Source organism: Aerolutibacter ruishenii (genome assembly GCF_007830115.1).
In the GTDB taxonomy this organism is placed as follows: Bacteria; Pseudomonadota; Gammaproteobacteria; order Xanthomonadales; family Xanthomonadaceae; genus Aerolutibacter; species Aerolutibacter ruishenii.
The window spans coordinates 1-54419 of the sequence record NZ_VLKP01000006.1 but is presented as its reverse complement, the minus strand read 5'-3'; the positions used below and the strand labels follow the sequence as shown (position 1 = coordinate 54419).

Below are 54419 nucleotides of genomic sequence, written 5' to 3'. Positions count from 1 at the left end.
AGGTGATCAACGACAGTGTCGGCCACCATGCGGGCGACAAGGTCTTGAAACAGGCGGGTACGCGACTGGCCGCCTGCGTGCGTCCCTTCGACGTGGTGGCGCGTCTGGGCGGGGACGAGTTCGCGATGCTGCTGGAGGACGTCAACCTGCCCGAAGAGGCGTGTCATCTCGCACAGCGGGTGATCCAGTCCCTGGGCGCGCCCATGTACATCGACGGCAAGGAGCTGTTCACCTCGGCCAGCATCGGCATCGCGCTTGGGCACGAGCGCTACCAGCGGGCCGAGGAGATGTTGCGCGACGCGGATGTTGCCATGTACCGCGCCAAGGCGCACGGAAGACGGCGGTTCGAGATCTTCGACGAGCGGCTCCACGGTGAGGCGCTGGAGCTGCTGGAGCTGGAAAGCGACCTGCGCCGCGCAATCCGCCGCTCGGAGTTCGTGCCGTACTTCCAACCCATCGTGAGATTGCGGGACCGGCACGTTGTCGGTTACGAGGCGTTGCTGCGCTGGCGTCATCCCAGTCGGGGCGTGCTGACCCCAGGGGCGTTCCTGGAGGTGGCGGAGGAAAGCGGAAGCGTCGAGCAGATCGATTGGCAGATGTTCGAGAAGACCTGTCGCATGGTCCAGCGGCAGCATGAGGACGTGGGCTACGTCACGATCAACGTGTCGCCACGGCACTTCCGTTCCCCGGTGCTGGCCGACCAGGTGCTGCGGATGCTCGACGCGCATGACCTACCCCACGATCGGATCCGGCTTGAGCTCACCGAGGGGGCGCTGCTGGACAACCCCGACCAGGTGCTGACCACGCTGGAAGTCCTGCGCGATGCGGGTGTGGTGGCGGCGCTGGACGACTTCGGTACCGGCTACTCGTCCCTGAGTTACCTGCATCGCTTCCCGTTGCACTCGCTCAAGATCGACCGCTCGTTCGTCACCGCGCTGCGTCGCGGGGAGGAAGCTGGCAGCGAGGCGGTGGTGCGCGCCGTCGTGGTCATGGCCGAAACCCTGGGCATGGACGTGATCGCCGAGGGCATCGAGACCGGCGAACAGTGTGACTATCTGCTGGAGATCGGCTGTGAGCTGGGCCAGGGCTTCCTGTTCTCGCCGGCCCGGCCGGCCTCGGAGTGGGCGGCCTGGCGCGCCCACTGAGCCCGACTCAGCGTTGGCGATCCAACTGGTACACGACCGTGTTGAGCGCGGTCACGCCGGCCTGGACGAACGCGGGGTCCTGCGCGAGGATGTCCCTGCGCTCCAGCAACTGGACGCCCCAGCGGTCGCCAAACAGCAACCGTACCTCGTCCTCGTGTACCGCGAACGGCGGGCCTTCCTTTTCCGCTTGCGGGTACTCCAGCGTGATCAGCATGCCCTGGCAGCGTCCCGGGAGGCGTGCGTACAGCTCGTCCGCATAGCGCCTGCGCATCTGAGGTGGCAATGCGATCAGGGCCGCACGGTCGTACACGGCATCGCATTCGCCAAGCAGGGCGGCGGGGAGTTCGAATGCGTCGCCGCAGACCAGTTCGATGTCGCCGGAGCGGTAGTGGCGGCCATAGGGGGATTGGGTGAGGGTGTAGGGCAGGTCGTTCTCGGTGAAGAACTGCTCCACCGCCAACTGCGACAGTTCCACGCCCAGCACGCGGTAGCCCTGCGATGCGAGCCAGAGCATGTCCCGCGATTTGCCGGCCAGGGGCACGAACACGCGGCTGCCAGGCGATACGCCGAGCGACGGCCAATGCTTGAGCATCAGCGGCGTCGCCTTGTCCTGGTGGAAGCCGATGCGGTTTTCCTGCCAGCGCTGGTGCCAGAAATCGGGTTCCATCATTCAATCCTCGTTTGCGGTGCGAGGCGGGTACGTCAGTTGACGTCCAGGCCTTTCACGTTCCGCCGTGCCGCCCTGCAGTGGGCGCGTGGTGGATTCGAGCCCGCCGCAGCGCATGCCGCGGCTTCGCAATCAGACATCCAGACCATCGACCTTCTGCCAGCCCCGCGGCAACAATCCACCACGCGTCGCCCGTGCGCCGACGTATGCCTCGAGGTCCTTCCACGACAGCGACATCGTGCGCGCGCCGGACTTCACCGTCAGCGCGCCACCGGCCGGCACCACCGCCACCGCCACCACGCGCTCGGTGCCCAGCTTGGCCTTCGGGATGTCGATCAGCTTGTTGCCCTTGCCCTTGTCCAGCTCAGGCAACTCACTCACCGGGAACGCCAGCAGGTGGCCGACGTTGGTCACCGCGACCACGCGGTCCTGGTCCACCGCGCCTACCGCCGCCGGCTGCAGCACCTTGGCGCCCGGCGTGAGCGACAGCATCGCCTTGCCGGCCTTGTTGCGTCCGGTCAGGTTCTCGAAGCGGGTGACGAAGCCGTAGCCGTGCGAGGACGCCAGTACGAAGCGGGTGTCGTTCTCGCCGCTGGCCAGCGCCTGGAACGCCGCACCCGCCGCGGGCGAGAAGCGGCCGGTCAGCGGTTCGCCGTTGCCGCGCGCCGAGGGCAGCGAATGCACCACGGTCGAATAGGCGCGGCCCGTCGAGTCCAGAAAGGCCACCTGCTGCGTGCTGCGTGCCTTCGCCGCGCCCAGCAGCGCGTCGCCCTCGCGATAGCTCAGGCCAGCGGCATCGATGTCGTGACCCTTGGCCGCACGCACCCAACCCTTTTCGCTGAGCACCACGGTCATCGGCTCGCTGGGCACCAGCTCGGTCTCGGAGATGGCCTGCGCAGCGCCACGTGCCACCAGCGGTGAACGGCGTGCATCGCCAAACTTCTTCGCGTCCGCCAGCAGTTCGTCCTTCACCAGCTTCTTCAGTTTGGCCTTGCTCTCCAGCGTGGCGACGATGCGGTCGCGCTCGGCCAGCAGCTCGGCTTCTTCGCCGCGGATCTTCATCTCCTCCAGGCGCGCCAGCTGGCGCAGCCTGGTCTCGAGGATGTAGTCGGTCTGCTCCTCGCTCAGGTTGAAACGCGCCATCAACACCTGCTTGGGCTCGTCCTCGGTGCGGATGATGCGGATCACTTCATCCAGGTTGAGGAACGCGACCAGCAAGCCGGCCAACAGGTGCAGGCGGCGCTCGACCTTGTCGAGGCGGTGCTTGAGCCGGCGCGTCACCGTGTCGGTGCGGAAGTGCAGCCACTCGGTCAGGAACTGCTTCAGGCCCTTCACCTGCGGGCGGCCGTCCAGGCCGATCACGTTGAAGTTGACCCGGAAGCTCTTCTCCAGGTCGGTGGTGGCGAACAGGTGGCCCATCAGCTGGTCGGTGTCCACGCGGTTGCTGCGCGTGACCAGCACGATGCGGGTCGGGTTGGCGTGGTCGGACTCGTCGCGCAGGTCCTCCAGCCACGGCAGCTTCTTGGCGCGCATCTGCGCGGCGATCTGCTCGATCACCTTGCCCGGCGAGGCCTGGTACGGCAGCGCGGTGACGACGATGTTGTTGCCGTCCTTCTCGTACACGGCGCGGGCGCGAACGCTGCCCAGGCCGGTCTCGTACATCTGCAGCAGGTCGGCGCGCGGGGTGATGATCTCCGCGGTGGTCGGGTAATCCGGGCCCAGCACGTGCTCGCAAAGGTCGCGGGTGGTCGCGTCCGGATCGTCGAGCAGGCGCACGCAGGCGCTGACCACTTCGTTGAGGTTGTGCGGCGGCACGTCGGTGGCCATGCCCACCGCAATGCCGGTGGTGCCGTTGAGCAGCAGGTGCGGCAGGCGCGCCGGCATCCACGACGGCTCTTCCAGCGTGCCGTCGAAGTTGGGCGTCCAGTCCACCGTGCCCTGGCCCAGCTCGCCCAGCAGCACTTCGGCGATGGGGGTCAGCTTGGATTCGGTGTAGCGCATCGCCGCGAACGACTTGGGGTCGTCGGTGGAGCCGAAGTTGCCCTGGCCCTCCACCAGCGGGTAGCGGTACGAGAACGGCTGCGCCATCAGCACCATCGCCTCGTAGCAGGCGCTGTCGCCGTGCGGGTGGTACTTGCCGATCACGTCGCCGACGGTGCGCGCCGACTTCTTCGGCTTGGAGGCGGCATTGAGCCCCAGCTCGCTCATCGAATAGATGATGCGGCGCTGCACCGGCTTGAGCCCGTCACCGAGGAACGGCAGGGCGCGGTCGAGCACCACGTACATCGAGTAGTCGAGGTAGGCGCGTTCGGCGTACTCGCGCAGGGGGATCTGCTCGAAGCCGTGGAAAGCCGGTCTTACGGAATCATTCATGGCGGACTTCATGGGCGGACTTCAATGGCGAAAGCGTCATGCGCGGATGCGCGCGCGTTCGGGTGTCCGGTCGATTCTAACCGCCGGCCCGACCGTGGGGCCGGGACCGGGACGATAGGCGGCGGCGGTCGCAAATGCCGCGACGCAGGGCCGTGCCGGATGCGGTGTGGCGTGCGTGGCCGGGCCGTTCAGGCTGCGGCCCGACCTGGTCAACGGGTGTAGTCCCCGGCTGCTTCGGGCTGGTACTGGATGGACAGCACGCGCAGGCTGATGGTGCGGCCGCCCGGGATGGGCCACTGGATGCTGTCGCCGATGCGCAGGCCCAGCAGCGCGCTGCCGACCGGGGCGAGGATGGACACCTTGTCGGCGCTGCCATCGGCATCGCGCGGGAACACCAGGGTCATCGCGCGCTCTTCGCCGCTGTTCTCGTCGAGGAAGCGGGCGGTCGAGTTCATGGTGATGACGTCGGCGGGCATCTTGGCCGGCTCGACGATCTCGGCGCGCTCCAGTTCGGCCTGCAGGGCCTGGGTGTCGAGGCCGCGTGCGATGGGGGTTTCCAGCAGCGCTTCCAGGCGCTCGCAGTCGAAACGGGAGATCATCAGGGGCGGTGGGGCGGACTTGGTCACGGTCTTCTCCAAAAGTAGAAGCGGGCGACGCGCCATGCGCACCGCCCGCAGGTTCACTGGTTTTGCCAAACCCTAGCCCCGAACGGATCCTTCTTCAAGCCGGCAGAAAAGAGTTGACAGGGTGAAGGCGTAGTCCCAGAATACGCGGCTCGCAAGGCAGCAACATCGCCGAACGAAATGCCCAGGTGGCGGAATTGGTAGACGCACTAGTTTCAGGTACTAGCGGGTAAAACCGTGGAGGTTCGAGTCCTCTCCTGGGCACCAGATTCAAAGGGTAATCCCTTTCGCAAACCCCGCCAACGTGCGGGGTTTCGTGTTTCTACGCCGCGGCTAATCCGGATCCGCCGCCAGCGCTTCCAGCACCAGCGACACCATCGCCGACAGGCCCTGCTCGCGCTGCTCCGGCGCCATGTGTTCATCCCGCTGCAGGTGGTCACTGACCGCCAGCACGGACAAGGCACGGAGACCCTCGCGCATGGCCAGCCCGTACAGCCCGGCCGACTCCATCTCGACCCCGACGATGCGATGGCGTATCAGTCGCTCCATCAGGTGCGGGTCGCCGTCATAAAAGCAGTCGGTGCTGAAGATGGCGGCCACCCGGGCGGGAATGCCCAGCGCCGTCGCGGCATCCGCGGCCGCGCGAAGGAGTTCGAAGTCGGCGCAGGCTGCAAGGTCATGGCCGCCGAACTGCAACCGGTTGAACCGCGAGTCCGTGCTGGCCGACTGGGCCAGCAGGATGTCGCCCAGCGCGACATCGCCCACGCCGCCGCATGTGCCCACGCGCACGATGCGTCGCACCCCGTGGAAGCGCACCAGTTCGGTGGCGTAGATCGCGCAGGAGGGAATGCCCATGCCGCTGCCCAGCACCGAGATGCGTTGGCCGCGGTAGGTGCCGGTGTAGCCCAGCATGTTGCGGCGGGTGTTCGCCTCCGTCGCGTCGCTGAGGAATTCGCGCGCGATGTGGCGGGCGCGCAGCGGGTCGCCCGGCAGCAGCACGGTGGGGGCGATCTGGCCGGGTGCGGCGTCGAGGTGGGGCGTGCTCATGCGCGGTCGTGTCCGTGGAGGGCGTCCAGCAGCGCGGTGAACAGCGCGCTGGCACCGACGCGGAAATGGTCGGGGGTGGTCCAGCCAGGGCCCATCCGCGCATCCACCAGCGCCAGGTAGGGCGCCGCATCGTCAAGCGTGCGCAGGCCGCCGGATATCTTGAGGCCGCAGCGCCCACCGGACGCCTCGATGGCGTCCAGCATGGCGGCCGCCGCAGGCAGCGTGGCGCTCACCGCCGTCTTGCCGGTGGAGGTTTTGAGGAAATCGACACCGGCGTCGATGCCGATCTGGCTGGCCTGGCGGATCAACGCCGCGTCAGACAACGCACCCGTTTCCAGGATCAGCTTCAGGACGGTGCCGCTGCCACACGCCTCGCGGCAGGCGACCACGCCGTCGCGGGCGCGCGCCACATCGCCGCGCAGCAGCGCGTGGTAGTCCAGCACCATGTCGATTTCGTCCGCGCCGGCCGCGATGGCGCGACGGGCCTCGCGCTGGATGCGGGCAGGGCTGCCTTCGGCGTCCGGAAAGTTCACCACGGTGGCGACACGGATGCCGGCTTCGCCCAGCGCGCGGCGGGCGGTGGTGACGTGTTCCGGGTAGATGCACACGGCGGCCGGAGCAGGATCGGCCGACCGCGCCGCCGCGCACAGCGCTTCGATCTGCTGCGCTGTGTCGTCGTCGCCCAGCCGGGTGAGGTCCAGCAGTGGAAGCAGCTGCCGGGCGAGGTCGTGGGCGGGGTCTTGGTTCGAAGGCATGGCAGGCACCACTGGGTGGACTTGGGCAGGCTAGGGCGGTGCGCTCGCGCAGTCCTTGATTTGCGGCAACTCCGGTGGCCGACCGTTCGTGGCGACGTCGGTCGAACCAGGACATGCCGCGACGCCGCGTTCATGGCGATGTGAGACCATTCGTGCCATGACGAAAAAATCCACGGGACGTGGCAAGGGTGGCGCAGGCAAGGCCGGCGCTGGTTTCAGCGGTACCGGCAAGCCGACCGGGGCGGGTGGCAAGCGCCAGGGAGATCGCGGCGCGGGCGCCGGCAAGGCGACCTCGGCCAAGCCGGCGGCCAAGCGACCGGGTTGGATGCCGGAGCCGGTGTCCAGCGGCATCAAGCCGCGCACAGCCGCCACGACGCCCGCACGGGCCTCGCGTGCCGGGGGTCCGGGGCAACGTGACCCGTTTGCCGACCGCGAGGCCGCGCGCTATGAGCGCCCCATCGCCAGCCGCGAGATGATCCTGCAGCTCATCACCGCCGCCGATGGTCCCATGGACGCCGCCACGCTGGCCGAACGCCTGGGCCTGACAGATGCGGACCGCTTCGAAGCACTGAGCAACCGCCTGCGGGCCATGTTGCGCGACGGCCAGCTGCTGCAGAACCGCCGCGGCGGCTTCGTGCCCGCGCAGCGGCTGGACCTGATTCCCGGCATCGTCATCGCCAATCCGGACGGTTTCGGTTTCCTGCGTCCGGATGCGGGCGGTGGCGACGACCTGTTCCTGCCGCCGTTCGAGATGCGCAAGGCGATGCACGGCGACCGCGTGCTGGCCAGCGTGACCGGCGTGGACCGTCGCGGCCGCCGCGAGGGTTCCATCGTCGAGGTGCTGGAGCGCCGCCTCAACCGCCTGATCGGCCGCTTCACCGTCGAGGCGGGCATCAGCTATGTGGTGCCCGACGACCGTCGCATCCAGCGCAACGTGATGATTCCGGCCGATGCGCGGATGGACGCGCAGAACGGCCAGCTGGTGGTATGCGAACTGGTACAGGCGCCCGATACCAACCGCCCGCCGATCGGCCGCGTGCTGACCGTGCTGGGGGACCGCCTGACCGCCTCGCTGGCGGTGCAGGCCGCGATCCATGGCCATGAACTGCCGCACGAATTCCCCGCCGCGGTATTGGCCGAAGCGGCCGCGGTACCGGTGGACGTGCAGCCGGCCGAGATCGCCGGCCGGGTCGACATCCGACAGCTGCCGCTGGTGACCATCGACGGCGAGGATGCCAAGGACTTCGATGACGCCGTGTATTGCGAGCCCACCCGCAACGGATTCCGCCTGGTGGTGGCCATCGCCGACGTCTCGCACTACGTGCGGCCCGGCATGCCGCTGGACGACGAGGCGCAGAAGCGGGCCACGTCGGTGTATTTCCCCGGCTTCGTGGTGCCGATGCTGCCGGAGACGCTGTCCAATGGCATCTGCTCGCTCAAACCCAAGGTGGACCGCCTGTGCTTTGTCTGCGACATGCAGGTCAACCGCAAGGGCGAGGTCACGGAGTCGAAGTTCTACGAAGCGGTGATGCACTCACACGCGCGCCTGACCTATACCCAGGTCTGGAACGCGGTGGGCGACGGCATCCCGGAGGATGCGCATGAGGACGCGCTGGGCGTGATCGGCTCGCTCCTGCCCCAGGTCCAGCGCCTGCACCAGCTTTACCAGGTGCTGTCGAAGGCGCGCGAACGCCGCGGCGCGATCGAGTTCGAGTCCAGTGAGGTGCGCTTCGTGCTCGGGCCCAAGGGCGAGGTGGTGCAGGCCGGCATGCTGCAGCGGAACGACGCGCACAAGCTGATCGAGGAGTGCATGATCGCGGCCAACGTGGAGGCGGCGAAGTTCGTGATCGACGCCGACGTGCCAGCGCCATTCCGTATCCACGAACGCCCGCCGGAGCAGAAATACGCCGACTTGCAGGAATTCCTGAAGGAGTTCGGCCTGCGCATGCCGGCGTGGGGGCAGGTGGAGCCGCGCGATTTCACCCAGTTGCTGAAGAAGATCCGCGAGCGCGCCGACGCCGCCCTGCTGGAATCGGTGCTGCTGCGCAGCCAGAGCCTGGCGGTGTACGCCACCGGCAACGTCGGCCATTTCGGCCTGGCCTTGGAGGCGTACGCGCACTTCACCTCGCCGATCCGCCGCTATCCCGACCTGCTCCTGCACCGTGCGATCAAGCACGCACTGAGCGGGGTGCGCCCGGAGAAGTTCAAGTATTCGCCCAGTGAGATGGCGCAGCTGGCGCTGCAGTCCTCCGAGCGCGAACGCCGTGCCGACGAGGCCGAGCGCGAGGTGGACGAGCGTTATCGCGCCGCGTGGATGGAACGCCACGTGGGCGGCGAGTTCTCCGGTGTGATCAGCGGCGTGACCAGTTTCGGCCTGTTCGTGGAGCTCGACGATTCCAAGGTCAACGGGTTGATCCACGTGACCCAGCTGCCGTACGACTACTACCACTTCGACCCGATCCGCCGCACGCTCACGGGTGAGCGCATGGGCCGCGAGTTCCGTCTCGGCGACCGGGTGGACATCGTGGTGCTCAAGGCCAGCGTGGAGGACCGTCGCATCGACTTCCGCCTGGTGGAGGAACGGGGCGTCAAACCCCTGCCGCCGCGAGGACAGCCGGCCAAGCGGGTGAAGCAGAAGTACTGACTCCCGGCGGCGGCCGATTGTCCGCAGGAGGGCTGCGGACGGGACAGGGTAGTTGGCAGTCCGTGAAGCAGTCGGGGGCGGTCGTTGCCTGGGGCGCTGCGGCGTGTGGGCGCAGGTGGCCGGGTATCGGTCACCCCTCGGGAGAATGTGGGAAAATGGCCGGCCCGGCCGCCACTGGCGGCCCCCACGCATCGCCGCAGTTCCCTGTAGCGGCCCGTCCCCCGGAACCCGAATGAGCCAGAAACAGTGGATTGCCGGCATCAATGCCGTCTCGGCCGCGCTTGAGCACGACGCCGAGCACGTGCGCGAGGTGCTGATCGAAGCCGGCGCCAAGAACCCGCGCCTGGCCGAGATCGAGAACCGCGCGCAGCGCCTGGACATTGCCGTGCGCAAGGTCGCGACGCAGGCGCTGGACGGTGTGGTGGGCAATCTGCGCCACCAGGGCGTGGTCGCGCGCTATGCCGCGGCCAAGACCTACGGCGAGAACGACCTGGAAGGGCTGGTCGAAGCCGCCGACGGGCGTGCGCTGCTGCTGGTGCTGGACGGCGTGCAGGACCCGCACAACCTCGGTGCCTGCCTGCGCAGTGCCGCCGCGGCGGGTGCCACGGCGGTGATCATCCCCAAGGACAAGTCGGTGCAGGTCAACGCCACCGTGCGCAAGACGTCCGCCGGCGCGGCCGACAGCATCCCGGTGGTCCCGGTCACCAACCTGGCGCGCACCCTGCGCGACCTGCAGAAGCAGGGCGTGTGGCTGTACGGCCTGGCGGGCGAAGCCGAAGCCTCGCTCTACGCGGTTGACCTGCGCGGCAACGTGGCGCTGGTGCTGGGCGGCGAATCCGATGGCCTGCGCCGCCTGACCCGGGAGAATTGCGACCAGCTGGTCAAGATCCCGATGCCCGGCGGCAGCGAGGTGGAAAGCCTCAACGTGTCGGTGGCCGCCGGCGTGACCCTGTTCGAGGCGGTGCGCCAGCGCGTCGCGGGTTGATGGCGCCGGCCGCGCGGTGCGCGGACGTTCATGCGCACGTGGCCATGCTGTCGCCACCCAAGTCGGGAAGCGGGGACGACCCCGCCGCTCCATGCTCATCCGGGGACGGCCCCAGCCACTACGGAGGTGCGTCATGGCTTGGTTCCTGCTGATTGTGGCCGGTCTGTTCGAAGTCGGTTGGGCCATTGGCCTGAAGTACACCGAAGGCTTCACCCGCCTCTGGCCGTCCCTGGGCACCGCCGCGGCCATGCTGGTCAGTCTGGGGTTGCTGGGGCTGGCGATGAAGTCACTGCCGGTGGGCACCGCCTACGCCGTTTGGGTAGGTGTGGGGGCGGTTGGCACGGTCATCCTGGGGGTGCTGTTGTTCAATGAACCGATGAATGCGTTGCGCATGGTCAGCGTGCTGCTGATCGTGGCCGGTCTCGTCGGCTTGAAACTGGCGTCATGACTCCATTCCAGCAACGTCTGGCTTCGCATTGGCGGCAGGCCGTCTTCGTCCTGTTGGGGTTGGCGCTGCTGACCGGATTGCTGTCGATGGACAGCACCAATGCGGCGCTGCATCGGTTGCTGTCGGCGGCCGAGCCGGTGATCGCTGCGCATCCTGTGACCGGCGGGCTGTTGTTCGTGGCGCTCTCGGCGGCGTCGGCGATGCTCGCGTTCTTCTCCAGCGCACTGCTGGTGCCGGTGGCTGTATACACGTGGGGCGTGCCCGTCACCGTCGGCCTGCTGTGGCTGGGCTGGCTGCTGGGCGGTATCAGTGCGTACTGGATGGGGCGTTTGTTCCGTCGCCCGCTGGTGCACTCCGCACGCGCCGCCAAGCTGGTCGATTTCTACGCCGACAAAGTGCCGCGCGAGGCGCATTTCCCGGTCGTCCTGCTGCTGCAGTTCGCGCTGCCCTCGGAAGTGCCAGGCTACCTGTGCGGCCTGTTGGGCGTGCGTTTCCCGGTGTACCTGTCGGCCTTGGCCATCGCCGAACTGCCCTATGCGGTCGGCACCGTGCTGGCGGGGGAAGGCCTGGTCCGCCGCGAGGGCTGGTGGCTGGTGGTACTGGGCATCCTGGCCCTGACGTTCAGCATCTACGCGGCGTGGTTGCTGCGCCGCAGCTTACGTCGATGAGCCGGCGGCCGCGGCGCCCCAGGCATTGACGATGCGGCAGAACAACTGCGCGGTGCGCTCGGTGTCGTACACCGCGGAGTGGGCGTAGGAGCCATCCCAGTCCAACCCGGCGGCCTGCGCCGCGCGGGCCAGCACCGTCTGCCCGTACGCCACGCCCGCCAGCGTGACCGTGTCAAACACGCTGAACGGGTGGAAGGGGTTGCGCTTGTGCCCGCAGCGCGCCACCGCCGCGTTGAGGAAGTTCAGGTCGAAGTGCGCGTTGTGGCCCACCAGGATCGCGCGCTGGCAGCCATGCTTCTTCATCGCCTCGCGCACCGGGGTGAACACCAGGTCCAGCGCGGCACGCTCGTGCAATGCGCCGCGCAACGGGTTGTTGATGTCGATGCCGGTGACTTCCAGCGATTTCGGATCGATCTCCGTCCCGGTGGCCGGGATCACGTGGCTGCTGGTGACCTCGTCGACGACCAGTTGGCCGTTTGCATCGAGGTCGATGGGCGCCACCGCGATTTCCAGCAATGCGTGCCGGTTCCAGTCGAAGCCGCCGGTTTCCACGTCCACCACCACCGGCAGGAACCCGCGGAAACGCGAGGCCATGCTGGGAAAGGGAACGGCGACGGGGGCGTTGCTGGCGTCATTCATCGGGAATAGCGTAGCAGAGGCACCGCGGCAGCCGATCCGTGCCGGGTGGGTCAGGCGCGTTGGGTGCCGACCAGCACGCCATCGCGGCCCAGCTGGGCCAGCATCGTGGCACCCTGGCGGACGAAGGCCTCCACGTCATCGGTGCCGGCTTCAGCGCCCAACGCTTCAAGTTGCTCCCGCCCGCTCAGTTGCGGGAAAGCTTCCAGGCGCTCCAGCAGCCGGTAGGTCAGCGGGCTCAGGGCCTGGAAGTCGATCTGGCCATCGTCACGGCGCAGCAGGAGCAGCAGTGTCGGCGCCGCAGGGGGCGCATCGGGCAGGTAATCGGGGGCCAACTGGTGCACCGGCCAGTGGTAGGCCAGCGGCCAGGCCAGCGGCGAGATCAAAGGCTGGCCGCCGAGCAGGTCGCCGGTGGGGTCGTGGGGCACGTCCGCCGGTGTGGTTTCGTGCAATTGCAGGGCCAGTTCCACCCATTCGTAGTGCGCCAGTTCGCGCAGCCACGCGGGGTCGGAGCGGCCCTGATCGGCACGGGTGTCGAGGTAATGCAGGAACTCGCGCGGCAGTTCGGGGAACAGCGGCGTGCGCGCCGGATGCTCGCGGTAGAAGTCGCGCAGCAGCGCCATCCACGTGGCGTCATCGAGGATGCGCCGGATGACCGGGAAGTTGCCGGCGAGCAGGCCCTGCACGTTGTTGAAGAACAGCTCCCGGTACACCTGCAGGCGGCGTACCTCGATGCCCTCGGGTGCGGGCGCATGGTCTGGGTCGCGGATGTGCCCGGCGAGCGTGCGCAGCGCGGCCAGAGGGTCGGTGGCCGCGTGCGGTGGCGCGTGCCTGGTGGGCATGGCATCGGTCGTCGCCATGGGGTCGCGCGACTCAGGCCGCATGGCGTTGGACAGTGCGATGGGCGGCCGCCAGGTGGCCGCGCACGGTGGCCAGCTCGCCCAGCAATTCATCCAGCGGCGGCAGGTTGAAGTCGCGCTCCAGCAATGTCGGGCGCGGGCCGAAGTGGCGGTAGGTTTCCGCCAGCAGGTCCCACACGGGGTGGCTGACCGGCGCGCCGTGGGTGTCGATCTTCAGGTCCTCGGCCTCGTCGTAATGGCCGGCCACGTGCAGGTAGGTGATGCGATCGCCGGGCATCGCATGCAGGAAGTCCAGCGGGTCGTACCGGTGGTTGGTGGCGTTGACGACGATGTTGTTGACGTCCAGCAACAGGTCGCAATCCGCGCGCGACACCACCTCGTTGATGAAGTCGCTTTCTCGCAGCGCGCCGGGACCACCCTCGGGCAGCAGCGCGGCGTAGTACGAGATGTTCTCCACCGCGATGCGCCGGCCCAGCGCGTCCTGCACCTGGCGAATGCGTGCGACGACGTGCTCGACCGCACCGCGGTTGAACGGCAGGGGCATCAGGTCGTACAGCTGCCCCTGGTCATCGCTGCAGGCGCTGAGGTGTTCGCTGTAGAGCACGCAGCCAATGCGGTCGAGGAACTGTCGCAGGCGTGCGAGGAGCGTGTCGTCCAGTGGTGTCGTGCCCCCCAGCGAGAGCGACAGGCCATGGCAGACGATGGGGTGGCGGACGGCGAGGTCAGCGAAGGCCTCGCCCAGGCGGCCACCCACGCCCATCCAGTTTTCCGGGGCTGCTTCGAGGAAGTCGAAGCTGCCCGGAGGGGCGGCGCGCATCGGGCCCAGCAACGCGCGCCGCAGGCCAAGGCCTGCGGCGTCCGGTGCAAGCCCGTGCATCGCCGCCATGGTTACGCCAACAACCCGCGGCTTACATCGAGCCGCACTTGCCCTCGCCACACTTGCCTTCACCGGCCTTGGCGCCGCCCATCATGCTCTGCTGGTGGGCCTTCATCTCTGCGGCGTCGATGGTGCCGTCCTTGTTGGTGTCCATCCTGGCGAACATCGCGGCATGGCCCGCGTCGAACTCGGCGCGCGTCACCTTGCCATCCTTGTTGGCGTCCATCATGGCCATGCCGTGGCCACGCATCATGCCGCCGCAGTTGCCCGCGGCGTGCTTGGCGCCACACGCCGCCTCGCCCGACTTTTCGGCCTTTCCGGCGGTGGGGGAGCTCTGGGTACCCAGCATGTAGCCCTGCGCCAGCGGGGTGGCGGCAAAGGCGGAGCCAGCGAGGATCAGGCCGCCGGCCAGGGCGGTGGCGGACAGCATCGGCTTCTTGCTGCGGGACATGGTTGGCTCTCCATTGATGCGGCATATGCCGCGTGGGAAGCCAATCCTACTCTGCTTGCGCGACGCTTGGCAGCGTGCAGGGGAGGCGATTCCGCCCCCCGGTCAGGTGACGCCCGCCCAGCGCGTTGCACGCCGGGCGGACCGGGACTTCAGGTGACCGTGTTGCTCAGGTCGCGCTTTTCGCGCGGCGGCAGCGTTTCCTCGCCACGCACCAGGAACCAGACGTTCTCGGCGATGTTGGTGGCGTGGTCGCCGATGCGCTCCAGGTTCTTGGCGATGAACAGCAGGTGGGTGCAGGGCGTGATGTTGCGCGGGTCTTCCATCATGTAGGTCAGCAGCTCGCGGAACAGCGCCGTGTAGGCCGCATCGACGGTGGCATCGCCGGCGCGCACCGACTGGGCCAGGTCGACGTCGTTGGTCCGGTAGGCTTCCAGCACTGCGCGCAGCTGCTTGACCGCCAGCACGCCCAATGCCTGCAGGCCCACGATCTGCGGCAGCGGCGGCAGCAGGTTCAGCGCGGTGGAGCGCTTGGCCGCATTGGCGGCGTAGTCGCCAATGCGCTCGATGTCCGAGGCGATGCGGATCGCGGCCAGGATCTCGCGCAGGTCGCGGGCCATCGGGCCACGCAGCGCCAGCTTCATCACGTCGTGGCTGATCTCGTTCTCAAGCGCGTCGATAGCCTCGTCGTTGGCGATGATGCGCTCAGCGGCCTTGTCGTCGCGGCGGGCCAGTACGTCCAGCGCGGATTCCAGCTGCGCGGCAGCCATCTCGCCCATGCGCAGGGTTTCGTTGAGCAGGCGGCGCTGTTCTTCGTCGTAGCTCTTGACGATATGCTCGTTCATTGGATTGGTGCCCATGGAGTGTGCTCGATCAACCGAAGCGGCCGGTGATGTAATCCTCGGTCTGCTGCTTGGTCGGGTTGGAGAAGATCACTTCGGTCGCGCCATGCTCGACCAGGTCACCGAGGTACATGAACGCGGTGTAGTCCGATACACGGGCCGCCTGCTGCATGTTGTGGGTGACGATCGCGATGGTGTAGTCGTGCTTGAGCTCTTCGATCAGCTGTTCGATGCGGCTGGTGGAAATCGGGTCCAGCGCCGAGGTCGGCTCGTCCAGCAGCAGCACGTCCGGACGCAGGGCCACGGCGCGCGCGATGCACAGGCGCTGTTGCTGGCCGCCCGACAGGCCGAGCGCGCTCTGGCCAAGCTTGTCCTTGACTTCGTCCCACAGCGCGGCCTGGTTCAGCGCCTGCTCCACGCGCACGGCCATCTCCGCCTTCGACAGGCGCTCATGGTGGCGGATGGCGTAGGCCACGTTCTCGAAGATGGTCATCGGGAACGGCACCGGTTTCTGGAACACCATGCCCACCTTGCTGCGCAGGCGGTTCATCGGGTACTTGGCGTCCAGCACGTTCTGTCCGTCCAGCAGCACTTCGCCCTTGGCTTCCATCTTCGGATACAGCGCGTAGATGCGGTTGAACACGCGCAGCAGGGTCGACTTGCCGCAGCCGGACGGACCGATCAGCGCCGTGACGCGCTTCTCGGGGATATCCAGGTTGATGCCCTTCAGCGCGCGGAACTGGTCGTAGTAGAAGTCCAGGTTGCGCGCGGCCAGCTTGACCGGCGCGGTATCGGCCACCGGCGCGTGGTGGGCCGTGGCAAGGTGGATGCGGGCGTCGTTCATGTCCGGGGTCCGGGAATTGGAATAGGCAAATTCAGTCATGGGCCACCTTGTTGCGCGCGACGATGGCGCGCGCGACCAGGCTCACCAGCAGCACGAACAGGGTCAGGACGAAGGCGCCCGCCCAGGCCAGCGTGTGCCAGCTGTCGTATGGGCTCATCGCGTACTGGAAGATCACTACCGGCACGTTGGCCATCGGCGACAGAATGTCGGTGGTCCAGTACTGGTTGTTGAGCGCGGTGAACAGCAGCGGCGCGGTTTCGCCGCTGATGCGCGCCAGCGCCAGCAGGATGCCGGTGACGATGCCCGGCATGGCCGAGCGGTACAGTACCTGCAGGGTCACCTTCCACTGCGGAATGCCGAGCGAGAGCGCCGCCTCGCGCATCTGCGCCGGGATAAGCTGCAGCATTTCGTCGGTGGTGCGCACCACCACCGGCAACACGATGAAGGCCAGCGCGATGGCGCCCGCCAGGCCGGAGAAGTGCCCCATCTGGGCCACCACCAGCGCATAGACGAACAAGCCCAGCACGATGGATGGCGCCGACAGCAGGATGTCGTTGACGAAGCGCACGGTCTCGCCGACCCAGCTCTTGCCCGAGTACTCGGCGAGGAACGTGCCGGCCAGCACGCCGATCGGCGCGCCCAGCACGATGCCGAGCAGGCTCATCACCACGCTGCCGAAGAACGCATTGAGCATGCCGCCCGTGTCGCCGGGCGGAGGGGTCATCTTGGTGAACAGGTCGAGGTTGATCGAAGCCAGGCCCTTGGTCAGCGTGGTCCACACGATCCACACCAGCCAGAACAGGCCAAAGATCGTTGCGGCGATCGCCAGTGCCTGCGCAGCGATGTTCTTCATGCGGCGATAGCCATACAGCGACGCGGTGTTCGACAGCAGGGACATCAGTTGCCCTCCTTCTTGGCCAGCCGGCGGAGCATGAGCCGGGCGATCGAAAGCACGACGAAGGTCACCAGGAACAGCACGGCGCCGAGCAGGATCAGGGCGGAGCGGTACATCTCCGAATCGGCTTCGGCGAATTCGTTGGCGATGGTGGCGGCGATGGAGTTGCCCGGCATCAGCAGTGACGCAGTCAGCTCATGCGCGTTGCCCAGGACGAAGGTCACCGCCATCGTCTCGCCCAAGGCGCGGCCCAGGCCCAGGAAGATGCCGCCGATCACCGCCGAGCGGGTGTAGGGCAACACCACGTCCCACACCACTTCCCAACGGGTGGATCCCAGCGCGTACGCCGACTCCTTCAGCCGGCCGGGCACGGTGAGGAACACTTCTCGCATCACCGACGAAATGAACGGAATCACCATGATTGCCAGCACGATGCCGGCAGTCAGCATGCCCAGGCCGATCGGCGGGCCTGAAAACAGCGGGCCGACGATGGGCCACTGGCCCATGTTGGCATCGATCCACGGGTAGATGTGTTCGCTCAGCACCGGGACGAGCACGAACAGGCCCCACATGCCGTAGATGATCGACGGGATGCCCGCCAGCAGTTCGATCGCCGCGCCCACCGTCCCGCGCATCCACTTGGGTGCGATCTCGGTCAGGAACATCGCGATGCCAAAGCTGACTGGCACGGCGATCATCATTGCGATGAGCGCGGTGACGATCGTGCCGTAGATCGGCACCAGAGCGCCGAACTCCAGCTCCACCGGGTTCCACGCCTTGGAGAACAGGAATCCAAGGCCGAATTTCTGCAGCGCCTCGCGGCCGCCCCACAGCATCGAGAATGCAACGGCGATCAGTGCAACCAGGACAAATATGCCGGCTGCGGTAACCAGCCAGCGGAATCCGCGATCGGCGCGCGCATCCTTGGCGTCGCGATCGCTCAATGCTGCGGCAGGGAGGGTGGTGGCATTCATCGGTCAGGTGAATCCATGCGGAGCAGGGTGGGGATGAAAAGCGCTGCCGGCCACGCCCGGGGAGAGGACGGGCGAGACCAGCAGGCGCGGTGGATCAACGCTTGATTTCGGCCGCCCAGTACGCTTCGACCTGCTTGACCAGATCCGCGGGCAGCGGCACGTAGTGCAGTTCCTGCGCCTGCGGCTGGCCGCTCTCAAGCGCCCACTTGAAGAAGTCCAGCGCGGCCTGGCTGCGCATGGCGTCCTTGGGCTGCTTGTACATCAGGATGAAGTTGGTGGCGGTCAGCGGCCAGGCATCGGCGCCCGGGGCATTGGTGATCACCAGGCTGAAATCCTTGGCGCTGGCCCAGTCGGCGGTCGCGGCCGCTGCCTGGAACGATTCGACGCTGGGCTGTACCCAGTTGCCGGACGCGTTCTGCATGGCGGTGTAGGCCATGTTGTTCTCGGTGGCATAGGCCAGTTCGACGTAGCCGATCGAGCCCTTGATCTGCTTCACGTACGCGGCCACGCCTTCATTGCCCTTGCCGCCGATACCGGTCGGCCAGGTGACGGAGGTGCCTTCGCCCACCTTGGCCTTCCACTCCGGACTGACCTTGGACAGGTAGTTGACGAAGTTGAAGGTGGTGCCCGAACCGTCGGAGCGCTTGACCACGTTGATCTTGGTGGCCGGCAGGGTCACGCCCGGATTGACGGCGGCGATGGCCGCATCGTTCCAGGTGGTGATCTTGCCCAGGTAGATGTCGGCGATCAGCGCGCCGGTCAGGCGCAGCTGGCCCGCCGTGATGCCTTCCACGTTGACCACCGGCACCACGCCGCCGATCGCGGACGGGAACTGGCCCAGGCCCGCGGCGGCCAGTTCCTCGCTGGACAGCGGCTTGTCGGACGAGCCGAAGTCCACCGTGCCAGCCTTGATCTGGGCGATGCCGCCACCCGAGCCGATGGACTGGTAGTTGATCTTGGCGCCAGTGGACTTGTTGTACACGTCCGACCACTTGGACAGCAGCGGATAGATGAACGTGGCGCCTGCCCCGGTGATCTCCACGGACACCCGGTCGCCCGCGGGCGCAGCAGCGCTGGCCGTCGGCGTGGCAGCACCCGAGGCCGGTGCCTGGGAGTCGGCGGCCGGCTTGCAGGCGGCCACGGTGAAAGCGATGGCGAGGGACAGGGCGGCAAGGCGGGCCGTGCTGTTCATGGCGTCTCCGGGACGATGCTGGCGGGTCGCCAGCGGGTGACGCTATGAAATGATGTTTTTGTTACAGCCGAATGACATATATCGGTAATCTTTCTGTAGTGTTCACCCGTCCGGAACGCAGAAGCGGGCCCGAAGGCCCGCTCCCAGGTACGTCCCGGTTCGCAACCGGATCAGAACTTCATTTCCTTGGACCAGTAGGTCTGGACCTGGTTGACCAGGCTGTCCGGCAGCGGCACGTAGTGCAGCGCCTCGGCCTGGGCATCGCCGTTGGCATAGGCCCACTTGAAGAAGTCGCGGGCGTTGCGCGAGCGCTGCGCGTCCTTGGCCTGCTTGTACATCAGGATGAAGTTGGTCGCCGCGATCGGCCAGGCGTTCTCGCCCGGGGCGTTGGTCATGACCAGGTGGAAGTCCTTGGAGGCGCCCCAGTTGGCGCTGGCCGCAGCGGCCTGGAACGTGTCGGCGCTCGGGTTCACGAAGTTGCCCGCCGCGTTCTTCAGGCGCGAGTAGGCCATCTTGTTCTGCAGCGCGTACGACAGTTCAACGTAGCCGATGCCGCCCTTGATCTGCTTCACGTAGGCGGCCACGCCTTCGTTACCCTTGCCGCCGATGCCCGCAGGCCAGTTGACCGCGGTGCCTTCGCCGACCTTGGACTTCCACTCGGGGCTGACCTTGGACAGGTAGTTGACGAAGTTGAAGGTGGTGCCCGAACCATCGGAGCGGTGCACGATGGTGATCTTCATGTCCGGCAACTGCACGCCACCGTTGAGTGCGACGATGCGCGGATCGTTCCACTTGGTGATCTTGCCCAGGAAGATGTCGGCCAGCAGCGGGCCGTCCAGCTTCATCGCGCCGGCCTTCAGGCCCGGGACGTTCATCACCGGCACCACGCCGCCGATGGCCGAGGGGAACTGGGCCAGGCCGTACTTGGCCAGTTCTTCCGGCTTCAGCGGGGCGTCGGAGGAGCCGAAGTCCACCGTGCGCGCCTTGATCTGGGCGATACCGCCGCCCGAACCGATCGACTGGTAGTTGATCTTGTTGCCGGTGGCGGCGTTGTAGTCGGCCGACCACTTCGACAGCAGCGGGTAAATGAAGGTCGCGCCAGCGCCGGTGATGTCGGCTGCCTGGGCATTGGCGGTGACGACTGACGCAAGGGCGACAGCGGCGACGCGGAGTTTGAGGGACTTGAACACGTAAGGCTCCTGGAAAAGTCGATACGGGCGAAGCCCGCCCAGAGCGCATTCCATAACGGTTTGGTTTCAGTGCTGCGTCGGTAATGTGACCAAACGGAGACAATCCTCCCGGGTTGGATGCGACGGGGCGGCACTGTTTGGCTGTACGCGCGCACGCGCACGCGCACGAGAGCCGGAAGTGTGTGGGCCGGCGGATCGCGAATCCACGCGGCGGGGCGCATCGCCGCCAGCCGTGCCGGGTGGTTTAATCCGCGTCGCAATCCATTTGTCACATAAGTCACATGTGACTGTCAGATTTCAGCGGCAACCTTTGCGTCGTTTTACGGGGCCTTAACCTCGCGCCCTCCAGCGCCCCTTGGCCCGCCAACGCCATCCAAACCTTTGAAGGGAGTTTGACCCATGCGTTCTTCCATCCTTACCGCCGCCATCGCGGTTGCCATTGGTGGCGCCAGCTTTGGTGCGGTTGCCGCTCCCAGCGACGCCGAGCTCGCCCAGCTGAAGGCGCAGATCGAGGCCCTGCAGGCCAAGATCACCGAACTGGAAGAGCGCACCGACGCCCAGTCGGACGTCAACGTCGATACCGCCACCCAGCTGGACAAGCTGGCCACCGGTGCTCCCAAGATCGAGACCAAGGGCGGCATCAAGGTCACTTCGGCCGACAAGAAGTTCGAGGCCTCCATCGGTGGCCGCATCCACTTCGATGCGTATGCCTTTGATCGCGACGTGGCCGACACCACCGGCACCACCGAATTCCGCCGCACCCGCCTCACCCTGGCCGGCAAGGCCATGGGCTGGGAATACAAGCTGGAGAATGATTTCTCCGACAGCTCGCCCACCGGCGGCTTCCGCGACGTGTTCATCGCGAAGAACGCGCTGGGCGGCAAGATCACCATCGGTCAGTTCAAGCCGTACCGCTCGATGGAGGAGCTGACCAGCTCCAACGAAATCACCATGATGGAGCGTCCGTTCGCGTCCGCCACCGGCATCTACAGCGGCCGCCAGTTCAACCAGGGTATCGGTTACCTGCGCGCCGGCGACAACTACACCTTTGGTGCGACGGTCTTCAACCTGCGCAATGCCGCCGGTGGGCGCAACGAGGGCACGGGCGCCGCTGCCCGCGTGACCTTCGCGCCGATCAACAACGACAACAGCACGCTGCACTTCGGCCTGTCGGGCAGCACCGAGAACCTCAACAAGGGTTCGGCCAACGTCAGCGCCGTGGCCAACTACGCCGGCCGTCGCGGTCCGTCGCAGACCATCGCCACCACCACCGGCGCCAGCGGTGACTCGATCGACACCTTCGGCCTGGAAGCCGCCGCGTCCTTCGGCCCGATGTTCCTGCAGTCCGAGTACGCCAAGGCCAAGTACGGCGCACCGCTCGGCCGCGACCAGGACGTCGAGACCTTCTACGTGATGGGCAGCTGGATGCTCACCGGCCACCACAAGCCGTACAAGTCGGCCACCGGCGTGTTCGGCTCGCCCAAGCTGACCGACAAGGGTGCCTGGGAGCTGACGGCCCGCTACGACACCATCGAGAACAAGGACGTGGCCAACCGCGAAGCCACCTCCACCACGCTGGGCCTGAACTACTACATCAATTCCAACGTGCGCCTGATGTTCAACTACACGCGCGGCGAAAACGAAGTTACTGGCGATGAGACCGGTCAGTACGCAGTGCGTACGCAGTTCAGCTTCTAACGGACCGCGCTCTCTCCCGCGGGCTTGAAGCAGGCACCCCCGGCCGTGGACGGCCGGGGGTGTTTTTGTGTGGGGAAGGCGGCAAAGTCGAAGCGCGCACGCGGTGCCGTTGCGTGGCGCCCGCCGCAGTTGGGTCAGGCGGATGCGGCGCCGATTACGCGGTCGCCGGAACCGGCTCGCCCGGAGTCTTGTCCTTGTAGCGGCACAGGTCGCGGATCGCGCAGTGCGGGCAATCAGGCCGACGCGCCTTGCACACGTAGCGCCCATGCAGGATCAGCCAGTGGTGCGCGTCCTGCAGGTAGTGCCCGGGGACCGTTCGCAACAGTGCGTCCTCCACCGCGCGGACCGTCTTGCCCGGGGCCAGCCCCGTGCGGTTGGCCACGCGGAAGATGTGGGTGTCGACGGCCATCGTGGGCTCGCCGAAGGCGGTGTTGAGGACCACGTTGGCGGTCTTTCGGCCTACACCGGGCAAGGCCTCCAGCGCGGCCCGATCGCGAGGAACCTCGCCACCGTGGCGTTCCAGCAGCAACCGCGCCATCGCCACCACGTTTTCCGCCTTGGTATTGAACAGGCCAATCGTGGCGATGTAGGGCTTCAGCCCGTCCACGCCCAGCGCCGCGATCGCGGCGGGCGTGTTGGCGACCGGGAACAGTTTGCGCGTGGCCTTGTTCACGCCGACATCGGTGGCTTGCGCGGACAACGTCACGGCCACCAGCAATTCGTACGGCGTGGTGTACTCCAGTTCGGTCTCGGGTGTCGGGTTCAGCCCCTTGAGCCGGGCGAACATCTCCTCGACCTCCGCCTTGCCCATCCGGGGTGTCGGCGAGGCCTTGCGGCCCGATGCCTTCTTTGGCGAAGTCGATGGCTTGGCCTTGGCCTTTCCAGCGCCGACTTCCGCTGCCCGAGGCCTGCGTGGAGGGCTGGCCGGTTGGTTTGGACTCATGGCTTGTGCCGTTCCGCCGCGCGAGCCTTGGCGCGGGCCAGGGCGGCCGCGGCGGCAGTGGGCAACGCCGAGCGCTGCGGCGTCACCGCGACCGATTCCGAATGCACCGCGGGCATGCGCTTGGCTGCGCGTTCCGCCGCCCGGCGCTCCAGGCGCGACGCGCGGGCGCGAAAACGTTCGCGGGCGGCCAGCGCGCGCAGGCGTTCGTCGCGCGCGGCGACCAGTACCCCGGCTACGGGGAGGCCTGCGGCGCAGGCGCGGGTGCATGCCCCGCAGCCCGTGCAATCGAGCAGGCCCAAGGCCAACGCCCGGTCCAGGTCGTCGGCGTGCAGCGCCTCCAGCAGGGCCGAGGTCGCGAGGCCGACCGGGCACGCGCTCGCGCACGTGCATGCCGGGCAGGGCGAAGGTGCGGACATGCGCGGCTGATCAGGTGCCCTGGAACGCGGGCTTGCGTCGTTCCAGGAAGGCGGCGGTCCCCTCGCGCATGTCCTGTGTGGCGAACATCAGGCCGAACTGCGCGGCCTCGTACTCCAGGCCCTCCTCGATGCCGCACTCGCCACCGACGTTGATGCAATCCAGCGCGCCACGCAGTGCCAGCGGCGCGGCATTGGCCAACTGACCGGCCAGCTTCATCGTCTCGGTCTCCAGTTCGGCAGCCGGCACGACCTGGTTGACGATGCCCAGCGAGTGGGCGCGCCCCGCGTCGATCGGCGCGCCCACCAGGCACAATTCGAGGGTGGCGGCGCGGCCCGCCAGCCGCAGCAGGCGCTGGGTGCCGCCAAAGCCGGGAATCAGCCCCAGGTTGATCTCGGGCTGGCCGACCTTTGCGGTGTCGGCGGCCACGCGCAGGTGGCAGCACATCGCCAGTTCCAGGCCGCCGCCCAGCGCGAAACCGTTGACCATGGCGATCACCGGCTTGGGCATCCGTTCGACGAAGCGCATCATCCGCTGGCCGCGCAGCGCGAAGTCGCGGCCCTGCACCGGGGTGAGCGAATTCATCTCGGCGATGTCCGCGCCGGCTACGAACGCCTTGGGCCCAGCGCCGCTGAGCACCACCACGCGCACCGTATCGTCCGTGGCCGCGGCCCGGAAGGCTTCGTGCAACGCGTCCAGGGTTGCAGCGTTCAGTGCGTTCAGCTTGTCGGGACGGTTGACGGTGATGCGGCGGATGGCGCCTTCGTCGGCAATCAGCAAGGGGGTGTCGGTCATGTGGGGCATCGGGTTGGAAATAACGGAATTTGAAGACTCGCCGGAACTCCGCGCCGCCCCTGTTGTCACAGGGGTTGGCGTCAGTGGCGGTTAAGCCGGCGCGCCGTTATCCTAGCGCGTCCGTACGGGTCCCTGTGGCCGGCGGGCGTCACCAACCGGGGCGGTCCGCCGCCTCGAGCCATATATCCGGAGATTCCACCGAATGAAGTTGCGTTTGATTGCTGCCGCCGTTGCAGCCTTGGCTCTGACCGCCGGCAACGCCGTCGCGCAGGACACTTCGACCGAGAAGGGCAAGCTCAGCTATGCGCTCGGTTACGACCTCGGTCGCAACGCCATCGAGAGCGGCGAGGCGGTGGACGTCAATGCCATCATCAAGGGCCTGCAGGACGGCTATGCGAAGAAGCAGCCGGCCGTACCGGTCGAGCAGTTGCGCACCGCCGTGCAGAACATGCAGCAGCGGCAGGCCGAGAAGGCCAAGGCCGAGTGGGAAAAGGCGGCTGCCGCCAACAAGACCCGGAGCGACGGTTACATCGCGGCCAACAAGGCCAAGGCCGGCGTGAAGTCGCTGCCCAGCGGCGTGCAGTACCGCGTGATCGAAGCCGGAAATGGTGCCAAGCCGACCCAGGCCAGCTCGGTCGAGCTGCAGGTCGCCGGCCCGTTCCCGTGGGGCGAGCGTCCGGCGCAGCCGCGTCCTGCCCAGTCCATCCCGGGCGTAAAGGTCAGCGAAGTGGAAATGGCCGCCATGCGCGAAGTCCTGCTGCAGATGCCCAGCGGTTCCAAGTGGGAAGTGACCCTGCCGGCGGACAAGGCCTATGGCGCCGACCCGCGCACCGGCTTCCCGCCCAACGTCGCCGTCCAGTTCGAACTGAAGCTGGTCAGCGTCAAGTAAGCTGTCCCCGCCGCACATGGCTGGGTGTTGACGATTGCGCCGGCCTGTCCGGCGCAATCTGTTTCCGGGGCGCGAATGCCTGCCCGCCCAGCATTGGAGTCGTTTCGCCATGAGTTCCTTCCGCGCCGTCCTGAGTCCCTGCATCGGCGTGTGCGCGCTGGACGCCGATGGGTTGTGCGAAGGCTGCCACCGCACCAGCGCGGAAATCGCGCGTTGGGTGCACATGGGTGACGACGAGCGCCTGCGCATGATGGAAGTGGTGCTCCCCGAGCGCGAAGCCATCCGCGGGTGAGCCTGCAGGTGCCCACGCTCGTGCGACTGCCTCGCGCGCTGCATGCGCTGCAGTCGCCGCCGCAGCCGCTGGCGTGGAACCTGGATGAGATGCATGGGCTGTTGGATCCGACCGCCGCACTGAAGGAGGCCGCCGTGCTGGTCGGCCTGGTCGACCGGGCCGAAGGTACGCAGGTGCTGCTGACCCGTCGCACGGACATCCTGCGCCACCACGCAGGGCAAGTGAGCTTCCCGGGCGGGCGTCTTGAACCCGGGGACGAAGGCCCCGTCGGTGCAGCCCTGCGCGAAACGCAGGAGGAGATCGGGGTGGGACCTGAGCTGGTCACGCCGTTGGGTTTCCTGGACCCGCTTGCCACCATCACCGGCTTCCGCGTGGTGCCGGTCGTGGCGCGCGTGGCGCCGACCTACGTGGCCCTGCCGGAACCGGGAGAAGTGGCCGACGTGTTCGAGGTGCCCTTGGGGTTCCTCATGGCGCCCGATAATCTCATCACCCGTGATGTCGAGGTACAGGGGCGCCCCAGGCGCATACTCGAATTCGTGGAGGACAGCCAGGACCGCCGACGCCGCATCTGGGGCGTGACGGCTTCGATCCTGTACAACCTTCGCGAGCGCTTGGTTACAGTGTCGGATTAGGGTGCCGGTCGCCGGTCACTCCATCACGACGGAGGATGCGCCATGCCAGGTTGGACCACGATCGTGCCACCAGAAACGCTGGCCATTGCGCTGGGGCGCGAAGACCTTGTGATCGTCGATTGCCGCCACTCGCTTGCCAATCCCGGCGCGGGCGAGGTGATGTACCAGCAATCGCACATCCCCGGCGCCGTGTTCGCCCACATGGACCGCGACCTGTCCGACATGGGCAAGGCCGGCATCGGGCGCCACCCCTGGCCGGATGCCGCGTCATTCACCGCCCGGCTGGGCGAATGGGGTATCAGCCCGCAACACCAGGTCGTGGTCTACGATGACGGTGAGGGCGCACAGGCCGCGCGCCTGTGGTTCCTGTTGCGAGCCCTCGGCCACGAGAAGGTGGCGGTACTGGATGGTGGCTGGCGCCGATGGGCCGCCAACAGCCTGCTGCCGGTGGACTCGCACCCGCCCAGGTCGGCGCCCACCCGCTATGTCGGCGAGTTCCAGAGGGACCGGCTGCTGGATGCCGGGCAGGTGCAGCAGCGCCTGGCGGCCGGCGACCTGCTGGTCGACGCACGGGCGGCCGAACGCTTCCGTGGCGAGAACGAAACCATCGATCGGGTGGCCGGCCATGTGCCCGGTGCGCGCAACCGGCCGTGGACGGATAACACCGTGGATGGCCACCTGAAATCGCCCGTGCAACTGGCCGAGGAGTTCCGCACGCTGCTCGGCGCGCATTCGCCTGACCAGGTCATCGTGATGTGCGGATCCGGCGTGACCGCGTGCCACCACCTCCTGGCGATGGAGCGTGCGGGCCTAAAGGGAGCGCGGTTGTTCACCGGTTCCTGGAGCGGGTGGATCGCGGACCCAGGGCGGCCGGTGGCCACCGGCGAGGCGTGACCGGGTTCTCGTTGTAATCACTGCGTAACAGCGCGGAAAGAAACTCCCCACGTTTTTTGGGGAGCAGGTCGATGTCGATGCAGTTGCTGCGCGCCGTGGTCGCGGTGTGTATGTTGTTGATTCCGCTGTCCGCCACCGCACAATACGGCGACGCGGAGCGCTTGCGCATCCACGGGTCCAACACCGTGGGCGCGCACATAGTGCCCGCTTTGGTGCGGACGTGGATGACGTCGCTCGGGTACGACGACATCGAACGCATCGACCGCAGCGTCTCCGTTACCGAGTTTCGCGGCGTACGCGATGGCGAGCCGCTGGTGGTCGAGATCGCCAAGCCAGGTTCGGGCGCGGGCCTGATGGCGCTGGTGGCCGGTAACGCCGAGGTCGCGATGATGGCGCGGCGGCCCAACGCCGCCGAACTCGATGCGGCGTGGCAGCTGGGAGAGTTGCACTCGCCCGACCAGGAGTTCGTGATCGCGCTCGACGGCTTGGCGGTCATGGTGCACCGGGACAATCCCGTGCGCGCCTTGGGCATGGCGCAGCTGCGCGACGTACTGGCCGGGCGCGTCGTGGACTGGCGTGAGCTGGGAGGCATCGCCGGCCCGATCCGCGTGTTCGCCCCGTCGCATGGCGGCGAAGCCGAATTCCTGCAGGAGCGGGTCATGGGCGACGCCGCGCTCACCGCGGCCCGGCGGTCGCTGCCGATCGGCCAGATCTCTGCGGCGGTGGCGGGCGATCGCAACGCCATCGGCATCATCGGTCTTCGCAGTCCGGTGGCGCCGCTGTCCCGGCCGTTGGCGATCAGTGCAGGCGGGGAATCACTGCTGCCGACGCGCATCAACGTACAGAGCGAGGACTACCCGCTGGTCCAGCGCTACAGCCTGTATGGCGGGCAGATGATGTCGGCGCTGGGCCGCAGCTTCGCCCTGTTCGCGGTGGGGCGCCGCGCGCAGCAGGCCGTTGCGGCGTCCGGCCACCTGGCGGTGACGCTGCGTCCCGCCCGCCCGCAACCGTTGCCGGCCGGCCTGCAGGAATACCGCAGCATGGTCGCCGGGGCGCAACGCCTGCCCGTCAGCCTGCGTTTCAACGTCGGTAGCTTGCAGTCGATGTACGACAGCAGGGCCCAGCGTGACCTGGAACGCATCGTCGCGTTCATGCGCCTGCCGGGCAATGCCAACCGCCAGGCAACCGTGCTGGCCTTCGGTACGGCCGATCCCGCGGGCAGCCTGGTGTCTACGTTCGTCAGCAGTGATCGCGCCAACGTGGTGGCCGATTACCTGCAGGCGCAGGGCGTGGTCGTGCGGCGCGCGGCGGGCCTTGGCATGCTGCGGCCGCTGGTGGGCCGGACGCACTCACAGGCGGCGTACATCAATGACCGGGTGGAAGTCTGGGTCAACTGACCCGGGTCATCGCCTGCGCTTACTTGCCCAACTTGTCCAGTAGCGCGCGCAGTGCCGCCTGCGTGCCGTCGGCGTACCAGGAATCGACGAAGCGGTCCAGCCGGATGTTGTGCGGCTGCAACGCATCCGCCACGTCCGCGCGGGCAATGGCACGCGTCGACAGCATGGCCTCCCGGGGCAGGGCCAGCAGTTGCTCCAGCCAGACCCGGGACCGCGTCGAGACACTGTCGATATCGACCAGTTCGTCCACCAGCCCGTACGCCAGCGCCTGCTCGGCTTCCACCAACTCGCCCGCCACCAGCAGGCGTTCGGCGCGGTGGGGGCCCACGATCCGCCGCATCAGGCGCTGGATGCCGTCCGGCGCCACCAGTCCGACCTGGGTCTCGTTGAGCCCGATGCGGAACGGGCCCGAGGCCATTACCCGGTAGTCGCAGCACAACGCCCACACGCAACCGCCAGCGGGTGCGTGGCCATTGAGCGCGGCCACCACCGGTACCGGTGCGTTGGCCAGCGCCAGCGCGGTGTCGAAGAACTCCTGCCAGGCGGCGCGCAGCGCGTCCCTGTCCTGCCCCAGTGACACCAGGTACGGCACGTCCAGGCCGGCGGAAAAGACCTTGGCGGTGCTCCCGAGGATGACGCCCTTCGCGCCGGTTCCGATGGCCTCGCCCAGCGCGTGGCGGACTTCCGCGCACAACGACGGGTTCATGGCGTTGACCGGAAGCCGCGCGAGGCGGATCTCCGCGATGCCATCCTGGAAAGTCGTCTCGACGAGGTTCATGGCGTGGGGCTCCCTTGGGTATGGCCGCCGATCAGGCGCGCCCGGGTATCATAGGCGCATGAACACGCTACGTCCCTTGCTCGCCGCCTGCCTGTGCTTCGTTGCGACGGTGCTGTCGCCCGCGCAGGCGCGCGAATGCACGGCCAAGGTCAAGGACGGCTGGATCCGGATGCCCCCGGTGTCGATGCCGATGATGGCCGGTTTCGGCCGCATCGAGAATCCGTGTTCCACGCCTGTCACGATCACCGGTGCCAGCAGCCCCGCCTTTGCTGATGTGTCCCTGCATGAGACGCGGGTGGTGGATGGCGTGAGCCGCATGCGCCACCTGCCCGAGCTGCGCATCGCGCCGGATGGCAGCGCCACGCTCAAGCCCGGCGGATTGCACCTGATGCTGATGCAGCCCCACGCCCCCCTGAAGGAGGGCAGCAAGGTGGTGATCGAATTCACCTTGAAGGACGGTGGCGTCCTTCGCGGCGAATTCCCGGTGCGCAAGCCGACGGGCTGAGGTTCAGCCGCAGGCCGCGCGTACTTCGGCCGGCAGGGGGGCGGCGGCGCCGGTGCCGCGGTCGATCCACACCATCACGACGTTGCCATCGCAATACAGCACGCTGGCGTCATCGCGGGCGAGGATGCGGTGTCCGATCGACACGCTGGTGGTGCCCAGCCGCTCGACGAACAGTTCGACCATCACCTCGTTCGGCCACTCGATGGGACGGCGGTAGTTGAGGTTGGCCGCGGCCACCACGGGCGCGACATGGTCGTCCAGCCCCTGCCCGGGCATGGTCAGCATCCACTGCAGGCGCGCTTCCTCCAGGTAGCTGAGGTACTTGGAGTTGTTGACGTGGTTGAAGGCGTCCAGGTCACGCCAGCGCACGTTCAACGGCGTGCGGATCAGCACGCGGGGCGATGGGGCGGAGGTACCGGCCGTGGGCGTGGGGCCCGCCTTCGCCGGGATCGCGGCGGGCGCCGCGACCACCGGCTCGTTGACCGGCGCATCGGCCTTGGCCGTGGGTTTACGACGCCGAGGCGCGGACTTGCGCGGTTTACTGGCCGGCTTGCCGGTGTCGGGTGGGGTGTTGTCGCTCATTGTGGGGACTTCTTCTTGTTGGTCTTGCGCCCGTTGCCCGCCGTACCGGCGGACCCGGCCTTGGCGGCCTTGGGTCCTGCGTTGGATGCGGGCTTGCCCAGCATCGGCGCCAGGAACCGGCCGGTATGCGAGTGCGGCAGCGCCGCGATGTCCTCCGGCGTGCCGGTGGCGAGGATGGTGCCGCCGCGGTGGCCGCCCTCCGGTCCAAGGTCGATCACCCAGTCGGCGGTCTTGATCACGTCGAGGTTGTGCTCGATCACCACCACCGTGTTGCCGTCGTCGCGCAGGCGATGCAGCACGGTGAGCAGGTGTTCGATGTCATGGAAATGCAGGCCCGTGGTGGGCTCGTCCAGGATGTACAGCGTGCGGCCGGTATCGCGCCGCGACAGCTCCTTCGACAGCTTCACGCGCTGTGCCTCGCCACCCGACAGCGTGGTCGCGCTCTGGCCCAGCTTGATGTAGCTCAGGCCCACGTCGATCAGCGTTTCCAGCTTGCGTGCAATCGAAGGGACGGCTTCGAACAGGGTCAGCGCATCCTCGACGGTCATCTCCAGCACGTCGTTGATGTTGTAGCCCTTGTACAGGACCTCCAGCGTCTCGCGGTTGTAGCGCTTGCCGCCGCAGACGTCGCAGGGCACGTACACGTCCGGCAGGAAGTGCATCTCGACCTTGATCAGGCCGTCGCCCTGGCAGGCCTCGCAACGGCCGCCGCGCACGTTGAAGCTGAAGCGGCCCGCCGCGTAACCGCGCGCGCGCGCCTCCGGCACCTGCGCGTACAGTTCGCGCAGCGGGGTGAACAGGCCCGTATACGTCGCGGGATTGGAACGCGGCGTGCGCCCGATCGGCGACTGGTCGATGTCCACGACCTTGTCGAACAGGTCCATGTTCTCCACCGAGCGGTGCGGCGCCACGGTGTGCGCGGCGCCGTTGAGCTCGTTGGCGGCCAGGGTGAACAGCGTGTCGTTGATCAGCGTCGACTTGCCCGAGCCGGATACCCCGGTGACGCAGGTCAGCAGGCCCGACGGGATGTCGAGGTCGACGTCCTTGAGGTTGTTGCCGCTGGCGCCGCGCAGATGCAACATCGCCTTCGGGTTGGGCTTGTGGCGCTTGGCCGGGATCTCGATCTGCTTGACGCCACTGAGGTATTGCCCGGTGAGCGAACGCGGCGCCTTCAGCACGTCCTCGTACGAACCCTGCGCCACCACCTCGCCACCGTGCACGCCCGCACCCGGACCGATGTCGACGATGTAGTCCGCCAGGCGGATCGCATCCTCGTCGTGCTCCACCACGATCACGGTGTTGCCGAGGTCACGCAGGCGGGTGAGGGTGCCCAGCAGGCGTTCGTTGTCGCGCTGGTGCAGGCCGATGGAGGGTTCGTCCAGCACATACATCACGCCGACCAGGCCGGCGCCGATCTGGCTGGCCAGGCGGATGCGCTGCGCCTCGCCGCCGGACAGCGAGTCCGCCTTGCGCTCCAGCGTGAGGTAATCGAGGCCCACGTCCACCAGGAAGCGCAGGCGGTCACCGATCTCCTTGACGATCTTGGCGGCGACCTCGCCGCGCCATCCCGGCAGGTTGAGCGAACGGAAGAACGCCAGGGCCTCGTCCACCGGCATCACCACGATGTCCGGCAGTGGGCGATCGGCGACGAACACGTTGCGCGCGGCCCGGTTCAGGCGCGCGCCGCCGCAGTCGGTGCACGCGCGCTCGCTGATGTATTTGGCCAGCTCCTCGCGCACCGCCGACGATTCGGTCTCGCGGTAGCGCCGCTCCAGGTTGGGCACGATGCCCTCGAAACGGTGTTTGCGCTGGTGCTTGCTGCCGCCTTCGGTAAGGTAGGTGAACTGGATCTGTTCCTCGCCGCTGCCGAACAGCACGGCCTGGCGCACGTCCTCCGGCAGGTCCTGCCAGTGCGTGTCCACCTTGAAGTCGTAGTGCTTGGCCAGCGACTGGATCAGCTGGAAGTAGTAGGCATTGCGCCGGTCCCAGCCGCGCACCGCGCCCGCGGCCAGCGATAGTTCCGGGTGCACCACCACCCGCGCGGGGTCGAAGAACTCCGCCACGCCGATACCATCGCAGGTGGGGCAAGCGCCGACTGGCGCGTTGAACGAGAACAGCCGCGGTTCGAGTTCCGGCAGCGCGTACTCGCACACCGGGCAGCTGTACTTGGAGGAGAACAGCAGCGGCGCCGCATCCGGCACATCCATCGACATCACCGAGGCCATGCCGTCGCCCAGCTTCAGCGCGGTCTCGAACGATTCGGCCAGGCGCTGCTTCATGTCCTCGCGCGGGCGGAAGCGATCCACCACCGCCTCGATGGTGTGCTTGACCCGCAGCGCCAACGGCGGCACCGCGTCGATCTCGTGCAGCGTGCCGTCCACGCGCACGCGCACGAAGCCCTGCGCACGCAACTGGTCGAACACCTGCGCATGCTCGCCCTTGCGCTCACGCACCACCGGCGCCAGCAGCATGTAGCGCTGCTCGGCGGTGTCGGGCTTGTCGGCCAGCGCCACCACCTGGTCCACCATCTGGCTGACGGTCTGTGCTTCCAGCGGGTAGCCATGGTCGGGGCAGCGCGGCAGGCCCACGCGCGCGTACAGCAGGCGCAGGTAGTCGTAGATCTCGGTGATGGTGCCCACGGTCGAGCGCGGGTTGTGCGACGTCGACTTCTGCTCGATCGAGATGGCCGGGCTCAGGCCTTCGATGTGGTCGACGTCCGGCTTCTCCATCACGCTGAGGAACTGCCGCGCGTAGGCCGACAGCGACTCGACGTAGCGGCGCTGGCCTTCGGCATAGATGGTGTCGAACGCCAGCGACGACTTGCCGGAGCCGGACAGGCCGGTGATCACGATCAGCTTGTCGCGCGGCAGGTCGAGGTCGATGTTCTTGAGGTTGTGCGTCCGCGCGCCGCGGATGCGGATGTAGTCCAGCGCCATCGGGTCTCTGCCTGGGGGAGGGCGGCCGTCAACCGACGGCGAACCAATGAGCGTATCGACTGGGGCTGGCACTAGCAAATGCGGCGCACGCGACGTCGTGCACGGTGACCGGGGCGTGCCACCCCATCGCCAACGCCCATTGCGCGGCAGCGGTCCGGGTCAGTCCTTGCGCGACGGGGGATCCTTGCGGGATCGGTCGATGTTGGCGAGGTCCTCGCTCAGCTCGCTGAACCAGTCATGGATGCGTTCCCGGCGGCTTCTGTGCCGGACCTCCGCCTCGGGCGGCGGCATCGGATGCTCATGGCGCAGGCGACGCTGGATCTGCTCGATGATGTGCGGTTTCATGGCAGGCCTCCAGAGGGAGGAAGGCGCTCAGGCGCCCACGCCAGTGAAGCACAGGGCGCGTTAAGCCCACGATATCCGGCGGTTGCCCGTGGCTACATCCCGCCCCGGCGCCAGCGTTCGATGTGGCCCCAGCCTTCGCCCATGTCACCAAACCATTCGCGCAGCTTGTCCAGCACGCTCATCGCGGGCAGCACGCCCTGCTCGCTGAGGGCGTCAACGGCCTCGGGGAGCATTGCCGCCGCCATGTTGCCCACGGTCTGCGGGGGCAGGCTCACGCGCCGCGCGATATCCTCGATCGTCCCCAGGCCCAGTGCGGTCTCCAACTCGTGCGCGGTGATGGGGCGGTTCTCGGCCTGGGACAGCCAGGAGCTGACGAGGTCACCCAGGCCGACGTCCCGGAAGGCCTGCAGGAATCCCTCCGGGCCGCCACGCCGGGGGTTGAAGGCCAGTCCGATCAGTTCCCCAAGCACCTTCTTGACCGCGTGGGGGTCGGCGCCGAAGTCCGCGGCAGCCCACTGGACAATCTGCTCGTACATGCCGCAAGTCCTTGGTTATAAATGGGTTTAGTGCGGCTGGAAGCGGTTTGCACCGATGCCGGGCCGCCTGTTCGGGACAACGTGGCCCCGGGCGTCAGGCGGCCAGGGCGTATTCGATCCTGGCAGTTGCCGTAAGCCGCTGAAACCCCTACAATTCCGCTTCTGTCCGCCCTTGATGGCGGCGCAGGCGACCAAAATAACTACAGAGGAATCTGGTCAATGTATGCAGTAATCGTCACTGGCGGTAAGCAGTACCGCGTGATGCAGGGTGAGACCCTGCGCGTCGAGCTGCTCGATGCCGAAGTCGGCAGCGAGCTGAAGCTCGACAACGTCCTGATGCTGGGCGGCAGCGATGGCGTGAAGGTCGGCGACGCCCTGAACGGCGCCGTTGTCTCCGCCAAGGTGGTTGGCCACGGCCGCGCCGACAAGGTGCGCATCGTGAAGTTCCGCCGCCGCAAGCACCATCGCAAGCAGATGGGCCACCGTCAGCATTTCACCGAAATCGAGATCACCGGCATCGCCGGTGGCAACAAGTAAGGAGAAGCCGCCATGGCACAGAAAAAGGCTGGTGGTTCTACCCGCAACGGCCGCGATTCCAACCCGAAGTACCTGGGCGTCAAGATCTACGGCGGCCAGGCCATCGAGGCCGGCAACATCATCGTGCGTCAGCGCGGCACCCAGTTCCATCCGGGCGCCGGCGTTGGCCTCGGCCGTGACCACACCCTGTTCGCGCTGGTCGACGGCAAGGTGGAGTTCTCGGTCAAGGGCCTGAAGAAGCGCCGCACCGTCAGCGTCGTCAGCGAGTAATCGCGGCGCGTTGGTTGCGAAGGGCCCCGCTCGCCGCGGGGCCTTTTGCTTTCTGGAATACAGATTCGAGGTTTGCATGAAGCTGGTCGATGAGGCCGAAATCCTGGTCACCGCGGGCGATGGCGGCAACGGCTGCATCGGTTTCCGTCGCGAGAAGTTCATTCCCCTCGGCGGCCCCGATGGCGGCGACGGCGGCGATGGCGGCAGCGTGTGGCTGGTCGCCGACGAGAACCTCAACACCCTGGTCGACTTCCGCCACCAGACCAGGTTCAAGGCCCAGCGCGGCGAGAACGGCATGGGCCGGCAGGCCTATGGCAAGGGTGGCAGCGACCTGACCATCACCGTGCCCGTGGGCACCGTGGTCATCAACGTCGAGACCGACGAAGTCATCGGCGACCTGACCCGCAATGGCGAGCGCCTGCTGGTGGCCAAGGGCGGCAAGGGCGGCCTGGGCAACATGCACTTCAAGAGCTCGATCAACCGCTCGCCGCGCAAGGCGTTGCCGGGCCTGCCGGGCGAGGAGCGCACGCTCAAGCTGGAGCTCAAGCTGCTGGCCGACGTGGGCCTGCTCGGCTTCCCCAACGCGGGCAAGAGCACGCTGATCCGCGCCGTGTCCGCCGCCACCCCCAAGGTGGCCGACTATCCGTTCACCACGCTGTACCCCAACCTGGGCGTGGTCAGCGTGGAGCCGCACCGCAGTTTCGTCATCGCCGACATCCCGGGCCTGATCGAAGGCGCGGCCGAAGGCGCGGGGCTCGGTACCCAGTTCCTCAAGCATCTGCAGCGCACCCGGTTGCTGCTGCACCTGGTCGACATCGTGCCGATGGAGGGCGGGGTGGAGATGGGGCCGGCGGACCAGGTACGCGCGATTGAACGCGAACTGGAGCGCCACGACCCCGAGTTGCTGAAGAAGCCGCGCTGGCTGGTGCTGAACAAGGCCGACCTGCTGCTGGAGGACGAGCAGAAGGAAGTCGCCGAAGCGATCGTCGCCGAACTGGGCTGGACCGACCGCTGGTACCTGGTGTCGGCCATTGGCCGCGAGGGTACCTGGCCGATCATGAAGGACATCATGGCCTTCTTCGACCGGCAGCGTGAGGATGAGCTGGAGGCGCAAGCCAACGGCGGTCCGCTGGAGTGACCGCCGGCGCCACGGCGCAGCAGTCAACAGAAGGGAGGGGCGGCGAAAGCTGCCCCTTTCCGTTTGTGCCCGGCAGGCAGGCACAAAAAAACCCGGCCGCGGCCGGGTTTTTTCGCGTCACACAAGCGACCGTGCGATCAGGCAGCCTTGAGGGCCTTGATGCGGGCGGTCAGGCGGCTCTTGTGGCGAGCGGCCTTGTTCTTGTGGATCAGGCCACGAGCGCTCAGGCGGTCCAGGACCGGCTGGGCCACGGCGAAGGCGGCTTCGGCGCCGGCGGCGTCGTTCTCGCCCAGGGCCTTCAGCACCTTCTTGACGGAGGTGCGCAGCATCGAACGCTGGCTGGCGTTACGGGCATTGCGCACGACAGCCTGCTTGGCGCGCTTCTTGGCGGACTTGATGTTTGCCACGGCGAATTCCTGAAATTTTATGGTTGAAGCTGGGTAAAATGGGGAAACGGAAAATCAGACGGGAAAGTATGGCCGTTTCAGTAGCTTGCGTCAACTCTGGCGGGTCCATGGAGCGTTGTCGGCCTGCCGGGGGCGCGCGATGACCGATTCCCGGGAGACCGAAGCCCGGCCGGCCCCAACGACCGACTCGTCCCGGGGTTCGCCGGTCCCGCAGTCGCCGGGACCGGGTCGGCAGTCGGGCATGTTGCGCTCGACGGCGGTTTTCAGCGCCATGACCCTGGTTTCCAGGGTGGCAGGCTACCTGCGCGACTGGCTCCAGGCCAGCATGTTCGGCGCCGGCCCCGCAGTCAGCGCCTTCGTCGTGGCCTACCGGATCCCCAATTACCTGCGTCGCATCTTCGCGGAGGGTTCGTTTTCCTCGGCGTTCGTGCCGGTGCTCTCCGAGCTCAAGCAGAAGGGCGACAAAGAGGCACTGCAGGACTTCCTGGACCATGTCGCCGGCGCGCTGCTGGCCGTGGTGGTGATGATCAGTGGCCTGGGCATGCTGCTGGCTCCGTGGATCGCGAAGCTGTTCCTGGCGTTTGCCAGCGACGAGGCGGGCACCGTGCCACTGGCCGCCGAAATGCTGAGGATCACCTTCCCCTACCTGGTGTTCATTTCGATGACCGCGCTGGCCGGCGCGGTGCTGAACACTTTCAAGCAGTTCGGGCTGCCGGCGCTGGCGCCGGTGCTGCACAACCTGATGGTGATCGCCGCCATGCTGGGGCTGGCCGGCTACCTGGAGGTTCCCGAGAAGGCGTTGGCCTGGGGCGTGCTGGCCGCGGGCATCGCCCAATTGCTCGTGCTGTGGCCGGCCATGGGGCGGCTGGGGTTGCGCCCCCGGTTCCGCCTCAACTTCCGCCACGAAGGGGTGCGACGGGTCTTCAAGCTGATGCTGCCGACGATCTTCTCCTCCTCCGTGGCGCAGGTGAACCTGCTGGTCGGCACGGTCTTCGCCTCGCTGCTGGTGCCGGCGGCACAGGCGTGGCTGTACTACTCCGACCGCCTGACCGAGCTGCCCCTGGGGCTGTTTGGCGTGGCCATCGGCACCGTGATCCTGCCCCAGCTGTCGCGGCACCACGCCGACGCCGATACCGAGGGCTACTCGCGCTCGCTGGACTGGGGCCTGCGCGTGGTGATGCTGGTGGGCACGCCCGCCGCGCTGGGGCTGGCGCTGCTGGCGGAACCGCTGACGGCTTCCTTGTTCCGCTACGGCGAGTTCACTGTGGAGGACACCCGCATGGTGGGCTACGCATTGACCGCGATGAGCGTGGGCATCCCCACCTTCATGCTCAGCAAGGTGCTGTTGCCGGCGTTCTACGCGCGCCAGGACACGCGTACGCCCATGCGCGCGGCGGTGATCACCGTGGTGGTCAACGTGGTGCTTACGGTTGCGCTGGTGACGCCGCTGTGGGCCGCTGACGTGCCCTATGCCCACGTGGGCATTGCCGCCGCGACCGCACTGGCGGGCGTGTTGAACGCCGCACTGCTGTGGCGCTACCTGCGCCGCCAGGGCCTGTATGTCGCCGGCCCGGGCTGGGGCACCTGGCTGCTGCGCATCGCCGTGGGACTGGTGGTGATGGCGGTGGCGGTGCTCGCGGTGCGCGAGTGGGTGGGTGAATGGACCCGGCTGGCCATCCTGTGGCGTTGGATCTGGTTGCTGGTCGCGGTGGGCGCCGGTGCGCTGGCCTACGGTGCCACGCTGCTGGCCATGGGCCTGCGGCCCCGGCACCTGCGACATTGAGCCGGTGCGCGGCGGCTATACTTGAGAAAATGAGCAGGCTGTTTCGTGACGTCGAGGGCGGGCCAAGGTGCCCGCACGGCAGTGTGGTCTGCATCGGCGCATTCGACGGCCTCCATCTGGGGCATCAGGCGCTGGTGCGCCACGCTGTGGCCCGCGCACGCCTGCGGGGCGTACCTGCGGTGGCCCTGACCTTCGAGCCGCTGCCCCGCGAATTCTTCTCCCGCGGCACCCCGCCGCCGCGGCTGCTGTTGCCGCACGCCAAGGTGGAAGGCCTGTGCCGGCTGGGCGTGGACCAGGTGGGCCTGCTGCGCTTCAACGCCGCGCTGACCGCACTGCCGGGCGCGGAATTCATCCGCAAGGTGCTGGTGGAGCGCGTCGGTGCGCGCGAGGTCTGGGTCGGGCCGGAGTTCGGTTTCGGCAAGGGCCGCGATGGCAATCTGGCACTGCTGCAGGCGCTGGGCGCCGAGCACGGTTTCACCGCGGGCGAAATCGCGCCGGTGATGGTGGAAGGTGAGCGCGTGTCCGCCTCGCGCATCCGGGCGCTGCTGGTGGAAGGCGACTTCGGAGGCGTTTCGCGCCTGCTCGGCCGCCGCTACGCCATCGGCGGACGCGTGGTGCACGGCAAGCAACTCGGCCGCACGCTGGGCTTCCCCACCGCCAACCTGCGTTTCGCCGGCAAGGTGCCCGCGCTGCAGGGCATCTACGCCACCCGCGTGCATGGGCTGGAAGGCCTGCCGGGCGTGGATGCGGCCAAGGCCGCTGCGGGCTGGCCGTCGGTGTCCAGCTTCGGCACCCGGCCCACGGTGGATGGCGTGGAGCCGCTGCTGGAAGCCCACCTGTTCGACTTCGCGGGCGACCTGTACGGGCGCCGCATCGAAGTCGAATTCGTCGCCAAGCTGCGCGACGAGGAAAAGTTTTCCGATCTGGCGGCGCTGACCGCGCAGATGCAACACGACGCCGTGCAGGCGCGTGCCCTTCTCGCACAAGACCAACAACGAGCCTACGCGTGACCGCTGACGCCAACCCCTACAAGAGCACGCTGCACCTGCCGGCGACCGACTTCCCGATGCGCGGCGACCTGCCCAGGCGCGAGCCGATCGCGCTGGCGCAGTGGGAGCAGGAAGGCCTGTACCAGCGCGTCCGCGAGAAGACCAAGGGCCGCGACCGCAGCTTCGTGCTGCACGACGGCCCGCCGTACGCCAACGGCGCGATCCACATCGGCCACGCGGTCAACAAGGTGCTCAAGGACATCATCGTCAAATCGCGCCTGATGGACGGCTACGACGCGCCGTACGTGCCGGGCTGGGATTGCCACGGCCTGCCGATCGAGATCGCCATCGAGAAGAAGTTCGGCAAGGTGGGCGAGAAGCTCAACGCAGCCGAATTCCGGCAGAAGTGCCGCGAGTACGCCGCCGAGCAGATCGACCTGCAACGCAAGGACTTCAAGCGCCTGGGCGTGCTGGGCGACTGGGACAACCCCTATCGCACCATGGATTTCCGCTTCGAGGCGGACATGCTGCGCTCGCTGGCGAAGATCGTGGAGCGCGGGCACCTGGCGCGCGGCGCCAAGCCTGTGTACTGGTGCTTCGACTGCGGCTCGGCGCTGGCCGAGGCCGAGATCGAATACGCCGACAAGCTCTCCCCGGCCGTGGACGTGGCCTACAGCGCGCAGGATCCGGCCAAGCTGGCCGCGATGTTCGGCGTGGCGCTGGACGAAGGCGTGGAAGTGGCGGTGCCGATCTGGACCACCACGCCGTGGACGCTGCCGGCCAGCCTGGCGGTGAGCATCGGCCCGGAACTGGAATACGCACTGGTCGAAGGCCCGAAGCGTGTCGATGGCGGCCGTCGCCTGCTGGTGCTGGCAGAGGCGCTGGCGATCAAGTCGCTGGCGCGTTATGGCGTCGAGGACGTCGTGGTGCACGGCACCGCGATGGGCAGCGGGCTGGAGGGCGAACTGCTTCGCCACCCGTTCTACGCCGAGCGCGACATCCCGCTGATCCTGGGCGACCACGTGTCGGCCGAGGACGGCACCGGCGCCGTGCACACCGCGCCGGGCCACGGTCAGGAAGACTTCGTGGTCAGCCAGAAGTACCACATCATCGAGCGCTACACCGCCGCGCAGATGAACCCGGTCGATGGCCGCGGCGTGTACCTGCCCAACACGCCCGCCGCCGAGGGCGTGGAGCTGGCCGGCCTGCACATCTGGAAGGCCAACGACGCCATCGTCGAGCTGCTGCGTGGCAACGGCCACCTGCTGGCGCTGGCCAAACTCAACCACAGCTACCCGCACTGCTGGCGCCACAAGACGCCGGTGGTGTTCCGCGCCACGCCGCAGTGGTTCATCTCCATGGACCAGGCCAACCTGCGCCGCGACGCGCTGGCCGCCATCGGCAAGGTCGGCTGGGTGCCGGAGTGGGGCGAGGCGCGCATCTACGGCATGATCGAAGGGCGCCCGGACTGGACCATCTCGCGCCAGCGCACCTGGGGCGTGCCGATTGCGTTGTTCATCCACCGCGAGACCGGCCTGCCGCATCCGCGTTCGCCCGAACTGATGCGCCAGGTGGCCGAACGCGTGGAGCAGGCCGGCGTGGACGCGTGGTACGACCTCGACGCCGCCCAACTGCTGGGCGACGAGGCCGCGCAGTACGACAAGGTCACCGACATCCTCGACGTCTGGTTCGACTCCGGCGTGACCCACGAATGCGTGCTGGCGCAGCGTCCGCAGGACGGTCTGCACAAGCCCGCCGAGTTGTACCTGGAAGGCTCCGACCAGCACCGCGGCTGGTTCCACAGCTCGCTGTTGACCGCGGTGGCGATGGACGGCGTGGCGCCGTACCGCCAGGTGCTGACGCACGGCTTCACCGTGGATGCCGACGGCCGCAAGATGTCCAAGTCGCTGGGCAACGTCATCGCGCCGCAGAAGGTGGTGGATGCGATGGGCGCCGACGTGCTGCGCCTTTGGATCGCCTCCACCGACTACCGCTACGAGATGGCGGTGAGCGACGAGATCCTCAAGCGCAGCGGCGACGTGTACCGCCGTCTGCGCAACACCGCACGCTTCCTGCTGGCCAACCTGCACGGCTTCGACCCCACGCAGCACCTGCTGCCGCTGGAGGACATGGTCGCGCTGGACCGCTGGATCGTGCACCGCGCCTTCGAGCTGCAGGAGAAGATCAAGGCGGCCTACGAGCGCTACGATTTCGCCGAAATCGTGCAGTCGCTGGCCAACTTCTGCAGCGTGGACCTGGGCTCGCTGTACCTGGACGTGACCAAGGACCGCCTGTACACCATGCAGGAAGACTCGCGCGGCCGCCGTTCGGCGCAGGGCGCGATGTACCGCATCGCCGAGGCGATGGTGCGCTGGGTGGCGCCGATCCTGACCTTCACCGCGCAGGAGATGTGGGCCTACCTGCCGGGCCAGCGCGACGAGCACGTGCTGTTCGCCACGTGGTACGAGGGCCTGGCGCCGCTGACCGGCGATGCCGAACTGTCGGCCGAGGAATTCGAGCGCCTGCTCGCACTGCGTGAGCAGGTCAGCAAGACGCTGGAACCGATGCGCGCCGCGGGCACCATTGGCGCCGCACTGGAGGCCGAGATCGGGCTGCGTTGCGGTGTCGCCGACCAGAACTGGCTGGCGCCCCTGGTGGGCGAGCTGCGCTTCCTGTTCATCAGCGGTGACGTGCGCCTGGTCGCCGACGACGCCGCCAAGGACATCGTGGTCGAAGCCACCGCCACGACCAAGCCCAAGTGCGTGCGCTGCTGGCACCATCGCAGCGACGTGGGCAGCGTCGCCGCGCACCCGCAGCTGTGCGGCCGCTGCGTGGACAACGTGGACGGCGAGGGCGAGGACCGTCGATGGTTCTGAGCCGCCGCCACTTCCCCCGACCAACCGGAATGACCCCTTGACCGCTTCCCGTCCCAAGCCCAACGCCCTGGTGTGGCTCGCGCTGTCCGCGCTGGTCATCGTTCTGGACCAGGCCACCAAGGCCTGGGTGCTGGCCGACCTGCCGGAATACACCGCCATCCCGGTGATCGAAGGCTTCTGGAACTGGTATCGCACCTACAACACCGGCGCCGCGTTCAGCTTCCTGAGCGACGCGGGCGGCTGGCAGAAGTACTTCTTCACGGCGCTGGCCATCGGCATCAGCGGCATGCTGGGCTGGTGGCTGAGCCGCACCGCGCGCGGCGACTGGAAGTCGGCGCTGCCGTACTCGCTGGTGATCGGCGGGGCCATCGGCAACGTCATCGATCGCCTGGTGCACGGCCACGTGGTCGACTTCATCCAGTGGCATTACCAGGACCATTACTGGCCGGCGTTCAACGTGGCCGACATGGCGATTGTCGGCGGTGCCATCGGCATCGCCCTGTTCGGCCTGCTGGGCGGGCAGGGCGGCAAGACCGACCCGGGCCGCAGGGGGTAAAATCATCCCATGGATGTCCTGCTCGCCAATCCCCGCGGTTTCTGCGCCGGCGTCGACCGCGCCATCGAGATCGTCAAGCGTGCCATCGAGACGCTCGGCGCGCCGATCTACGTGCGCCACGAGGTGGTGCACAACCGCTTCGTGGTGGACGATCTCAAGCACCGCGGCGCGATCTTCATCGAGGAGCTGGACGAGGTGCCCGATGGCGCCACCGTCATCTTCAGCGCGCATGGCGTGTCCAAGGCGGTGCGCGCCGAGGCCGACCGCCGCGGCCTGAAGGTGTTCGACGCCACCTGCCCGCTGGTGACCAAGGTGCACCTGGAGGTCTCGCGCCACTGCCGCGCCGGCCGCGACGTGATCCTGATCGGTCACGAAGGCCATCCCGAGGTGGAAGGCACCATGGGCCAGTGGCAGCGCGAACAGGGCCGTGGCCAGATCTACCTGGTGGAAGACGTGGCCGACGTGCAGGCGCTGGTGGTCGACCAGCCGGAGAACATCGCCTTCACCACCCAGACCACGCTGTCGGTGGACGACACCAAGGCGGTGATCGAGGCGATGCGCGCCAAGTTCCCGGCGATTGTCGGGCCACGCCACGACGATATCTGCTACGCCACCCAGAACCGCCAGGATGCCGTGCGCGAGCTGGCCAAGACCTGCGACCTGGTGCTGGTGGTGGGCTCGGTCAACAGCTCCAACTCCAACCGCCTGCGCGAACTGGCCGAGCGCGAGGGCGTGGAGGCGCACCTGATCGACGGCGCGCCCGAGATCAATCCGGCTTGGGTGGAAGGCAAGCGCCACGTCGGCATCACCGCGGGCGCGTCGGCACCGGAGGTGCTGGTGCGCGGCGTCATCGAGCGCCTGCACGAGCTGGGCGCCAAGCAGGTGCGCGACCTGGACGGCGAGCCCGAGGACATGGTCTTCGCGCTGCCCAAGGAGCTGCGGCTGCAGCTGCTCGATTGACCCCCGCGGGGCCGATCCCTACAATTGCCGGTCTTCGCCGGAATAGCTCAGTTGGTAGAGCGGCGCATTCGTAATGCGTAGGTCGCAGGTTCGACTCCTGTTTCCGGCACCAGATATATATCAAGCACTTAGGCCGCCTTCGGGCGGCCTAAGTGTTTTTCAGGGATATGGTCGAACACGGTTCGAGCACGGATCGTCAGCGCCCGTGAGACTTTTTGCCTTTGCGCGATTTCGCCGATGAGGTGCTGCCGCGCCGCTCCAGGTAGTCCGTGAGCAGCCCGAGAGGCGGTACGCCGAGCGCCTCGGCAAACTCGACCAACTCCACAGCGTCGATGCGCCGCTCCCCACGCTCGCACTTGGACACGAACGTCTGGGTGTTGCCCAGCCGCTCGGCCAGATCAACCTGCGACACGCCAGCACGCTTGCGGGCCGCCTTCAGGACGGTCAGCAGTAGCTGGTAGTCGGGGTTGTGGGTCGATTGGGCCATCGCACGCTGACAGGCTGGTCAACGCACGCTAGAGTCCGTATTGGAGTAGTCCAAAAAGGACTACTTACTGACACTGGCTCAGGGGGAAGCATGAGGCGGATAGGGGTTCTTCTGGTCGTCCTGGTGGCGCTGGCCTGGATCGGGTCGAGGCTGGCGCCGCGTAGTGAGCCCGCTGTCGCCGCCGCACCTACAGCAGTGGCCGAGGCGCCGCGGAAGCAGGTCCAGCAGCCAGAGGCGTCGAGGTCCGAGCCGGAGCGGCCCATGTCAGCAGCGGAGAAGAAGGCACAGCAGGAGAGGTGGTTCGGCGCCGAGACCATCGTGGCGGCCGAGCGCGCGGTACGGGGCGAGCTTAAGGACCCGGACGCGGCGCAGTTCCAAGGCGTGCGCGCCAACTATACCGAGGAGTTCGGCGTGGTCGCCTGCGGCCGGGTCAACGCCAAGAACGAGTTCGGCGGATACACGGGATTCCGGCGCTTCGTGTCGGGTGGAAAGAGCGTAATCCTCGAGGGACGGGACAACATCGCCGACGCATGGTCCGGCGCATGTCTGTAGGCATCTTTTCCTTCGTGAAGTGTAAAAAGAAGGGCGCCAAGTGGCGCCCTTACCTCAATCACCTGACTGCACGCTCCTGCTGATCTTTCTTAGCTGAAGCTCCATCCAATCCTTCAGGTCCTCAAAACTGGTCTTGCTCAACTGAGCGGGCCATTGAAGAACCACTAGGCCCTCATCAAGCGAGAATGTGTCTTGGCGCACATTTGCCGCCGGAATAGGAACTGCAGGAGTCAGTGAGATCGCCGGCGTGCCGGGTTGAGACCCAAGTGGGCGTGCCGTAACACCAGCTGTCACGACTCCAGTCTGGGATGCTTCCCCTGGCTCTAGTTCCTCCTGCCTCTCCTCAAGAGAATCGGACTCGGGAGATGAGGCAGCGTATATGCCGGCAAAATCCGCGGTTGAGCGAAGCTCCTTGATGAAGTCCTCGACGCTATTCTCATTGAACTTCTTGTCGATGAGCAGGTAGTGCCGCAGGTTGGGATCTGACGGAAGAGACTCGCTCCACTTCGTGAACAGCTCAGAGTGGATCTTGGGCATGAAAGCGGCGCGCTGAAGGGCTTCGCGGCGCTCCAAAGACCCAGGGCGCTCATCGAGAAGAATCCGTAGCGCCAAGTCGGTCAGCTTGACCTGGCGCTGGTCGCCACTCCCCTTATCCTCCATAAGGCCAAAGGCCAACAGGGCGGCCAGAACCAGCCTGCCGCCGCTACTTTGGGGAGAGTAACCCCAGTGCTTGGCAGCGACCGCCACGTTGGCAGGGAGGCGTTTTTCATGCTGGTAGAAGGTGCGCGCCCGTTCGATCGCAGCCTTCAGGTCAATGGAAGGGAATGACGGGCTGCGGTGGACCGGGCCGCGCTTCCCCTTGCTGCTCGCATCGGTGTCGTTCATGGCCGATCTCCTTATGTGGGACGGAGCCAGTCTAGCATCGATTCTTTCATTTGTCAGATTTCCAGTCTCCTTAAGTCTTGATCGGCCGGAGGACTGGTGGTATCGTACGCCCCAAGTTGGGTGACAGAGCTCTTTTGGGCGCGAGAGCGGCCAAAGAAAAACCCCGGCGCCAACCCTCCTGCCAGAGGGGTGACCCGGGGTTCATATGGCGAAGGTGAACGAGGGCGACCCCGCCACCTACGACTGTCTTGTGAGGACAACTCGACATTCTACCGTCGAGGGTCGTGGGCAACAACTGCCCTCCAATTCTCAAATTGGAGGTGCGCCTATGGGCAGGCTTTCCGAGGTGAGGTCCGTCTTCGTGCGGGCATACACGCGATTCCGGTTCGGCCGGACTGAGCACGTGTGCCAGCACTGGCGGTCGCATCCCGGTCAGTTGAACTTGTTCGACTGATGCGGGGCAGGGCGTGGGGCATTCGTGCCCCACGTCATCTCCGGCCAGCCCAATGAAGCAGCGTTTCAGATGTGCAGATTGACCATTAGCCCATAACTCACGAGGTAGCCCGCAATGAGCAAGAACGAAAAGTCGTCCAAGGAGCTGTCCAGCCTGGCTGGCAAGGTTCTCCAGCAGAAGTCCTCCACCACGGCCGCGAAGAAGCTGGCCGGGTCCGTTCTGACGCAGGCTCCCGATAGGAAGCCCACTGGTGGCAAGAAGAAGTAATGTTGCCGGTGGATGCGCCCCACGCATGGGGCGCATCCACAACTCCCCGGACGGCCCAGGTCGCGTCCGGGGCAGCGCGGCCTGATACCGAGCACTCCGGGCCGAACCGGACGACACGGGCTCACTGGGGAGCCCAGACAAAGTGTTGGTATAAGCGCGAGAAGACCTCGGGCATTATTTGACTCGTCGGCGCCACCAGTCGCCGATGCCAGGCTTTCGGTGGCCTACATGAGCCGAGACCCGCCCCGCCGACTGAGGGGAGCAAACGGGCCCATCTCTGCGACGCACAGCAGGCAGTCCCCGCACGGCATGTCGCCGCGTGGGGATCGCACCTGCACGGAGTCCAGAAGATGGCCTACGAACCCAAGAAGTTCTCTCCCGCGGAGCTTGCCGAGCTCCACGCACTCCCCGACGACTCGCTGCTGACGGCCCAAGAGGCAGCGGCCTTCCTGCGCCTGCGGTACGGCACCTTGGCGTGGTACCGCTGCCAGGGCGGCGGCCCGGCGTTCACCCGCGTCGGGCCGAAGCTGATCCGCTACAGGATGGGCGACCTGCGCGACTACGCGAGGGGCCAGCCGATGGGCGAAGGCGTCCGGCGCGCCGCTACCGCGATGCTGGCGGCCCGTTCCGCCAACGCGGAGGGCTGACCATGGCCGAAAACGAGAACGCCCACGGCGTGCGAGACCGTGGGCGCAAGGGTACAACCAACCGGGAGACGGAGCCTGCCAGAGCTCACGGGGTCAATGATGCCGAGCCGCGCCCCGCCGATACGCCATCGTTTGAGGCAGCGGCCGACTACCGCCGCGTTCGCCTCGACCTGATCCCCCTACGCCGCCGCGACAAGATGCCCGCCGACAGGCGCTGGCAGGAACGGGTCTACGAGCAGGGCGAGGTACTGGAGCGCGCGCGGCGCGATGGCCTAAACCTGGGTGTGCGACTGCCCGCAGACGTGGTCGTCGTGGACGTGGACCCGCGCAACTTCCCCGCGGGGCGCGACAGCCTGGCCGAGTTGGCGGCCGCCTTCGACCTGCCGCTCGCGTCGGCGCCACACGTCCTGACCGGCAATCTGTCCCATCCCGGCCACCACTTCTACTTCCGCAAGCCTGCGGGCGCAGTGCTACTGGACAGCGTAGAGGGCTTCGAGGGCGTCGAGTTCAAGTCGCTCGGTCGCCAGGTTGTCGCGCCCGGCTCGGTGCACCCGAGCGGCGGCACCTACAGGTGGGCGCCCGACTCGCCCCCGCTGCCCGACATGCCAGAGCTGCCCGCGCCGCTAATCGAAGCCGCGCGCAGGCCGGAGAGGAAGAGCGTGACGGGCGCAGGTGAGATCACCGCCGAGCAGCTCGCCGCGTCGCTGGAGCACCTAGACCCGACGGACTTCCGCGAGCACGACGCGTGGCGCGAGCTAATGATGGCATGCCACCACGCCACCGACGGCGCGGGCCGTCAGGAGTTCATCGACTGGTCCACCTCCGACCCGAAGTTCTCGGACCACGAGTGGATCGTCGGTCGCCGCTGGGATTCGCTGCACACCGACCGCGACGCCGCAGTGACCATCGCGACGCTGCGCAGGCGCCTGAGCGAGGTCGGGGCCGACATCGCGCAGCCCGACGCGGCAGAGGACTTCGACGTGTGGGACGAGGTCGAGCCGGGCGAGGAGCGCCGCCGCTGGAACTTCCTTTCGCTGGACGAAGTGGAGTCACTGCCGCCGCCGAGGTGGCTGGTGCCCGGTGTGCTGACCGAGGGCAGCCTCGCCGCCATCTACGGCGCGCCCGAGTCGGGCAAGTCGTTCCTCGCCGTGGACATGTCGATGGCGATCGCGGGCGGCGTGAACTGGCACGGACGGCAGGTCGAGCGCGGCGGCGTCCTGTACATCGCCGCGGAGGGCGCGCCCGGCCTGGGCAAGCGCTTCCGCGCCTGGAAGGTGGACAGGTGCGCCCAGGGCCGCAGGTTCGACCTGCACCTCATGCGCGACGACCTGAACCTCGCGGCCGAGAAGGACGGCGGTGTGCGCGCGTTTGTCCAAGCCGTGACCGACGAGCTGGGGCCGCTGAGCCTGATCGTCATAGATACCCTCAACCAGACGGCAGCGGGGGCCGACGAGAACTCGGCGAAGGACATGGGGCGCTATATCGCGAGCATGAAGCTCCTGCGCAACGCCACAGGCGCCGCGGTGGTCGTGGTGCACCACTCGGGCAAGGACCTGGGAAAAGGCATGCGCGGCAGCTCGGCGCTACTTGGCGCGATGGACACCACGGTCGAGGTGGAGCGCGCGACCGATGGGCGCTCGATCAAGGTCGAGGTGAAGAAGCAGAAGGACGCGGAGCGGGGGTCTCCGATGCGCTTCAACATGGAGAAGGTCGGCGACTCCCTGGTGCTGCGCCCCACCGTGATGGAGGTTATGGAGGGTGAGTTCGCCGGGGGCATGGATCCAATCCTGGAGCTGGCTCGCCAGGAGGCGAACGAGCGCGGCGGCAGCATCCCGCTGAAGGAGCTGGCAGCGATCGTCTGCGAGCGGGACAGCGTCTCGGACAAGACGGCGAGGCGCAAGATCGAGCAGGCCGTGCCCGACGGACGCAGCAACGCCAGGGCGACGATCGACGGTTTCATGGTGTGGCTTGAGCCGATGGACGCGCGCAACCCGAGGCTCGGAATCCTGGTCAGGACGGAGGGGTGAACGCGCGTTTTCGATTGTCACGGGGCGCGACTTTCGGAGCTCGATTGTCGCGCCCCGCGACAATCAGATTGTCGCCGAAAGTCAGTTTCGATCGTCAGCGCGACAATCTAAGCACGGCAAGGACTTAGGTCACTTTCGACCACCCGATTGTCAAAGCGAAAGTCACTAGCGGATTCGATTGTCACGGCGTTCGTCAGTCTATAGACGACGAACGTGACAATCAGGCCGACAATCGAAAACCGAACCCATCTACATCATCGAAAGCGCGTGGGCGGATGCGCCCAACCGTGCGTGCCGTGTCCTTCGCGCGCGAGGCGAACAGGCAAAGCGATCCCACCGACGCGCGCCATCTAATCGAGCATCAGATGGCCGACGCCATCCAAGCCGTTGATCCGACTGATTGAACGATGGCGTGCCTGCGCGCGTAAGCACGACACCATCACAACGTATGCCACTTTTTCATGGAGACGGCGACGTGCAGTCCATCCCGAACACCTTCACGCCCGAGCGGCGCGAGCTGTTCTTCCAGGTGCTGGAGGACACATGCTCGCCCAAGCAGGCCGCGGCCGCGGCTGGCATCAGCCGGCAGACCGCCTTCTACCACAAGGCAAACGACATCGAGTTCCGCACCCGGTGGGAGAAGGCGGTCGAGGTAGCCCTCGACTCGCTCCTGGACGAGGCCTACAGGCGCGCGGCAATCGGCTATGAGGAGCCCGTGATCCACCAGGGACGCCTCGCCACCACCGCAGACCCTAAGACCGGCGAGGAGAGGCCGCTCACGGTGCGCAAGCACAGCGACCGCCTCCTGGAGGTCCTCCTGAAGTTCCGCTACGGCGAGCAGATGGCGGACAGGCTGCGCGTAAAGGTCGAGGACACGGGCTTGTCGGCCGACGCCCTGCTGGCGATGCCCGCCGACGAGCGCACCCAGCTCGTGGCGCTGCTCTCCAAGTACAACGCGGCGCGGCCGCAGGAGGAAGACGATGAGTGAGAAGCTGACTGTCGCCGAGGCGCTCGCCAAGGCCGAGCAGATCGAGGTGATGCTGGGCGCGATCCAATCGACTGCGCCAGACACGGTCGCGGCGATGGGTGGGCGCGACACCTTGGCCCGGCGCAGCGAGATGACCTGCCTCGGCCCGGTGCCGCGGCTGGACGTTGCGGAGTGGGAGCGCATGTCACTGGAGTACGAGGACAGGCGCGAGCATGGCAGCGTCAACCGCGGGCACTAACTCCTGCGGTTGAGCCAAATTGAGCCTTAGGCTCTCGCTTTCTTGGGTGCGGCGACCTTGGCAGCCTTCTTGGCGCCCTTCTTCGCCGCCTTTTTCTCAACCTTCTTCGCTGCGACGTCGTCGAAGAACGCGAGAAGCTCCTTCCAATTCACCTGGATGCCGTTGCCGGACTTGGTCTTGCCCTTGCACCACTCGACCTTGCCCCGACCTAGGCGCAAGTCACCCAGGAACGTTTCGTCGTTGTCGTACACGTCAAACGTGACGCCGTTATTGCCAAGCTCCATGTTGACGCTCAGATCCTTGATTTTGACCTTCATTCCATCGCCCCCTGTGATTGTTCAGGAAGGCTAACACGGTGTTCGAGGGCGGGGCGAGCCCAAGCCCATGAACCGCAAGCCGCAGCGAAGGAGGCAGCTCCGAGGGAAACACGTCCGGAGAACGATGGCATTCGCGCCCAGCGCACCCCGACACATTGCAGGCATCCGGTCAGCGCATTGGCGCGCAGACCACCCCACGGCTGGGGATGCGCTCGTGACAGGCGACCGGAGGACCACAACCCACCGGAGCACACGAGCAATGAAGATCGAACTCAGCGACACCCCCCTCCTCAGCACCCAGCAGATCGGCGAGCTGGCCTCGACCCTGGACCTGCTGCACAAGCGCACCCTCGCCGCGATCGAGCGGCTGAACAAGGACATCGCGGCCCGCAAGCAGCAGATCGCCGCGCGCTGGAAGAATGCCCCCGGCATCGGCATGGCCGACGTGGCGCGCTTCGCCGAGCACGAGACTCTCGCCAGCGTCCGCGAGATCAAGGACAACTCCAAGGCCGAGCTGGACAAGATCATGAAGGAGGCCGGCGCGCCGCACGCGCAACTGGTCGGCCAGCGCCAGTTCTACGACTCCCCGGCGAAGGTCCTGGCCCGCGCGGCCCTGGGCGACCCGAAGCGCACCGAGTACCTCCAGCAGCTCCAGCACGCCGGCCCCGCCGAGCTCGGCCACATGGCCCAATTCGCCGTTGGCACGCGCAACGTGGCCCTGGCCTCCGCCGTGCTGTCCCTTATCGACCGCCTGCCCACCAAGGACCGCCCGGTCGGCCCGGCCGAGCTGGCGACCGCGATGCGGCAGGACGACTTCCTGAAGGTGCGGGAGTACATCAAGCTTGGCGACGCGCGCCTCCAGGGCATCCTTGTCGCCATCCGCGCCTGGAACTCCGGCAAGTCGAATCCCCTCGGCTCGCTCCAGCTCGCCATGCGCGAGCAGGACATCGACCACGACCTGATCGGGGACTACGGCGATGACTGACCGACTCGCCCACTACCCGCCGAGCCACCCGGCGATGCTGGCACTAGCCGCCCTGGTCGCGGCGATCCAGCACAGGTGCGATCCGTTCCCCGAACTGGAGGCCGCCGCCGCTCGCAACGACGTGGCCGTCGGCTCCGAGGAGTTCGACGAGGCCGCAGCCCTGGCCGGGCAGCCCTACTGCCGCGCGCTGGACCTGTACGTCGACCGCGAGACCAAGCGCAGGGCGGATGCACTGGGGTCGGGGATGGCGCACTTGGCCTTCCTCCCTGCCTGACCCGAGCAAACCCGGCCGGGTTGGTTAGGTGCGCAGAGGGCAACGGGTGGCCCGGCCGTGTTTCGGAGGGGATGTCTTCACGGCATCCCCTTCTTTTTCATGCGCTTGCGGACCCTCGCGCGCCTACAGCAAGTTAGGGTGCTGTTGCGAACCCGCCGTCACCCAAGTGCGCGACTGCGACTCTGCTATCCGAGATCGTCTCGTCGTACCGCTCCACGAACTTGGCGAACTTGCCTCGGTCATCGTTGTAGCTCTCGATCCAGCGAGCCTGGGCCTGAGCGAAAGCGTGCACGAGCCCGAGGAAGTCAAAGTAGTAGACGCCTCCAACATCGCGCGGGATTTCCGGGGAATCTCCAACCCGGAAAGATATTCGGCGGACTTGGCCCTTCAGCACACTTGAGGAATTGAGGTTCGTCATGTGAAGTATGCCGTTGCGTAGTCCCCAGAGCTCTGCGGCCGTTATGCCCAGCGGTGCTAGATCGCAATAAGCCTCCATCCATTTCACGAAGGCTCCCCGGTCGTCTCCGTACTCGATGTACGCCAAGCTGTCGATGCAGCAGACAAGAAGTTTCATCGCAGATACATATAGGCCTGCGTTGAAGGTCAACTTGATCGCCAAGAAGTAGTCATCGTGGATGAGCTGGGAGAAGTTGATTCCATCGTCACTGGCGTACTTTCGCAGCCAATCCACCATGACGCCGGGTTCCCCCAACTTCTCTGAAGCCTCGTTCACATCCAGATCCCCGTGCTCGGAGCTGTAATTGAAGTGGGTCTTCCCGTCTAGAACAGGCGTCGACACGAAAAGTGGGGCCGCGCCAGCACCCGTTTGCACAAACAACTCATCGTAAAGATGGTGGCCCTCTCCAATTCGACACCTCGCGTTGTACTCGGACCTTGTGAATGGTCTTGAGAGTGGAACCTTTTGGGCAAGGGCGAGGTCCGCGTCGACTCGCTGCCGTAAGAAGTCGATCCTTTCCTGGTCTGAGCCTTCGTGTAGGTGGGTGGCATAGCCCGCCACGGAGCATAGGTCCTTGGCGTCAAAGAAGAGAAAGACGTTGTATATCTGCTCAGCCATAAGGGCACCGGATCGTCGTCCAAAGGTCCGTAAAGGGGGGGGGGCTCCCGAACCCAGCGTATCGCGACCTAATGCCTATGTGTCCACCCACATGTAGGAGAGCGCCATGAAGCTGGAAGAGATGCCCACAAAGGAACTGCTCGCGCTGCACAACCGCATCGCCGACAAGCCCGCAGGACCCAAGACCTTTGCGACGCGGGCAAAGCTTGTTGCGCGGATCGAGCAGATCGCGGCCGAAAAGAACAACGACCTGAGCGCCCCCGGGCAGCCGAAGAAGCCGAAGGCGGCCGCGAAGCGCGCAGAGCCGAAGGCCGAGGTCACCGAGGCGTCCGAAGCCGCCGAGAAGAAGCCGCGCGGACTTGGCGTCGGGGCGCTTGCCCGCGCGATCCTGGTGGACCCTGCGGGCCACCCGCACGCGCTCATCGCGGAGATGGTCAACGCGCAGATCGAGGGCGCCGCCGCCACCGCAAAGTCGGTGCGCTGGTACGCCAACGACATGCGCAAGAAGGGCGTCGAGGTACCGCCCCGTCAGAAGCACCACCCGGCCGATATGGATGAGGAGCAATCGGCCGAAGCCCTGCGCACCGTGCGGGTGGTCGAGCCCGCGCCGTCCGACGACTGACGCCGTTCTCCTGCCGTGTATGAAAAAGGGCCACCGTCACGGTGGCCCTTTCTTTTGGTTCTTCACCCAAGTCCGGGGAAGGCGGCCCGTATCTTCAGGAAGAAGTAGGCGTCATCGCGGTAGCCGTAGGCCATGCGCTTGATGACCTTGATCTTGTTGTTGATGCCTTCGACCAGGTTGGTACCCAACGGCCAGCGGCAATGGGCCAGGATGCCGGGCAAGTAGGGTTCCAGGCGTCGGACGAACACCTTCAACGGTTCCAATCCGCTGCGCAGGGCCCTGCGTTTCCAGCTCGTCCAGAACTTCCGTGCCCACGCCTCGCTGCGGTATCGCCACAGCTGTTTCAGGTCGTCCTTCAGCAGGTACACGGTCAGCAGGGCGCGGTTCGCCGCCAGCAGCTCGTCCAGCTTCACCATCTGGTCGGGGGGCACGTTCTCGCGGTTGCGCAGCAGCAGCCAACGTGACGTCTTCACCACCCGGCGGGCCGGTTTGTCGTCCCTCAGACGGTTGGCCTCGTCCACCCGCACCCGGTCGATGACCTCGCGGCCGTACTTGGCCACGACGTGGAACAGGTCGTAGACCACCTCGGCGTTGGGGCAATGCTGCTTCACCTCCAGGTCGTAGGCGGTGTTCATGTCCATCGCCACGGCGCGCAGCCGTTGGCAGCCTTCCGGACCCAACAGTTCAAAGAACGGCCGCACCTCCGCGCGGGAACGGCCACGGCCGACCCACAGCACCCGTTTGCGCTCGGGCTCGACCACCACCGTCGCATAGCAATGGCCCTTCTGGATCGCGAACTCATCCATGGCGATCACGGAGACGCCACTCAGCTCGACCGGCCCAAGCGTCCGCTCCAGGTGCCGGAAGTCGATCTGCTTCACCGTCTTCCAGTTCAGGCCGAACCAGCGCGCCGCGTGCAGGATCGAGGCCACCGTGCACAGTCGCGCCACATTCTCGGCCAGCCGCCGGGTCACGCGTGCATGCGGGTCCAGCCAGTCCAAGCGCTCCAGGCGGGGTCCGCAGCTCGTACACGCCAGCCGCAGCCGCGGCACCCACAGCTCCACCGAATCGTTGAAAACCGGCAGATCACGGATCCGACGTACGCTGCGGTCATGGATCGTGGCCGCCGACTCGCCACAGCCCGAGCAATGGCGCACCACGCCGTCCAGCGGAGCCAGTTCCACGACCAGCCAACGCTGCTGGCCACGCTGCTCATGCCGCCATCGCGACACCCCATCCCCCCCCCAGCCACCCAGCTGGGCCATACAATCCTCTTCGGCCACGGCCGACCCCAGTTTGTAGTCTCGACAACCACAAATTAGCCGGGTCGGCCGTG

The 54419-nt window shown here is 67.0% G+C and carries 56 protein-coding genes, 2 tRNA genes and 1 pseudogene (1 of these 59 running past the window's edge); 30 read left to right on the top strand and 29 right to left on the bottom strand.

Features of this window, described 5'->3' with window-relative positions; all coding sequences use genetic code 11:
* A protein-coding gene (locus tag IP93_RS08235) for an EAL domain-containing protein (protein ID WP_158636308.1) crosses the window boundary here: on the top strand, positions 1-1145 show its end. 1516 nt of this gene lie to the left of the window's left edge; only the last 1145 of its 2661 coding nucleotides appear in the window; its start codon lies beyond the left edge, outside the window; its stop codon occupies positions 1143-1145.
* Positions 1146-1152: 7 nt separating this feature from the next.
* Here IP93_RS08235 and IP93_RS08230 read toward each other — a convergent pair whose 3' ends face one another.
* From IP93_RS08230 to rnk, 3 genes are all read right to left on the bottom strand, one after another.
* On the bottom strand, positions 1153-1812 hold the full coding sequence (locus IP93_RS08230; protein ID WP_144814676.1) for a thiopurine S-methyltransferase: 660 nt from the start codon (positions 1810-1812) through the stop codon (positions 1153-1155).
* A gap of 132 nt (positions 1813-1944) precedes the next feature.
* Entirely contained in the window at positions 1945-4185 is a 2241-nt protein-coding gene (gene parC / locus IP93_RS08225) for a DNA topoisomerase IV subunit A (RefSeq protein WP_144814352.1), read from the bottom strand.
* 209 nt (positions 4186-4394) lie between these two features.
* Positions 4395-4811, bottom strand: coding sequence for a nucleoside diphosphate kinase regulator (rnk, locus tag IP93_RS08220; RefSeq protein ID WP_242006810.1), 417 nt, complete (start codon positions 4809-4811; stop codon positions 4395-4397).
* Between the two features lie 179 nt (positions 4812-4990).
* On the opposite strand from rnk, the gene IP93_RS08215 reads away from it, so the two are divergent.
* Positions 4991-5075, top strand: a tRNA-Leu gene (locus tag IP93_RS08215).
* Positions 5076-5141: 66 nt separating this feature from the next.
* Here the strand turns inward: IP93_RS08215 and deoD are convergent.
* On the bottom strand, positions 5142-5855 hold the full coding sequence (deoD, locus tag IP93_RS08210; RefSeq protein WP_144814347.1) for a purine-nucleoside phosphorylase: 714 nt from the start codon (positions 5853-5855) through the stop codon (positions 5142-5144).
* Positions 5852-6610: a deoxyribose-phosphate aldolase gene (gene deoC / locus IP93_RS08205; protein ID WP_144814344.1), complete on the bottom strand. Its 759-nt coding sequence runs from the start codon at positions 6608-6610 to the stop codon at positions 5852-5854. The genes deoD and deoC overlap by 4 nt, the downstream gene beginning before the upstream one ends.
* 157 nt (positions 6611-6767) lie before the next feature.
* Here deoC and rnr point away from each other — a divergent pair, with 157 nt between their 5' ends.
* The 4 genes from rnr to IP93_RS08185 all read left to right on the top strand — a co-directional run bounded on the left by rnr (position 6768) and on the right by IP93_RS08185 (position 11355).
* Complete coding sequence (gene rnr / locus IP93_RS08200; RefSeq protein ID WP_144814342.1) at positions 6768-9254, top strand: ribonuclease R; 2487 nt, start codon at positions 6768-6770, stop codon at positions 9252-9254.
* Between the two features lie 232 nt (positions 9255-9486).
* On the top strand, positions 9487-10239 hold the full coding sequence (gene rlmB, locus IP93_RS08195; protein ID WP_144814340.1) for a 23S rRNA (guanosine(2251)-2'-O)-methyltransferase RlmB: 753 nt from the start codon (positions 9487-9489) through the stop codon (positions 10237-10239).
* Between the two features lie 133 nt (positions 10240-10372).
* The gene (gene sugE / locus IP93_RS08190) at positions 10373-10687 is read left to right on the top strand and encodes a quaternary ammonium compound efflux SMR transporter SugE (RefSeq protein ID WP_144814337.1); all 315 of its coding nucleotides are present in this window, start codon (positions 10373-10375) and stop codon (positions 10685-10687) included.
* Complete coding sequence (locus IP93_RS08185) at positions 10684-11355, top strand: VTT domain-containing protein (protein WP_144814335.1); 672 nt, start codon at positions 10684-10686, stop codon at positions 11353-11355. The genes sugE and IP93_RS08185 overlap by 4 nt, the downstream gene beginning before the upstream one ends.
* Here the strand turns inward: IP93_RS08185 and rnt are convergent.
* The 10 genes from rnt to pstS (IP93_RS08135) form a co-directional block, all read right to left on the bottom strand.
* Positions 11344-11994 (bottom strand): ribonuclease T, encoded by a 651-nt coding sequence (gene rnt / locus IP93_RS08180; protein WP_144814332.1) that lies wholly within the window; start codon positions 11992-11994, stop codon positions 11344-11346. The genes IP93_RS08185 and rnt overlap by 12 nt on opposite strands.
* Positions 11995-12044: 50 nt before the next feature.
* The gene (locus IP93_RS08175) at positions 12045-12851 is read right to left on the bottom strand and encodes an HvfC family RiPP maturation protein (protein WP_242006809.1); all 807 of its coding nucleotides are present in this window, start codon (positions 12849-12851) and stop codon (positions 12045-12047) included.
* Between the two features lie 13 nt (positions 12852-12864).
* On the bottom strand, positions 12865-13728 hold the full coding sequence (locus IP93_RS08170; protein WP_144814675.1) for an HvfB family MNIO-type RiPP peptide maturase: 864 nt from the start codon (positions 13726-13728) through the stop codon (positions 12865-12867).
* Positions 13729-13759: 31 nt separating this feature from the next.
* On the bottom strand, positions 13760-14179 hold the full coding sequence (locus tag IP93_RS08165) for an HvfA family oxazolone/thioamide-modified RiPP metallophore (RefSeq protein ID WP_144814326.1): 420 nt from the start codon (positions 14177-14179) through the stop codon (positions 13760-13762).
* A gap of 149 nt (positions 14180-14328) precedes the next feature.
* Entirely contained in the window at positions 14329-15036 is a 708-nt protein-coding gene (phoU, locus tag IP93_RS08160; RefSeq protein ID WP_144814324.1) for a phosphate signaling complex protein PhoU, read from the bottom strand.
* A gap of 13 nt (positions 15037-15049) precedes the next feature.
* Positions 15050-15862: a phosphate ABC transporter ATP-binding protein PstB gene (pstB, locus tag IP93_RS08155; RefSeq protein WP_242006818.1), complete on the bottom strand. Its 813-nt coding sequence runs from the start codon at positions 15860-15862 to the stop codon at positions 15050-15052.
* 31 nt (positions 15863-15893) lie between these two features.
* On the bottom strand, positions 15894-16760 hold the full coding sequence (pstA, locus tag IP93_RS08150; protein WP_144814318.1) for a phosphate ABC transporter permease PstA: 867 nt from the start codon (positions 16758-16760) through the stop codon (positions 15894-15896).
* Positions 16760-17731: a phosphate ABC transporter permease subunit PstC gene (gene pstC, locus IP93_RS08145; RefSeq protein WP_144814316.1), complete on the bottom strand. Its 972-nt coding sequence runs from the start codon at positions 17729-17731 to the stop codon at positions 16760-16762. Before pstC ends, pstA begins: the two co-directional genes overlap by 1 nt.
* Before the next feature lie 94 nt (positions 17732-17825).
* The gene (pstS, locus tag IP93_RS08140; protein WP_144814313.1) at positions 17826-18923 is read right to left on the bottom strand and encodes a phosphate ABC transporter substrate-binding protein PstS; all 1098 of its coding nucleotides are present in this window, start codon (positions 18921-18923) and stop codon (positions 17826-17828) included.
* A gap of 170 nt (positions 18924-19093) precedes the next feature.
* Positions 19094-20113, bottom strand: a complete 1020-nt coding sequence (gene pstS, locus IP93_RS08135) for a phosphate ABC transporter substrate-binding protein PstS (RefSeq protein ID WP_242006808.1) — start codon at positions 20111-20113, stop codon at positions 19094-19096.
* A gap of 399 nt (positions 20114-20512) precedes the next feature.
* Here pstS (IP93_RS08135) and IP93_RS08130 point away from each other — a divergent pair, with 399 nt between their 5' ends.
* Positions 20513-21811, top strand: coding sequence for an OprO/OprP family phosphate-selective porin (locus tag IP93_RS08130; RefSeq protein WP_144814309.1), 1299 nt, complete (start codon positions 20513-20515; stop codon positions 21809-21811).
* A gap of 154 nt (positions 21812-21965) precedes the next feature.
* On the opposite strand, the gene nth is transcribed toward IP93_RS08130, so the two are convergent.
* From nth to IP93_RS08115, 3 genes are all read right to left on the bottom strand, one after another.
* Positions 21966-22622, bottom strand: a complete 657-nt coding sequence (gene nth / locus IP93_RS08125; protein WP_144814306.1) for an endonuclease III — start codon at positions 22620-22622, stop codon at positions 21966-21968.
* 128 nt (positions 22623-22750) lie between these two features.
* Positions 22751-23170 carry a hypothetical protein gene (locus IP93_RS08120; RefSeq protein ID WP_242006807.1) on the bottom strand — a complete coding sequence of 140 codons (420 nt, stop codon included), beginning with the start codon at positions 23168-23170 and terminating at the stop codon, positions 22751-22753.
* A gap of 10 nt (positions 23171-23180) precedes the next feature.
* A complete protein-coding gene (locus tag IP93_RS08115; protein WP_144814303.1) occupies positions 23181-23963 on the bottom strand; it encodes an enoyl-CoA hydratase/isomerase family protein in 783 nt (260 codons plus the stop codon).
* Between the two features lie 202 nt (positions 23964-24165).
* Between IP93_RS08115 and IP93_RS08110 the strand changes: the two genes are divergently transcribed.
* From IP93_RS08110 to IP93_RS08095, 4 genes and pseudogenes are all read left to right on the top strand, one after another.
* A complete protein-coding gene (locus tag IP93_RS08110) occupies positions 24166-24852 on the top strand; it encodes an FKBP-type peptidyl-prolyl cis-trans isomerase N-terminal domain-containing protein (RefSeq protein WP_144814301.1) in 687 nt (228 codons plus the stop codon).
* 109 nt (positions 24853-24961) lie between these two features.
* Positions 24962-25776: pseudogene (locus IP93_RS08105) on the top strand (NUDIX hydrolase).
* A 42-nt stretch (positions 25777-25818) separates the two neighbouring features.
* On the top strand, positions 25819-26670 hold the full coding sequence (locus tag IP93_RS08100; protein ID WP_144814298.1) for a sulfurtransferase: 852 nt from the start codon (positions 25819-25821) through the stop codon (positions 26668-26670).
* A 71-nt stretch (positions 26671-26741) separates the two neighbouring features.
* Positions 26742-28067 carry a substrate-binding domain-containing protein gene (locus tag IP93_RS08095; RefSeq protein ID WP_144814296.1) on the top strand — a complete coding sequence of 442 codons (1326 nt, stop codon included), beginning with the start codon at positions 26742-26744 and terminating at the stop codon, positions 28065-28067.
* A gap of 19 nt (positions 28068-28086) precedes the next feature.
* Here IP93_RS08095 and IP93_RS08090 read toward each other — a convergent pair whose 3' ends face one another.
* Positions 28087-28845 (bottom strand): enoyl-CoA hydratase/isomerase family protein, encoded by a 759-nt coding sequence (locus IP93_RS08090; protein ID WP_144814292.1) that lies wholly within the window; start codon positions 28843-28845, stop codon positions 28087-28089.
* 58 nt (positions 28846-28903) lie between these two features.
* Here IP93_RS08090 and IP93_RS08085 point away from each other — a divergent pair, with 58 nt between their 5' ends.
* Positions 28904-29350, top strand: coding sequence for a copper chaperone PCu(A)C (locus IP93_RS08085; RefSeq protein WP_144814289.1), 447 nt, complete (start codon positions 28904-28906; stop codon positions 29348-29350).
* 3 nt (positions 29351-29353) lie between these two features.
* Here IP93_RS08085 and IP93_RS08080 read toward each other — a convergent pair whose 3' ends face one another.
* The 4 genes from IP93_RS08080 to IP93_RS08065 form a co-directional block, all read right to left on the bottom strand.
* Positions 29354-29800 (bottom strand): acyl-CoA thioesterase, encoded by a 447-nt coding sequence (locus IP93_RS08080; RefSeq protein WP_242006817.1) that lies wholly within the window; start codon positions 29798-29800, stop codon positions 29354-29356.
* Positions 29801-29928: 128 nt separating this feature from the next.
* On the bottom strand, positions 29929-32868 hold the full coding sequence (gene uvrA, locus IP93_RS08075) for an excinuclease ABC subunit UvrA (protein ID WP_144814284.1): 2940 nt from the start codon (positions 32866-32868) through the stop codon (positions 29929-29931).
* Positions 32869-33027: 159 nt separating this feature from the next.
* Positions 33028-33213: a hypothetical protein gene (locus IP93_RS08070; protein ID WP_144814283.1), complete on the bottom strand. Its 186-nt coding sequence runs from the start codon at positions 33211-33213 to the stop codon at positions 33028-33030.
* 92 nt (positions 33214-33305) lie between these two features.
* A complete protein-coding gene (locus IP93_RS08065) occupies positions 33306-33749 on the bottom strand; it encodes a YidB family protein (protein WP_144814280.1) in 444 nt (147 codons plus the stop codon).
* 219 nt (positions 33750-33968) lie between these two features.
* On the opposite strand from IP93_RS08065, the gene rplU reads away from it, so the two are divergent.
* The 3 genes from rplU to obgE all read left to right on the top strand — a co-directional run bounded on the left by rplU (position 33969) and on the right by obgE (position 35694).
* Entirely contained in the window at positions 33969-34286 is a 318-nt protein-coding gene (gene rplU, locus IP93_RS08060) for a 50S ribosomal protein L21 (protein ID WP_144814276.1), read from the top strand.
* A gap of 12 nt (positions 34287-34298) precedes the next feature.
* Positions 34299-34556 (top strand): 50S ribosomal protein L27, encoded by a 258-nt coding sequence (gene rpmA / locus IP93_RS08055; RefSeq protein WP_144814275.1) that lies wholly within the window; start codon positions 34299-34301, stop codon positions 34554-34556.
* A gap of 76 nt (positions 34557-34632) precedes the next feature.
* Complete coding sequence (gene obgE / locus IP93_RS08050) at positions 34633-35694, top strand: GTPase ObgE (protein ID WP_144814272.1); 1062 nt, start codon at positions 34633-34635, stop codon at positions 35692-35694.
* Positions 35695-35831: 137 nt separating this feature from the next.
* Here obgE and rpsT read toward each other — a convergent pair whose 3' ends face one another.
* The gene (rpsT, locus tag IP93_RS08045; protein WP_144814270.1) at positions 35832-36101 is read right to left on the bottom strand and encodes a 30S ribosomal protein S20; all 270 of its coding nucleotides are present in this window, start codon (positions 36099-36101) and stop codon (positions 35832-35834) included.
* Positions 36102-36372: 271 nt separating this feature from the next.
* On the opposite strand from rpsT, the gene murJ reads away from it, so the two are divergent.
* From murJ to IP93_RS08015, 6 genes are all read left to right on the top strand, one after another.
* Entirely contained in the window at positions 36373-37884 is a 1512-nt protein-coding gene (gene murJ, locus IP93_RS08040) for a murein biosynthesis integral membrane protein MurJ (protein ID WP_242006806.1), read from the top strand.
* Positions 37885-37913: 29 nt separating this feature from the next.
* On the top strand, positions 37914-38894 hold the full coding sequence (locus IP93_RS08035) for a bifunctional riboflavin kinase/FAD synthetase (protein WP_144814265.1): 981 nt from the start codon (positions 37914-37916) through the stop codon (positions 38892-38894).
* A gap of 56 nt (positions 38895-38950) precedes the next feature.
* Positions 38951-41749 carry an isoleucine--tRNA ligase gene (gene ileS, locus IP93_RS08030; protein WP_242006816.1) on the top strand — a complete coding sequence of 933 codons (2799 nt, stop codon included), beginning with the start codon at positions 38951-38953 and terminating at the stop codon, positions 41747-41749.
* Between the two features lie 37 nt (positions 41750-41786).
* The gene (gene lspA / locus IP93_RS08025) at positions 41787-42305 is read left to right on the top strand and encodes a signal peptidase II (protein WP_144814260.1); all 519 of its coding nucleotides are present in this window, start codon (positions 41787-41789) and stop codon (positions 42303-42305) included.
* 9 nt (positions 42306-42314) lie between these two features.
* On the top strand, positions 42315-43265 hold the full coding sequence (ispH, locus tag IP93_RS08020; protein WP_144814257.1) for a 4-hydroxy-3-methylbut-2-enyl diphosphate reductase: 951 nt from the start codon (positions 42315-42317) through the stop codon (positions 43263-43265).
* A 36-nt stretch (positions 43266-43301) separates the two neighbouring features.
* Positions 43302-43377 (top strand) — tRNA-Thr (locus IP93_RS08015).
* An 84-nt stretch (positions 43378-43461) separates the two neighbouring features.
* Here IP93_RS08015 and IP93_RS08010 read toward each other — a convergent pair.
* A complete protein-coding gene (locus tag IP93_RS08010; RefSeq protein ID WP_144814254.1) occupies positions 43462-43752 on the bottom strand; it encodes a helix-turn-helix domain-containing protein in 291 nt (96 codons plus the stop codon).
* Between the two features lie 261 nt (positions 43753-44013).
* Here IP93_RS08010 and IP93_RS08005 point away from each other — a divergent pair, with 261 nt between their 5' ends.
* A complete protein-coding gene (locus IP93_RS08005) occupies positions 44014-44304 on the top strand; it encodes a hypothetical protein (RefSeq protein ID WP_144814252.1) in 291 nt (96 codons plus the stop codon).
* 54 nt (positions 44305-44358) lie between these two features.
* On the opposite strand, the gene IP93_RS08000 is transcribed toward IP93_RS08005, so the two are convergent.
* Positions 44359-45189 carry a hypothetical protein gene (locus IP93_RS08000; RefSeq protein WP_144814250.1) on the bottom strand — a complete coding sequence of 277 codons (831 nt, stop codon included), beginning with the start codon at positions 45187-45189 and terminating at the stop codon, positions 44359-44361.
* 568 nt (positions 45190-45757) lie between these two features.
* Between IP93_RS08000 and IP93_RS15775 the strand changes: the two genes are divergently transcribed.
* From IP93_RS15775 to IP93_RS07980, 5 genes are all read left to right on the top strand, one after another.
* Positions 45758-45910, top strand: a complete 153-nt coding sequence (locus IP93_RS15775) for a hypothetical protein (protein ID WP_199747160.1) — start codon at positions 45758-45760, stop codon at positions 45908-45910.
* 350 nt (positions 45911-46260) lie between these two features.
* On the top strand, positions 46261-46557 hold the full coding sequence (locus IP93_RS07995; RefSeq protein WP_144814248.1) for a helix-turn-helix transcriptional regulator: 297 nt from the start codon (positions 46261-46263) through the stop codon (positions 46555-46557).
* A 2-nt stretch (positions 46558-46559) separates the two neighbouring features.
* A complete protein-coding gene (locus tag IP93_RS07990) occupies positions 46560-48584 on the top strand; it encodes an AAA family ATPase (protein ID WP_144814247.1) in 2025 nt (674 codons plus the stop codon).
* 475 nt (positions 48585-49059) lie between these two features.
* Positions 49060-49572, top strand: coding sequence for a hypothetical protein (locus tag IP93_RS07985; RefSeq protein ID WP_144814245.1), 513 nt, complete (start codon positions 49060-49062; stop codon positions 49570-49572).
* On the top strand, positions 49565-49810 hold the full coding sequence (locus IP93_RS07980; RefSeq protein ID WP_144814243.1) for a hypothetical protein: 246 nt from the start codon (positions 49565-49567) through the stop codon (positions 49808-49810). The genes IP93_RS07985 and IP93_RS07980 overlap by 8 nt, the downstream gene beginning before the upstream one ends.
* Positions 49811-49836: 26 nt before the next feature.
* Here IP93_RS07980 and IP93_RS15770 read toward each other — a convergent pair whose 3' ends face one another.
* Positions 49837-50127: a hypothetical protein gene (locus IP93_RS15770; RefSeq protein ID WP_199747158.1), complete on the bottom strand. Its 291-nt coding sequence runs from the start codon at positions 50125-50127 to the stop codon at positions 49837-49839.
* 259 nt (positions 50128-50386) lie between these two features.
* Here IP93_RS15770 and IP93_RS07970 point away from each other — a divergent pair, with 259 nt between their 5' ends.
* On the top strand, positions 50387-51112 hold the full coding sequence (locus tag IP93_RS07970) for a hypothetical protein (protein ID WP_144814241.1): 726 nt from the start codon (positions 50387-50389) through the stop codon (positions 51110-51112).
* The gene (locus tag IP93_RS07965; RefSeq protein WP_242006805.1) at positions 51105-51386 is read left to right on the top strand and encodes a hypothetical protein; all 282 of its coding nucleotides are present in this window, start codon (positions 51105-51107) and stop codon (positions 51384-51386) included. The genes IP93_RS07970 and IP93_RS07965 overlap by 8 nt, the downstream gene beginning before the upstream one ends.
* A gap of 133 nt (positions 51387-51519) precedes the next feature.
* Here IP93_RS07965 and IP93_RS07960 read toward each other — a convergent pair whose 3' ends face one another.
* Positions 51520-52461 carry a hypothetical protein gene (locus IP93_RS07960; RefSeq protein WP_144814240.1) on the bottom strand — a complete coding sequence of 314 codons (942 nt, stop codon included), beginning with the start codon at positions 52459-52461 and terminating at the stop codon, positions 51520-51522.
* A 106-nt stretch (positions 52462-52567) separates the two neighbouring features.
* On the opposite strand from IP93_RS07960, the gene IP93_RS07955 reads away from it, so the two are divergent.
* The gene (locus IP93_RS07955; RefSeq protein WP_144814238.1) at positions 52568-53083 is read left to right on the top strand and encodes a hypothetical protein; all 516 of its coding nucleotides are present in this window, start codon (positions 52568-52570) and stop codon (positions 53081-53083) included.
* Between the two features lie 62 nt (positions 53084-53145).
* Here IP93_RS07955 and IP93_RS07950 read toward each other — a convergent pair whose 3' ends face one another.
* Positions 53146-54366: an ISL3 family transposase gene (locus IP93_RS07950; RefSeq protein ID WP_144814237.1), complete on the bottom strand. Its 1221-nt coding sequence runs from the start codon at positions 54364-54366 to the stop codon at positions 53146-53148.
* Between the last annotated feature and the right edge of the window lie 53 nt (positions 54367-54419).

Excerpts from the sequence above, each read along its gene's own strand:
- rplU (WP_144814276.1), top strand. The coding sequence starts at position 33,969 with ATGTATGCAGTAATCGTCACTGGCGGTAAGCAGTACCGCGTGATGCAG.
- sugE (WP_144814337.1), top strand. The coding sequence starts at position 10,373 with ATGGCTTGGTTCCTGCTGATTGTGGCCGGTCTGTTCGAAGTCGGTTGG.
- rnt (WP_144814332.1), bottom strand. The coding sequence starts at position 11,994 with ATGAATGACGCCAGCAACGCCCCCGTCGCCGTTCCCTTTCCCAGCATG.
- ileS (WP_242006816.1), top strand. The coding sequence starts at position 38,951 with ATGCGCGGCGACCTGCCCAGGCGCGAGCCGATCGCGCTGGCGCAGTGG.
- IP93_RS08000 (WP_144814250.1), bottom strand. The coding sequence starts at position 45,189 with ATGAACGACACCGATGCGAGCAGCAAGGGGAAGCGCGGCCCGGTCCAC.
- IP93_RS15775 (WP_199747160.1), top strand. The coding sequence starts at position 45,758 with ATGAGCAAGAACGAAAAGTCGTCCAAGGAGCTGTCCAGCCTGGCTGGC.
- IP93_RS08035 (WP_144814265.1), top strand. The coding sequence starts at position 37,914 with ATGAGCAGGCTGTTTCGTGACGTCGAGGGCGGGCCAAGGTGCCCGCAC.
- IP93_RS08070 (WP_144814283.1), bottom strand. The coding sequence starts at position 33,213 with ATGAAACCGCACATCATCGAGCAGATCCAGCGTCGCCTGCGCCATGAG.
- ispH (WP_144814257.1), top strand. The coding sequence starts at position 42,315 with ATGGATGTCCTGCTCGCCAATCCCCGCGGTTTCTGCGCCGGCGTCGAC.
- IP93_RS07970 (WP_144814241.1), top strand. The coding sequence starts at position 50,387 with ATGAAGATCGAACTCAGCGACACCCCCCTCCTCAGCACCCAGCAGATC.
- IP93_RS07995 (WP_144814248.1), top strand. The coding sequence starts at position 46,261 with ATGGCCTACGAACCCAAGAAGTTCTCTCCCGCGGAGCTTGCCGAGCTC.
- IP93_RS08230 (WP_144814676.1), bottom strand. The coding sequence starts at position 1,812 with ATGGAACCCGATTTCTGGCACCAGCGCTGGCAGGAAAACCGCATCGGC.
- pstS (WP_144814313.1), bottom strand. The coding sequence starts at position 18,923 with ATGAACAGCACGGCCCGCCTTGCCGCCCTGTCCCTCGCCATCGCTTTC.
- IP93_RS15770 (WP_199747158.1), bottom strand. The coding sequence starts at position 50,127 with ATGAAGGTCAAAATCAAGGATCTGAGCGTCAACATGGAGCTTGGCAAT.
- uvrA (WP_144814284.1), bottom strand. The coding sequence starts at position 32,868 with ATGGCGCTGGACTACATCCGCATCCGCGGCGCGCGGACGCACAACCTC.
- murJ (WP_242006806.1), top strand. The coding sequence starts at position 36,373 with ATGACCCTGGTTTCCAGGGTGGCAGGCTACCTGCGCGACTGGCTCCAG.
- nth (WP_144814306.1), bottom strand. The coding sequence starts at position 22,622 with ATGGGCAAGGCGGAGGTCGAGGAGATGTTCGCCCGGCTCAAGGGGCTG.
- deoC (WP_144814344.1), bottom strand. The coding sequence starts at position 6,610 with ATGCCTTCGAACCAAGACCCCGCCCACGACCTCGCCCGGCAGCTGCTT.
- IP93_RS08175 (WP_242006809.1), bottom strand. The coding sequence starts at position 12,851 with ATGGCGACGACCGATGCCATGCCCACCAGGCACGCGCCACCGCACGCG.
- IP93_RS07965 (WP_242006805.1), top strand. The coding sequence starts at position 51,105 with ATGACTGACCGACTCGCCCACTACCCGCCGAGCCACCCGGCGATGCTG.
- phoU (WP_144814324.1), bottom strand. The coding sequence starts at position 15,036 with ATGGGCACCAATCCAATGAACGAGCATATCGTCAAGAGCTACGACGAA.
- IP93_RS08170 (WP_144814675.1), bottom strand. The coding sequence starts at position 13,728 with ATGCACGGGCTTGCACCGGACGCCGCAGGCCTTGGCCTGCGGCGCGCG.
- IP93_RS08115 (WP_144814303.1), bottom strand. The coding sequence starts at position 23,963 with ATGACCGACACCCCCTTGCTGATTGCCGACGAAGGCGCCATCCGCCGC.
- IP93_RS07990 (WP_144814247.1), top strand. The coding sequence starts at position 46,560 with ATGGCCGAAAACGAGAACGCCCACGGCGTGCGAGACCGTGGGCGCAAG.
- obgE (WP_144814272.1), top strand. The coding sequence starts at position 34,633 with ATGAAGCTGGTCGATGAGGCCGAAATCCTGGTCACCGCGGGCGATGGC.
- rnr (WP_144814342.1), top strand. The coding sequence starts at position 6,768 with ATGACGAAAAAATCCACGGGACGTGGCAAGGGTGGCGCAGGCAAGGCC.
- IP93_RS08100 (WP_144814298.1), top strand. The coding sequence starts at position 25,819 with ATGCCAGGTTGGACCACGATCGTGCCACCAGAAACGCTGGCCATTGCG.
- IP93_RS08110 (WP_144814301.1), top strand. The coding sequence starts at position 24,166 with ATGAAGTTGCGTTTGATTGCTGCCGCCGTTGCAGCCTTGGCTCTGACC.
- IP93_RS08185 (WP_144814335.1), top strand. The coding sequence starts at position 10,684 with ATGACTCCATTCCAGCAACGTCTGGCTTCGCATTGGCGGCAGGCCGTC.
- rpmA (WP_144814275.1), top strand. The coding sequence starts at position 34,299 with ATGGCACAGAAAAAGGCTGGTGGTTCTACCCGCAACGGCCGCGATTCC.
- pstB (WP_242006818.1), bottom strand. The coding sequence starts at position 15,862 with ATGAACGACGCCCGCATCCACCTTGCCACGGCCCACCACGCGCCGGTG.
- IP93_RS08065 (WP_144814280.1), bottom strand. The coding sequence starts at position 33,749 with ATGTACGAGCAGATTGTCCAGTGGGCTGCCGCGGACTTCGGCGCCGAC.
- IP93_RS07960 (WP_144814240.1), bottom strand. The coding sequence starts at position 52,461 with ATGGCTGAGCAGATATACAACGTCTTTCTCTTCTTTGACGCCAAGGAC.
- deoD (WP_144814347.1), bottom strand. The coding sequence starts at position 5,855 with ATGAGCACGCCCCACCTCGACGCCGCACCCGGCCAGATCGCCCCCACC.
- IP93_RS08120 (WP_242006807.1), bottom strand. The coding sequence starts at position 23,170 with ATGTCCGCACCTTCGCCCTGCCCGGCATGCACGTGCGCGAGCGCGTGC.
- IP93_RS08005 (WP_144814252.1), top strand. The coding sequence starts at position 44,014 with ATGTCAGCAGCGGAGAAGAAGGCACAGCAGGAGAGGTGGTTCGGCGCC.
- IP93_RS07980 (WP_144814243.1), top strand. The coding sequence starts at position 49,565 with ATGAGTGAGAAGCTGACTGTCGCCGAGGCGCTCGCCAAGGCCGAGCAG.
- parC (WP_144814352.1), bottom strand. The coding sequence starts at position 4,185 with ATGAATGATTCCGTAAGACCGGCTTTCCACGGCTTCGAGCAGATCCCC.
- IP93_RS08085 (WP_144814289.1), top strand. The coding sequence starts at position 28,904 with ATGAACACGCTACGTCCCTTGCTCGCCGCCTGCCTGTGCTTCGTTGCG.
- pstA (WP_144814318.1), bottom strand. The coding sequence starts at position 16,760 with ATGTCCCTGCTGTCGAACACCGCGTCGCTGTATGGCTATCGCCGCATG.
- pstC (WP_144814316.1), bottom strand. The coding sequence starts at position 17,731 with ATGAATGCCACCACCCTCCCTGCCGCAGCATTGAGCGATCGCGACGCC.
- IP93_RS07955 (WP_144814238.1), top strand. The coding sequence starts at position 52,568 with ATGAAGCTGGAAGAGATGCCCACAAAGGAACTGCTCGCGCTGCACAAC.
- IP93_RS08090 (WP_144814292.1), bottom strand. The coding sequence starts at position 28,845 with ATGAACCTCGTCGAGACGACTTTCCAGGATGGCATCGCGGAGATCCGC.
- IP93_RS08010 (WP_144814254.1), bottom strand. The coding sequence starts at position 43,752 with ATGGCCCAATCGACCCACAACCCCGACTACCAGCTACTGCTGACCGTC.
- IP93_RS08130 (WP_144814309.1), top strand. The coding sequence starts at position 20,513 with ATGCGTTCTTCCATCCTTACCGCCGCCATCGCGGTTGCCATTGGTGGC.
- IP93_RS08165 (WP_144814326.1), bottom strand. The coding sequence starts at position 14,179 with ATGTCCCGCAGCAAGAAGCCGATGCTGTCCGCCACCGCCCTGGCCGGC.
- IP93_RS08095 (WP_144814296.1), top strand. The coding sequence starts at position 26,742 with ATGTCGATGCAGTTGCTGCGCGCCGTGGTCGCGGTGTGTATGTTGTTG.
- rlmB (WP_144814340.1), top strand. The coding sequence starts at position 9,487 with ATGAGCCAGAAACAGTGGATTGCCGGCATCAATGCCGTCTCGGCCGCG.